The sequence below is a fragment of the Streptomyces zhaozhouensis genome (genome assembly GCF_900230195.1).
In the GTDB taxonomy this organism is placed as follows: domain Bacteria; phylum Actinomycetota; class Actinomycetes; order Streptomycetales; family Streptomycetaceae; genus Streptomyces; species Streptomyces zhaozhouensis.
In genome coordinates this window covers 168,723-225,361 of record NZ_OCNE01000003.1, presented here as the reverse complement: position 1 = coordinate 225,361, position 56,639 = coordinate 168,723, and the positions used below count along the sequence as shown (strand labels likewise).

The window sequence follows — 56,639 nt, the reverse complement described above, 5'->3', positions numbered from 1 at the left end:
AACGCCGTGTACACCCAGCGGCGGTCCAGCGCGCCCGCCGCGTCCCCCGGCAGCACCGCGACGACGGCCGGCCAGCGCAGGCCGGCCGCCTGGTGTGCCGTGACCGCCCAGCCGTGGCGCAGCGTCTCGGCCACCCGCTCCCTCGGCACCACGAACCTGCCGTCCTCGTCCTCGACCCACAGCCCGCGCTCGTCGGCCTCCACCACCCGCACCAGCCGCAGCTGTCCGGGGGCGGGGGAGTGGGCCGCCAGGTCGCCCGGGTCGAAGCCGCCGAACGCGCCGGGGCCCGCGTTCAACCGGGCCTTGAGCGCCGCGTTGAGCGCCCGGGTGCCGGCGGGGCCGCCGTGCGCGGGGACGATCACCCGCACCTGCTCGGCGCCCAGCTCGAAGGCGCGCGGGATGGACTCCGTCACCAGCTGGACCGTGCGGTGGACCGCCTCGCCCGGGTCGGCGACCGGGACGATCACGACCTCCCGGTCCGGCGCCTCGACGCTCGCCAGCTCGCCCACGCCGATCCCCGAGACCAGCTCCCCGACGGGTCCGGGGTCCGGGGTCCGGGAGACGACCCGGGGGAAACGGCCGGAGGCCAGCACGTCGGCCAGCACCTGGCCGGGGCCCGCCGAGCCCAGCAGCAGCGGATCACCGCTGAGCACCAGCCTGGCGCCGTCCGGCAGCGACTCCACCAGCGCGGCGGCCGGCTCGGCGGCCAGCCGCTCCGCGTCCACCACCACCAGCAGGTCCCACGGGAACCTGCCCTCGCCGTCCCGCTCGGGGCCCTCCCGGCCCTCCAGCAGCCCGGAGACCGTCACCGCCTCCACCGGCGCCCGCTCGCCCAGCGCGGACGCCAACCGCCGCCGCCCGTCCGGCTGGTGGGCCGCGACGGCGGCCCGCAGCCCCAGCCGACCGGCGGCCAGCGCCAGCGCCAGCGGCTCCGCCCTGGCCGCCTCGCCCCCGGTGTGCGTCACCACGGCGGCCTCGCCGGCCGCGCGGATCAGCTCGGCGGCCGAGGGGCTCGGCGCCTCGGCGGCGGCCGCCGCCCAGCCCTCGGCCGCCTCGCCCCCGGGCGCGACGAAGGTGCCGCGCAGCCGTCCGAGCCCGTCGGCCAGGCCCTCCTCGGCCATCGCGTAACGCTCCAGGCCGACCAGCAGCCGCGCCTCGGCCTCCTCGCCCTCGGCGGCCGGCCCGTCCAGCGGGGCGTCCCGGTCCCGGAAGACCAGCACCGCGCCCTCCTCGATGGCCGTCCTGACCGCCTCCTCGGGCTCCGGCACCGCGTGCTCCGCGAGCCCGGAGGCCAGCCGGCCAGGCTCCAGCGCCGTGTGCCCCGCCAGCGCCGCGCGCTCCAGCAGCCAGCCGACCAGCGCCTGCCCGCGCCGCGCGTCCCCGGGACCCGCCTCGTCGCCCAGCAGCGCCCTGGCGAACTCGTCGGCCTGGCGCGGCGCGACGCCCGGCGTCGCCAGCAGCCGCCACGGGTCCGCGCGCAACTCCCGCTCCGCGTCCTCCCCGAGCGCGGCGGCGACCCGGGGCGCCAGCGCCTCCGGCGCGCCCCCCGCGGCCAGCAGCCCCGGCAGCCCGTCCGGCACCGGGACCGCAGCCTCGGCCGCCGGCGGTCGCGCCGGCCCGCGCCGCGCCTGCGGCGCCGGGGCGCGCGGCGGCTCGGGGCGGTGGTAGAAGGAGGCGGCGGAGCGCTCACCGCTCTCCACCGCCCGCACGGCGGCCCGCAGCTCCGCCGCGGGGTCGGCGGCGGGGGTGGCGTGCTCGGAGGTCACAGCGAACTCCAGTCCTGGTCGGGATAGTGGTGCACCGGGGCCGACACGTCGTCCAGCGCCCGGCGGATCTCATCGGGAAGACTAAGGGCCTCCACTGACAACGCCTCCTCCAACTGGCGCGCCGTGCGCGCCCCCAGCAGCGGCGCCGCCACCCCCGGCCGGTCCCGTACCCAGGCGAGCGCCACCTGCCCCGGCGTCACCGCGAGGCCGTCGGCGGCTATGGCGACCGCGTCCACGATCCGGCCGGCCGTCTCGTCCAGATAGGGCGCCACGAAGCCCGCCAGCATGTCCGAGGCACCGCGCGAGTCCGTCGGCCTGGCCCCCTCCCGGTACTTGCCGGTGAGCACCCCGCGCCCCAGCGGCGAGGAGGGCAGCAGCCCGAGTCCCAGGTCCAGCGCGGCCGGCAACACCTCGCGCTCCACCCCGCGTTGCAGCAGCGAGTACTCCATCTGCGTGCTGGAGAGCCGGTTGCGCCCGACGGGTGCCGCCAGCTGCCAGGTCGCCGCCTTGGCCAGCTGCCAGCCGCTGAAGTTGGAGACCCCCGCGTAGCGGGCCCTGCCGGTGGTGATCGCCACGTCCACCGCCTGGAGCGTCTCCTCCAGCGGGGTGTCCGGGTCGAACGCGTGGACCTGCCACAGGTCGACGTGGTCGGTGCGCAGCCGCGCCAGCGAGGCGTCGAGCGCGGCCAGCAGGTGCCCGCGCGAGGTGTCGAACCTGCGGTCCGGGTCCGGCACGCTGCCCGCCTTCGTGGCGATCACCAGGTCCTCGCGCGGCACCGCGCTGTCCAGCAGCCGGCCCAGCAGCCGCTCCGCCTCGCCGTCCGCGTAGACGTCGGCGGTGTCGACGAGCGTGCCGCCGGCCGCCCAGAACGTCTTGAGCAACTCCGCCGCGCCGCGTTCGTCTATCTCGCTGCCCCAGGTGAGGGTGCCGAGCCCGAGGCGGGAGACGCGCAGGCCGGTGCGGCCGAGATGCCTGAGATCCATGGCCGTTGAGCGTACTTGCGGGGCACGCTACAGTCCCAGGGACCGGTGCGTTACCGGCGGGTAGGCGTCGTTGAAGGGGATCTCATGCGGCTCGGAATCAACCTCGGCTACTGGGGCGCCGGGATGGACGCGGACAACCTGGCGGTCGCCCAGGAGGCCGACCGCCTCGGTTACGCGGTCTGCTGGGCCGCGGAGGCGTACGGCTCGGACGTGCCGACCGTGCTGTCCTGGGTCGCCGCGCAGACCGAGCGGATCGACGTGGGCTCGGCGATCCTCCAGATCCCGGCCAGGACCCCGGCGATGACGGCGATGACCGCGGCGACGCTGGACAGCCTCTCCGGCGGTCGCTTCCGGCTCGGCCTCGGCGTCTCGGGCCCGCAGGTCTCGGAGGGCTGGTACGGCGTCCGCTTCGACCGCCCGCTGGCCCGCACCCGGGAGTACGTGGAGATCGTCCGCAAGGCCATGTCCCGCGAGCGGCTGACCCACCAGGGCACGCACTGGACGCTGCCGCTGCCCGAGGGGCCGGGCAAGCCGATCAAGCTCACCGTGCACCCGATCCGCGAGCGCGTCCCGCTCTACATCGCCGCCATCGGCCCGAAGAACCTGGAGCAGACCGGCGAGATCGCCGACGGCGCGCTGGTGATCTTCTTCTCGCCCGAGCACGCCGAGGAGACCACGCTGGCGCCGCTGCGGGCCGGGCGGGAGAAGATCGGTCGGACGATGGACGGGTTCGATCTCGTGCCGACCGTTCCCCTGGCCGTCGGTGACGATCTGACCGCGCTCGCCGACCACTTCCGTCCGTACACGGCCCTCTACGTGGGCGGGATGGGCAGCCGCAAGCAGAACTTCTACCACCGGCTCGCCCACCGGATGGGCTTCGGCGAGGCCGCCGACACCATCCAGGAGCGCTACCTCTCCGGCGACCGGGACGGCGCGGCGGCGGCCGTGCCGCACGAGCTGATCGACGCGACCACGCTGATCGGCCCGGTCGAGCGGATCGCCGACCGGATGCGGGCCTTCGCCGACGCCGGGGCCACCACCCTGTCGCTGGCGCCGGCCGGGTTCACCCGCGAGGAGCGGTTCGCCGGCCTGCGCGCCGGCGTCACCGCCCTGGAGCGGGCCGGGCTCGCCTGAGCGGCCGGCACGGCCCGCCGTGGCCCGCGCGGGGGGCCGTTCCACCCCCGTCCCCCGTGCGGGGGACGGGCGGCGCCCGGCCCGTTCCCCCGTCTGCTCTACCCTGGTCGCCATGCCCACGCTGCTGCTTCTCCGGCACGGCCGGACCACCGCCAACTCCTCGGGGCTGCTCGCCGGCCGCACGCCGGGCGTCGACCTCGACGCCTACGGCCAGGAGCAGGCGGCGGCGCTGCCGGGCCGGCTGGCCGGGGTGCCGTTGGCCGCGATCGTGCACAGCCCGCTGCTGCGCTGCGCCCGCACGGTGGCGCCGCTGTGTGAGGCGCGCCCCGACGTCGCGGTCCACTCCGACGAGCGGCTGATCGAGTGCGACTACGGCCGCTGGACCAACGAGCCGCTGAAGGACCTGGCCGAGACGGAGCTGATGCGCACCGTCCGCGCCCAGCCGTCCGCCGTCGTCTTCCCGGAGGGCGAGGCGCTGCGGGACGTCCAGCACCGCGTGGTGGCGGCCGTGCGCGAGTGGGACGCGCGGATCGCGGCGGAGCACGGGCCCGAGGCGGTCTGGCTGGCCTGCACCCACGGCGACAACATCAAGGCCGTGGTCGCCGACGCGCTGGGGATGCATCTCGACCTGTTCCAGCGGCTGTTGCCGCACCCCGCCTCGGTGACCGCCATCCGCTACGGCGAGCCCCCGCTGCTGCTGCGCTTCGGCGACACCGGCGACCTGGGCGAGTTCGTGCCGCACACGGAGGCCGCGGCCAGGGACGCGCACGAGTCCACGAGGTCCCCGGTCGGCGGCGGCGCGTAGCCGGGGTCCGGCGTTCCCCTGGCGGTCCCCGGGCGCGGTGATCGTCAGGCGCAGTAGGGTGCACCTGTCCCAGCAATCGAGTCCCCGGAGCAGTACGTGTCCCGTCAGGTCTTCCTCTACGACCCTCCCGAACGCTTTGTCGCCGGGACCGTCGGGTTGCCTGGCCGCCGCACGTTCTTCCTACAGGCGTCGGCGGCCGGCCGTACCACGAGCGTCGCGTTGGAGAAGGCGCAGGTCGAGGCGTTGGCCGAGCGCATCGACGAGCTGCTGGACGAGGTGGTGCGGCGCTCGGGCGGCAACACGACGGTTCCGGCCGTCGCGCCCGCCGAGGTGTCCGACACCGCGCCGCTTGTCTCGCCGGTCGACGAGGAGTTCCGGGTCGGCACCATGGCTCTGGCCTGGGACGGCGAGGCCGAGCGCATGATCGTCGAGGCGCAGGCGCTGGTCGAGCTGGAGGCGGACTCCGAGGAGGAGTTCGCCGAGGCCGAGGAGCGGCTGCTGCGGGACGACGAGAACGGACCGCCCATGCTGCGGGTGCGGCTGAGCGGCACCATGGCGCGCGCCTTCGCGAAGCGCGCGCTGGAAGTCGTCAACGCCGGCCGGCCGCCCTGCCCGCTGTGCAGCCTGCCGCTCGACCCGGAGGGACATGTATGCCCGCGCCAGAACGGATACCGGCGCAGCCAGACGTGACCGCGCGGGAGCTTCTCGCCGAGGGCGAGCTGACGGTGCTCGGACGGATCACCGACGCCTCCAACGCGGTGCTCTACTCCACCGTCGAACGGGACGGCCGCACCCTGCACTGCGTCTACAAGCCGGTGTCGGGGGAGCGCCCGCTGTGGGACTTCCCCGACGGCACCCTCGCCGAGCGCGAGGTCGCCGCCCACGAGGTCTGCCGGGCGCTGGGCTGGGACCTGGTGCCGCCGACGGTGCTGCGCGAGGGCCCGTTCGGCACGGGGATGGTCCAGCTGTGGGTGGGTCCGCTGCCGGACGCGCCCGACTTCGGCCGGGGGCCGGACGAGCGGCTGCTGGCCCTGGTCGAGGGCGAGGAGGCGGGCCCCGGCTGGAGGGCCGTCGGCCTCGCCGAGGTCGCCGAGGGCCGGACGGCGCTGCTGGTCCACGCCGACCACCCGGGGCTGCGCCGGCTGGCCACGCTGGACGCGGTGATCAACAACGCCGACCGCAAGGGCGGCCACCTGCTGCCGCTCCCCGACGGCCGGCTCCAGGCCATCGACCACGGGGTGAGCTTCCACACCGAGAACAAGTTGCGCACGCTGCTGTGGGGCTGGGCGGGCGAGCCGCTGCCGGCGGAGATCCTGGCCGCGCTGGAGGGACTGCGCGTCGCGCTGGCCGACGGGGGCGAGCTGGCCGGACGGCTGGCCGGGCTGCTGACCGCCGCGGAGTGCGCCGCGCTGCGGGAACGGGTCGACGCGCTGCTGGAGTCCGGCAGGCATCCGGCGCCCGGCGGGGAGTGGCCGGCGATCCCCTGGCCGCTGGTCTGAGCGCCGCCGCTGGCCGCTGGTCCGAGCGTCGCCGCGCCCGCGCCCGGTGCCTTCCGCCGGCGCGGGCCCGCTCGTGGGGGGCGGGGGGCGGCGGTTAGGCTCGGTGACATGTATGCCTGGCCTGCCTCCAAGGTCCCCGTTCTGCCCGGTCAGAGCCCGGATCTGACGATCCACGACACCGCGCGCCGGCGTTCCCTCACGCTGACGCCCGGCCCCGTCGCCCGGCTCTACGTCTGCGGCATCACCCCCTATGACGCGACGCACATGGGTCACGCGGCCACCTACACCGCGTTCGACCTCGTGCAGCGGATCTGGCTCGACTCCGGGCGTCGGGTCCACTACGTGCAGAACGTCACCGACATCGACGACCCGCTGCTGGAGCGGGCCGAGGCGACCGGTGAGCCGTGGGCCGCGCTGGCCGAGCGGGAGACCGCGCTCTTCCGCGAGGACATGACCGCGCTGCGGATGCTGCCGCCGGAGCACTACGTGGGCGCCGTCGAGGCGATACCCCGGATCGTCCCGCTCATCGAACGGCTGCGGGAGAGCGGCGCCGCCTACGACGTGGACGGCGACGTCTACTTCTCGGTGGCCTCCGACGACCGCTTCGGCTCGGTGGCCGGGCTGGACGCCGAGGAGATGCGGCGGCTGTCCGCCGAGCGCGGCGGCGACCCGGAGCGGGCGGGCAAGAAGAACCCGCTGGACCCGCTGCTGTGGCGGGCCGCCCGCGAGGGCGAGCCGTCCTGGGAGGGCGCGAGCCTCGGCCCCGGCCGGCCGGGCTGGCACGTGGAGTGCGTGGCCATCGCGCTGGACCATCTCGGGATGGGCTTCGACGTCCAGGGCGGCGGCTCCGACCTGGCCTTCCCGCACCACGAGATGGGCGCCTCGCACGCCCGGGTCCTCACCGGCGAGCACCCCTACGCGCGGAGCTACGTGCACGCGGGGATGGTCGGCTACCAGGGCGAGAAGATGTCCAAGTCCAAGGGCAACCTGGTGCTGGTCTCCCAACTGCGCGCGGAGGGCCGGGACCCGGCGGCGATCCGGCTGGCGCTGCTGGCCCACCACTACCGTGCGGACTGGGAGTGGACCGACGCCGTCCTCGCGGAGGCCGAGGCGCGGCTGGCCCGCTGGCGGCACGCCGTCTCGCGCCCCGAGGGCCCGTCGGCGGACGCCCTGGTCGCGGAGGTCCGCGCGGCGCTGGCCGACGACCTGGACGCCCCGACCGCGCTGCGCGCCGTGGACCGCTGGGCCGAGACCCAGGAACGCACGGGCGGCGACGACCCGGGCGCCCCCGGCGTCACCAGCCGCGCGGTGGACGCGCTGCTGGGCGTCGCGCTGTAACGCGCCGGGACGCCTCCGGCGTGGGGAAGGTGCCGCACCGCCCGCCTCCCCGCGGGGGAGCGGGCGGAGCGGGAGCTCCGGAACGAGGAACGCGCGTCAACTCCCGCCGCTCGAAAAGGGAGTTGACGCGCGTCGCATGTGAGGGCCCGGCCGGCCGTGGCTACTCCTCGGGTTCCTTGCCGCCCGGTTCCGGCGGGCCGCCCTCGTTCTCCGGGGGGCGGGGCCTGCGGGGGCGGTGGGTGCCGGGGTCGCGCAGGTAGGAGCCCTGTTCGCCGGTCGGCGGCTGCCCGTCCCTGCGGCGCAGATAGCGCTCGAACTCCTTGGCGATGGCCTCGCCCGTGGCCTCCGGCAGCTCGGCCGTGTCCCTGGCCTCTTCCAGGGACTTCACGTACTCGGCCACCTCGCTGTCCTCCGCGGCGAGTTGGTCGACCCCGATCTGCCAGGCGCGGGCGTCCTCGGCGAGGTCGCCCATCGGGATGCCCAGGTTGAGCAGGTCCTCCAGCGCGTGGAGCAGGGCCAACGACGCCTTGGGGTTGGGGGGTTGCGCCACGTAGTGCGGCACCGCGGCCCACAGGGTCACGGCGGGGACGCCGGCGTGGCCGCACGCCTCCTGGAGGATGCCGACGATGCCCGTGGGGCCCTCGTAGCGCGACTCCTCCAGGTCCAGCGTGCGGGCCAGGTTTTCGTCCGAGGTCACGCTGGTGACCGGGACGGGGCGGGTGTGCGGGGTGTCGCCGAGCAGCGCGCCGAGCACCACGACCATCTCCACGCCCAACTCGTGGGCGAAGCCCAGGATCTCGTTGCAGAACGAGCGCCAGCGCATACTGGGCTCGATCCCCCGGACCAGCACCAGGTCCCGACGCCTGACCGGGCCGTCTTCCGAGCCGATCCGCACCACGGAGAGCCTGGTCGTGGGCCAGGTGATGCGCCGTACGCCGCCGTCCAGCCAGATGTGCGGGCGGTTGACCTGGAAGTCGTAGTAGTCCTCGGCGTCGAGGGCCGCGAACACCTCGCCCTTCCACTCACGTTCCAGATGCGCCACCGCTGCGGAGGCGGCGTCACCAGCATCGTTCCAGCCTTCGAACGCGGCCACCATGACCGGGTCAACCAGCTCGGGAACTCCGTCGAGCTCGATCACCCAGCGCCTCCTCCCGGCCGGGACGGAACGGTGTAGTCCCACCCCGGCTGCCATAAGTTTCCGTGCGGCCCCAGCCTACGGCGTGACCGTGCCCAACAGGCCGTCCTCGTACGCCTGCCCGGGGCAGGCTTGTCTCCGGACATTCACCCCCACGGGGGAGCCGGCCGGGCGCGGCACGGTGCTGTTCCGTGTCCGCCCGCGCGGCGGCGGACTGGCGCGCGCCCGCAGGTGGCGCCGGGCGCGCGCCAGTCTCACCGGCGCGTTCGCCACGCGCCCCGGGAGGCGCGGGGGAGGGCACAGTTACTCCGGTCCGCGCATCCGTGTCCACCCCGTCAACCAGGGGGTGACGCCCCACCGGAAAGGGGGGAACCCCGTCGGGCAGATTGACATGGAACGCGCCGTTCCGGCCGCCCGTCGGGCGGCCGGGCGTCTGGCGGCGGCCCGGACGGTCTACGCGGCCGGCGGGGCGTCCCCCTCGGCGCGGGCGCCTCCCTCGCGCCCCAGCACCTCGGCCACCCGCTCGCGCACCTCGGGCGTGTCCAGGCCCCTGATGGTCAACGTGGTGCGCCGCCGCAGCACGTCGTCCTCGGTCTCGGCCCACTCGTGGTCCCTGGCGTAGACGAGCTGGGCCACGATCTCCGGGCTGTCCGGGTGCACTCGTGCCCCCAACGCCGGGTCCCTGCGGACCAGTTCGGCGATGTCGAAGGCGAGGGAACCGTAGTGGCTCGCCAGATGGCCCGCCGTCGCGGGACCGAGCAGCTCCCCGAGGTCGGGGTCGGACAGCAGCCGGTGGGCGACCGCGTTGGGGCGGGCGACGCCGGGCAGCGGCACCCGGCGCACCAGGTCGGAGACGGGCTCCATCTCGCCGCCCAGGGGCTCGCCCGGCAGCTTGGCCAGCTTGCGCAGCACGGTCCGCCCGATGTGGCGGTAGGTGGTCCACTTGCCCCCGGCGACGGAGAGCATCCCGCCGGCGCCCTCGGTGACCACCGTCTCCCGCTTGGCCTTGGCGACCCCGCCCGGCCCGCCGGGCAGCACCCGCAGCCCGGCGAAGGCGTAGGTCATCAGGTCCCGGTCCAGTTGCTCGTCGCGCACCGAGTGGCCGGCCTCGTCCAGGATCTGGGCGATGTCGGCCTCGGTCGCGGCGACCTCGCCCGGGTCGCCCTCGTAGGTCTCGTCCGTGGTGCCGAGCAGCAGCTGGTCCTCCCACGGCAGGGCGAACGTGATGCGGTACTTGTCCACCGGCGTCGCCAGCGCGACCGGCCAGGGCGCCGCCCGCCGCATCACCACGTGCACGCCCTTGGAGAGCCGCACGCTCGGCGCGGCCCCCGGGTCCTCCATCCGGCGCAGGTGGTCGACCCAGGGCCCGGTGGCGTTGAGCACCAGCCGCGCGTTCACGCCGAACTCCGAGCCGTCCCGCCGGTCCCGCAGCTCGGCTCCGGTGACCCGGCCGGCGCTCTTGCGCAGCCCGGTGACCTCGGCGTGGTTGAGCACCGTCGCCCCGGACTCGGCGGCGGCGCGCACGGTCATCACGGCGACCCTCGCGTCGTTCATCTGGTGGTCGCCGTAGACCGCGACGGCCTTCAGCCCCTCGGTGCGCAGCCCCGGCACCTTGGCCGCCGCCTTCTTCGCGCTGAGCACGCGGCCGACCCCGTCGCCGAACGCGGAGAGCGCCGAGTAGGCGAAGACCCCGGCGCCGAGCTTGGCCGCGCCGTGCGGGCCGCCCTGGTAGACGGGGAGGTAGAAGGTCAGCGGGTTGACCAGGTGCGGGGCGACGTCCTTGGCCAGCACGCGCCGCTCGTGGTGGTTCTCGGCGACCAGCCGCACGGCCCCGGTCTGGAGGTAGCGCAGGCCGCCGTGCACCAGCTTGGAGGACGCGGACGAGGTGGCGCCGGCGAAGTCACCGGCGTCCACCATCGCCACCCGCAGCCCCGACTGGGCGGCGTGCCAGGTCACCGAGGTGCCCAGGATGCCGCCCCCGATGACCAGCAGGTCGTAGGTCGCCTCGCCCAGTCGCTGCCGGGTCTCGGCGCGCCGCTCGGCGCGGGTTATGGCGGCCGGTTCGGCTGTCGGGTGCGGGGTGTTCATCTGATGTCAGCCTTCCTCGTCGAGCCAGCCCATGGTCCGCTGCACGGCCTTGAGCCAGAACTGGTACTCCCGGTCGCGCTCGGCCGGGTCCATCTCGGGCGTCCACTCCGCCGCGCGCCGCCAGTTGGCCCGCAGGTCCTCGACGTTGGACCAGAAGCCGACGGCGAGCCCGGCCGCGTAGGCCGCGCCGAGACAGGTGGTCTCGGAGACCATGGGCCGCACCACGGGCGCGTCCAGGAAGTCCGAGATCTTCTGCATGAGCAGATTGTTGGAGGTCATGCCCCCGTCCACCTTGAGGGAGGTCAGCTCCACGCCGGAGTCCTTCCGCATGGCGTCGACGATCTCCCTGGTCTGCCAGGCGGTGGCCTCCAGCACCGCCCGGGCGATGTGCGCCTTGGTGACATAGCGGGTCAGACCGGCGATCACCCCCCGGGCGTCGGACCGCCAGTAGGGGGCGAAGAGGCCGGAGAACGCCGGCACGAAGTAGGCGCCGCCGTTGTCCTCCACGGAACGGGCCAGCGTCTCGATCTCGGCCGCGCTGTGGATCAGCCCCATCTGGTCGCGCATCCACTGCACCAGCGCGCCGGTGATCGCGATGGACCCCTCCAGCGCGTAGACCGGCTGCTGGTCGCCGATCCGGTAGCCGACTGTGGTGACCAGGCCCGCGTAGGAGTTGATCGCCTCGTGGCCGGTGTTCATCAGCAGGAACGTGCCGGTGCCGTAGGTCGACTTGGCCTCGCCGACCGAGAAGCAGGTCTGGCCGAAGAGCGCGGCCTGCTGGTCGCCCAGCGCGGAGGCCACCGGGACCCCGTCCAGCGCGCCGCCCTTGGCGTGGCCGTAGACCTCGGAGGAGGAGCGGATCTCCGGGAGCAGCTCCATCGGCACGCCGATCGAGGAGCAGATCCGCTCCTCCCAGCGCAGCGTGCGCAGGTTCATCAGCATCGTGCGGGAGGCGTTGGTGACGTCGGTGACGTGCACGCCGCCCTCGGTGCCGCCGGTGAGGTTCCAGATCACCCACGAGTCCATGGTGCCGAAGAGGATCTCGCCGCGCTCGGCGCGCTCGCGCAGCCCCTCGACGTTGTCCAGCAGCCAGCGGATCTTCGGTCCGGCGAAGTAGGAGGCCAGCGGCAGGCCGGTCTCGCGGCGGAAGCGGTCCTGGCCGACGTTGCGGCCCAGCTCGCGGCAGAGCGCGTCGGTGCGGGTGTCCTGCCAGACGATGGCGTTGTGCACCGGCTCGCCGGTGGTGCGGTCCCACAGCAGGGTGGTCTCGCGCTGGTTGGTGATGCCGATCGCCTTGACGTGCTCCCTGGTGATCTCGGCCTTGGCCAGCGCGCCGGCGACGACCTCCTGGACGTTGGTCCAGATCTCCTTGGCGTCGTGTTCCACCCAGCCCGGTTTGGGGAAGATCTGCTCGTGCTCCTTCTGTTCGACGGAGACGATGCGGCCGTCGCGGTCGAAGACGATGCAGCGGCTGGAGGTGGTGCCCTGGTCGATCGCGGCGATGTACTCGCGTGACTCGGTGGTGAGTGCGGGGTCCTGAGCGTCAGACATGGTGTGCGGCTCCTGGTCGTGGCGTTGCGGTCGTGCGGTCGCGGGTACCCGTTTCCGTGGCGGGAAGCGCCGACGACGCGGTCAGAAGAGCAGGTTGAAGATCGTGGCGCCGATCGCGGCGCCGATCAGGGGTCCGACGACGGGGATCCAGGAGTAGCCCCAGTCGGAACCACCCTTGTTGGGCAGGGGGAGCAGCGCGTGGACGATGCGGGGGCCGAGGTCGCGTGCCGGGTTGATGGCGTAGCCGGTCGGGCCGCCGAGCGAGAGGCCGATCCCGAGCACGATCAGCGCCACCATCAGCGGGCCGGTGCCGGAGAGCGCGAGGTCGTCGTTGACACCGATGGTCAGCACGCCGATGACCAGCACCGCGGTGGCGATGATCTCGGTCGCGAGGTTCTGGACGGTGTTGCGGATCTCCGGTGCGGTGGAGAAGATCCCGAGCACCGGCCCCGGCTGGCTCGGGTCGCTCGGGCGCCGTTCCGCCGTCCGCTTCGCGCCCTCGTCGAAGGCGCGCGGCCCTGGTGTGACGGAGCCGCTGACCTCCTCACGCGCCAGCAGATGCTCCTGGAAGTGGCCGTAGTAGGCCAGCCAGACCAGCACGGCGCCGATCATCGCCCCGAGCATCTGCCCGGCGACATAGGTGGGGACGTCGCCCCACTCGCCGGTGTCGATGGCGATCCCGAGGGTCACCGCCGGGTTGATGTGCGCGCCGGAGAGCTGCGTGGAGGCGTAGGCGCCGGTGAGCACGGCCATGCCCCAGCCCAGGGCGATGACGACCCAGCCGGCCTCGAAGGATTTCGATTTCTTGAGAACGGTGCCGGCGACGACGCCACCACCGAGCAGGATCAGTACGGCGGTGCCGAGCACCTCGCCGAAGAAGATATCGGAGCTGGACACCCGCGACTCCTTTGTCCTTCGTCCAGGGGGATTCCTGGCCGACATCCGTCCAGTGTTCGACATTATCGACCAACGAACGGCAGTGTTCTCCCCGGGAGGGACTCCGTCAAGTGGCTACGCGTCAGGTCCCTCTCCGCTGTCCCGATTGTCCTAGAATCGACCGGCCCCGAGGTCCCGCGACACCGCCCTCGCGCAGTCCCGCACGGCTGCCACCAGCGCGGATCGCGGTTCCGAACCGTCCAGCACCCGTTCCTCCGCTCCGGTGACGCCGACGGCTCCGACGGGCATCCGGCGGCGGTCCACGATCGGGGCCGCGACCGAGGCGACCCCCTCCCAGGTCTCCCCGACGTCACCCGCCCAGCCGCGCGCCCGCACTTCCGCCAGCCCGCGGTCGAACGCCGCGGGCTCCGTCACGGTCGCCGCCGTGATCGCGGCGAAGTCCGACTCCATCGCCTCGTTGTGCGCCACGGGGTCGAACGCGGCCAGCACCTTGCCCAGCGCGGTGCTGTGCAGCGGGTGCAGCGCGCCCACCTCCAGCACCTGGCGGCTGTCGTCGGGGCGGAAGACGTGGTGGACGATCAGCACCCCGCCCTTGTGCAGCACGCCCAGATAGGCGCTCTCCCCGCTCGACCTGGCGAGGTCGTCGGTCCACACCAGCGCCCTGGCCCGCAGCTCGTGCACGTCCAGGTAGCTGTTGCCCAGGCGCAGCAGCTCCGCGCCCAGCTGGTACTTCCCCGAGACCTCGTCCTGCTCGACGAAGCCCTCCTGCTGGAGCGTGCGCAGCAGCCCGTGGGTGGTGGCCTTCGCCAGCCCTATGGCCGAGGAGATGTCGGAAAGACCCAGCCGTCGCTCGCCGCCGGCGAGGAGCCGCAGCACCGCCGCCGCGCGTTCCAGTGACTGGATGGACCGAGCCATGAGGCCGCCTCCCTGCGTCCCGTCTCGCCACAGTTGCCGTTCGACATTGTCGAACCACAGTGGGGGATGTCGATACCCCCAGGCCAGAACTGAGTTTACGGCCGTCCGTTTGCCGGAATGGTCAGCTCTCCGCCGCCGCCCGCCGGTTAGGCTGCTGGTGTGCGCGCGCCGCGGGCGCGCGCATAGCCGACAGCCGTCGCACTCCGGGAGAGAAGCCCATGGCACTTGCCAGCCTGCCCACCACCGACCAGGCGCAGCGCGCCCAGGCCCTGCGGGACGCGCTCGCCGCCCGCGTCGTCGTCGCGGACGGCGGGATGGGCACGATGCTCCAGGCCCAGGACCCCTCGATGGAGGACTTCCAGCAGCTGGAGGGGTGCAACGAGGTCCTGAACGTCACCCGCCCCGACATCGTCGCCAACGTCCACCGCGAGTACCTGGCCACCGGCATCGACTGCGTGGAGACCAACACCTTCGGCGCCAACCTCGCCGCCCTCGGCGAGTACGACATCCCCGAGCGGGTCCACGAGCTGTCCGAGGCCGGCGCCCGGGTCGCCAGGGAGGTCGCCGACGAGTTCGGCGCCGAGGACGGGCGGCTGCGCTGGGTGCTCGGCTCGATGGGCCCCGGCACCAAGCTGCCCACCCTCGGCCACACCACCTACCGGCCGCTGCGCGACGCCTACCAGCAGAACGCCGAGGGGCTGATCGCGGGCGGCGCCGACGCGCTGCTCGTGGAGACCAGCCAGGACCTGCTCCAGACCAAGGCCGCCACGCTCGGCGCCCGGCGTGCCCTGACCGCGCTCGGCGTCGACCTGCCGCTGCTGGTCCAGGTGACCGTCGAGACCACCGGCACCATGCTCCTCGGCTCCGAGATCGGCGCCGCGCTCACCGCGCTGGAGCCGCTGGGCATCGACATGATCGGCCTCAACTGCGCCACCGGGCCAGCCGAGATGAGCGAGCACCTGCGCCACCTGGCCCGGCACAGCCGGCTGCCGCTGTCGTGTATGCCCAACGCCGGTCTCCCCGTGCTCGGCAAGGACGGCGCCCACTACCCGTTGACCCCCGACCAACTGGCCGACGCGCACCAGGAGTTCGTCGCCGAGTTCGGCCTCTCCCTGGTCGGCGGCTGCTGCGGCACCACGCCCGAGCACCTGCGCCGGGTCGTGGACCGGGTGCGCGGCGCCACCCCGCCGGCGCGCGAGCCCCGCCCGGAGCCGGGCGCCTCCTCGCTCTACCAGAGCGTGCCGTTCCGCCAGGACACCGCGTACCTGGCGATCGGCGAGCGGACCAACGCCAACGGCTCCAAGAAGTTCCGCCAGGCCATGCTCGACGGCCGCTGGGAGGACTGCGTGGAGCTGGCCCGCGAGCAGATCCGCGAGGGCGCCCACCTGCTGGACCTCTGCGTGGACTACGTCGGCCGGGACGGCGCCGCCGACATGCGGGAGGTGGCGAGCCGGCTGGCGACGGCCTCGACGCTGCCGATCGTGCTGGACTCCACCGAACCCGCCGTGCTGGAGGCCGGGCTCGAACACCTCGGCGGCCGCGCGGTCATCAACTCCGTCAACTACGAGGACGGCGACGCCCCCGACTCGCGCTTCGGCCGGGTCGCCCGGCTGGCCGCCGAGCACGGCGCCGCCCTGATGGCGCTGACCATCGACGAGGAGGGCCAGGCCCGCACCCCCGAGCACAAGCTGGCCGTCGCCGAGCGGCTGATCGCCGACCTCACCGGCAACTGGGGCTTCCAGCCCTCCGACATCCTCATCGACTTCCTGACGTTCACCATCTGCACCGGGCAGGAGGAGTCCCGCAAGGACGGCGTCAACACCATCGAGGCCATCCGGGAGCTGAAGCGCCGCCACCCCGACGTCGGCACCACCCTCGGCCTGTCCAACATCAGCTTCGGCCTCAACCCGGCCGCCCGGCTGGTGCTCAACTCGGTCTTCCTCGACGAGTGCGTCAAGGCCGGCCTGGACTCGGCGATCGTGCACGCCGCCAAGATCCTGCCGATTGCCAGGATCGACGCGGAGCAGGTCGAGGTCGCGCGCGACATGATCTACGACCGCAGGCGCGAGGGCTACGACCCGCTCCAGCGCTTCCTCACCCTCTTCGAGGGCGTGGACACCAAGTCCCTCAAGGCCGGCAAGGCCGAGGAGCTGGCCGCCCTCCCGTTGGAGGAGCGGCTGCGCCGCCGGATCATCGACGGCGAGCGCAACGGCCTGGAGGCCGACCTGGACGCGGCCCTCGCCGAGCGCCCCGCGCTGGAGATCGTCAACGAGACGCTGCTGGAGGGCATGAAGGTCGTCGGCGAGCTGTTCGGCTCCGGCCAGATGCAGCTGCCGTTCGTGCTCCAGTCCGCCGAGGTGATGAAGAACGCGGTCGCCTATCTGGAGCCCCACATGGAGCGCTCCAGCGACGAGGGCAAGGGCACCATTGTGCTGGCCACCGTCCGCGGCGACGTCCACGACATCGGCAAGAACCTCGTGGACATCATCCTGACCAACAACGGTTACCACGTGGTCAATCTCGGCATCAAGCAGCCGGTCTCCGCCATCCTGGACGCCGCCGAGGAGCACAAGGCCGACGTGATCGGGATGTCCGGGCTGCTGGTGAAGTCCACGGTGGTGATGAAGGAGAACCTGGAGGAGCTCAACCGGCGCGGCATGGCCGCCGGCTACCCCGTGATCCTCGGCGGCGCGGCCCTCACCCGCGCCTATGTGGAGCAGGACCTGCACGAGGTGTACGAGGGGGAGGTCCGCTACGCCAGGGACGCCTTCGAGGGCCTGCGGCTGATGGACGCGCTGGTCGCCGTCAAGCGCGGCGTCCCCGGCGCGGAGCTGCCGGCGCGCAAGGAGCGCAGGGTCGCCCGCCGGGAGACGCCCGTGCTCGCCGAGCCGGACGACGTGCCCGCGCGGTCCGCGACGGCGACGGACGTGCCGCTGCCGGCCCCGCCGTTCCTCGGCACCCGGGTGGTCAAGGGCATCCCGCTCAAGGACTACGCCGAGTGGCTGGATGAGGACGCGCTCTTCAAGGGGCAGTGGGGACTGAAGGCCGGCCGCGGCGACGACGGGCCGGACTACGCCGAGCTGGTGGAGACCGAGGGCCGCCCCCGGCTGCGCGGCTGGCTGGACCGGCTGCACACGGACAACCTCCTCCAGGCGGCCGTGGTCTACGGCTACTTCCCGTGCCACGCCGAGGGCGACGACCTGGTGATCCTGGACGAGGACGGCGGCGAGCGCACCCGCTTCACCTTCCCCCGGCAGCGCCGGGGGCGGCGGCTGTGCCTGGCCGACTTCTTCCGCCCGGCCGAGAGCGGGGAGCGCGACGTCGTCGCCCTCCAGACCGTCACCATCGGCCCCCGGGTCAGCGAGGCGACCGCCGAGCTGTTCGCCGCCGACGCGTACCGCGACTACCTGGAACTGCACGGCCTGTCCGTGCAGTTGGCCGAGGCGCTGGCCGAGTACTGGCACGCGCGGGTCCGCGCCGAGCTGGGCGTGTCCGGCGCCGACCCGGTCGAGCTGTCGGGGATGTTCCGCACCGAGTACCAGGGCTGCCGCTACTCCCTCGGCTACCCCGCCTGCCCCGACCTGGAGGATCGCGCCAAGATCGCCGAGCTGCTGGACTCGCGGCGGATCGGGGTGACCCTCTCCGAGGAGTTCCAGCTCGACCCGGAGCAGTCGACCGACGCGCTCGTCGTCCACCACCCCGAGGCCAACTACTTCAACGCCCGCTGAACGAACACCCCCGACCGGCTCGTCCGTAAAGCTGACCGACACCGACCGGTCACTAGGCCGACCGGGTGAGGTCAGCCGTTCGGCTCGGAACGGTTCCCGCGTCCGACGTAGAATGATCGGTCCGGTACTGGCCGGTTGCCCCTCGTGGGCGGCCGGCCAGTTCTCTCCCCACGGAGGTGTGTGCGGATGACGAGTTCCACTCCCGCCCTGGACGCGCGGCGGCCCCTCGGGTCGCTTCCGGGCGCGGTGCTGCTGGACATGGACGGCACCCTGGTCGACACCGAGGGCTTCTGGTGGGACGCCGAGGTCGAGGTCTTCGGGGCGCTGGGCCATGTCCTCGACGAGGAGCACCGGGCGGTGGTCGTCGGCGGCCCGATGACCCGCTCCGCCGGCTATCTGATCGAGGTCACCGGCGCCGACATCACGCTCGACGAGGTGCGCGACCTGCTCAACACGGCGTTTCTGCGCCGCCTCGACGGGGGCGTCCCGCTGATGCCGGGCGCCCGCCGGCTGCTCACCGAGCTGGCCGCCCACCGGGTCCCGACCGCTCTGGTCTCGGCCTCGCACCGCGAGGTCATCGACCGGACGCTGCGCTCGCTCGGCGCGGAGTTCTTCGGCACCACCGTCGCCGGCGACGAGCTGGCGCGCACCAAGCCGCACCCCGACCCGTATGTCACCGCCGCGCTGCGGCTGGGCGCCGAGCCCGCGCGCTGCGTCGCCGTCGAGGACACCGCCACCGGCGTCGCCTCGGCCGAGGCCGCCGGCTGCCGGGTGCTGGCCGTGCCCTCGGTCGCCCCGATCCCGCCGGCCGCCGGCCGGACCGTCGTCGACTCCCTGGAGTCGGTCGACCTCGCCTTCCTCCGCGGCCTGGTAAGCGGCCCCGCCGAGCCGTCCGAGCCGGGCCCCGAGGAGGATCTGGCCGGAAAGCGGGCGTGACCCATCTCACTCGGCCTCGGTGTCGCGGGCGTTCCGGTCCGACTAAGGTCGGTTGCTCGTCGAAGACGAGGACCCTGAAGCGACCGAAGGACCGACTCCGTGAAGACCCGCTTGGGGAGGGCCTGCCCCACACTCGCCCTCTCGTTGGCCGCGGCCCTGCTGGCCGGCTGTGGACTGACCGAGGACGACGGCGCGGCCGAGGGTGAGGGCATCACCGTCGGCATGAGCGACGAGGTGCTCTCCGTCGACCCCGCCTCCGGCTACGACCCCGGCTCCTGGTTGGTCTTCAACAATGTTTTCCAGTCACTTCTCAGCTTCCCGCCCGGTGGCACCGAGCCGCAGCCCGAGGCGGCCGAGGAGTGCGGCTTCACCGACCGGGCCAGCCAGCGCTACACCTGCACGCTCAGGGACGGCCTGACCTTCAGCAACGGAAACGCCCTGACCTCGAAGGACGTCAAGTTCTCCTTCGACCGCACGCTGCGCATCGACGACCCCGACGGGCCCGCGGTGATGCTCTCCACGATCGACCGCGTCGAGACGCCGGACGACAGGACCGTCACCTTCCACCTCAACGAGCCGGACGCCACGTTCCCGCAGAAGATCGCCTCCGGCGCCGGCTCCCTCGTCGACCACCGCGAGTACCCGTCCGACCGGCTGCGCACCGACGGCCAGGCCGTCGGCTCCGGCGTGTACACGCTCGCCGGCTACGGCGAGGACGAGGCGGTCTTCGAGGTCAACGAGGACTACCACGGCCCCGCCGAGGTGAAGAACTCCGGCGTCACCATGAGGCTCTTCCACGGCGACCAGGAGGCGCTCGGCGAGGCGGTGCGCGGCGGCGAGGTGGACATCGCCTACCGCGGCCTCGCCTCGGGGGACATCGCCGGCCTGGAGACCGAGGACCGCAGCGGCAGGGGCGAGCTGAAGGTCGTCGACGGCACCAGCGCCGAGGCCCAGTACCTGGTCTTCCACGTCGACGACCCCGTCACCGGCGACCCGGCCGTCCGCCGCGCCGTCGCCCAGCTGATCGACCGCGAGGCGCTGGTGCGCGACGTCTACCAGCGCACCGCCGAGCCGCTGTACTCGGTGGTGCCGGCCGGGATCACCGGTCACAACACCGCCTTCTTCGACCGGTACGGCGCCACCGGCGACCCCGAGGCGGCCGCGCGGACCCTGGAGGAGGCCGGCATCACCGAACCCGTCGAGCTGACCCTCTGGGCCACCCCGGTCCGCTTCGGCCCCGACACCGTCGCCGCGTTCGAGCACCTGGCCGACCAGCTCAACGACAGCGGGCTCTTCGACGCGACGGTGGAGAGCGTGCCGGCCGAGGAGTTCGCCGAGGGCGTCGCGGACGGCGAGTACGGCGCCTTCGTCCGGGGCTGGGTGCCCGACTTCCCCGATCCGGAGAACTTCACCGACCCGTTCTTCGGCGCCGACAACGTGCTGGCCAACGGCTACACCTCGGAACGGATCACCGGCGAGCTGCTGCCCGCCACCCGGCAGGAGGCCACCCGCGCCGACTCCGTGCCCGCCTTCGAGGAGGTGCAGGACATCGTCGCCGAGGAGGTCCCGCTGATCCCGCTCTGGCAGGGACGCCAGTACGCGGTCGCCGACGAACGGGTCAACGGGCTCCAGTGGACGCTGGACCCCTCCACCGTCTTCCGCTTCTGGGAGCTGGAGCTCTCCGAGGGCTGACCGGCGCCGCCGCCCCGGCCGCCGCGCTCAGCTGCCGGGGCGCACCAGCCCGCTCTCGTAGGCGAAGACGGCGGCCTGCACCCGGTCCCGCAGCTCCAGCTTGGTGAGCACGTGACCGACGTGCGTCTTCACCGTGGTCTCGCTGACGAAGAGGTCGGCGGCGATCTCCGCGTTGGACAGGCCGCGCGCCACCAGCTTCAGCACCTCCACCTCCCGCTCGGTGAGCGTCCCCAGCGCGTCCGGGACCGGCTCCTCGCCCGAGGGCAGCTTGGAGGCGTACATGTCCAGCAGCCGGCGGGTGACACTCGGCGCCAGCATCGCCTCGCCGCCGGCGACCACGCGGATCGCCTGCACCAGCTCGGCTGCCGGCGCGTCCTTCAGCAGAAAGCCGCTGGACCCCGCGCGCAGCGCCTCCACCACGTACTCGTCCAGGTCGAAGGTGGTCAGGACCAGGACCTTCACCGGCCCGTCCTTGACCGTCCCGGTGATCTGCCGGGTCGCCTCCACCCCGTCCATCCTCGGCATCCGGATGTCCATCAGGACCACGTCGGGCTGGAGGGCCCGCACCTGCTCCAGCGCCTGGACACCGTCACCCGCCTCGCCCACCACGGCCAGATCGGGCTCGGCCTCCAGGATCATCCGGAAACCGGTGCGCAGCAGGGGCTGGTCGTCCACCAGCAGAACGCGGATCGGCATCGAAGCGCCCTTCGGTCGGGGAGACGGCCGCGCCGGCTGGACTGCGGCCGAGATCCACGATCATTCTGGCTCACCCGGCCGTGCCACCGGAGCCCGGGCGTCCCCCGCGCGCCAACTCCCCGCCCTCCCCGCGCTCCTCACCGGACGGCTGCGCCGGCAGCGGCAGCGCCGTCTGGATGTCCAACGGGTACGGCGGGGGAGTGCCCCCGAACTCCGGGCAGCGCGCCTGGTGGTCGCACCAGGAGCACAGCCTGCCCCGGCGGGGCCGCCAGTCGCCCGACTCCGTCGCCCGCTGGATCGCGTCCCACAGCGCCAGCACCTTCCGCTCGACGCCGCGCAGGTCGGACTCGTCCGGGTCGTACGTCACCACCTCGCCGCTGCCCAGATAGACCAACTGGAGCCGGCGCGGCACCACTCCGCGCAGCCGCCACAGCACCAGCGCGTAGAACTTCATCTGGAAGAGCGCCCCCGAGGCGAACTCGGGCCGGGGCGCCTTGCCCGTCTTGTAGTCGACGATCCGGATGTCCCCGCCGGGCGCCACGTCCACCCGGTCGATCACCCCGCGCAGCCGCAGCCCCGTCTCCAGCGTCGTCTCGACCCACAACTCCCGCTCGGCCGGCTCCAGACGCGTCGGGTCCTCCAGCGTGAACCACCGCTCCACCAGCCGCTCCGCCTCGGCCAGGAACGCGGCCAACCGCTCGGCGTCCAGCTCGTCCCCGCCGCCCGCGCCTTCTCCTGACGCCTCGTCGGCCCCCCGCGGCTCCCCTTCCCCGTCCCCGTTCGCGCCCGCGTCCCCGTCCGCCCCGAAGAGCCGCGCCAGCTCGGGCCGCCTGGCCAGCAGCCGCCGCCACTCGGGTCCCACCAGCGCCCGCGCCCTCGGCACACTGCGCTCCGCCGCCGGTGCGTCGAAGAGCCGCTCCAGCACCGCGTGCACCACCGTGCCGCGCGTCGCCGCCTCGCTCGGCTCCTCGGGCAGCTTGTCGATGACGCGGAACCGGTAGAGCAGCGGGCACTGTTGGAAGTCGGCGGCCCGGGAAGGAGACAGGGAACGCGGCGGCGCGGCGGTGGAGCGACTCATGCACCGAACCCTACGGCGCGTCACTGACAGCCAGCCCATACCATCGTCTCCACGCGGCGGCCACGCGTGGCCGCGAGGCCCGAGGGGAGCAGGTGGCGAAGACCACGACCGACCGGTCACCCGAGCCGGAGGAGCCGGAGGAGCCGGAACGGCCAGGAGAGCCGGGACGACCGGAGGCGCCGACACGCCCGGAGCCCGGCGACGACCCGCACGACCCGGCCGCCCGGACGCCGCGGACGGCCAGGGACAGCCGGGAGAGCGCCCGCGTCAGCCGGGAGAGCGCCCCAGCGGGCCGGGAGGACGGGGAGAAGGGCCGGCCCCGCGACCCCGGTCGCCCACGCGGCGCGCTGCTGATGGGCCGCGTCCGGGGCGTGCCCGTCCTGGTGACCCCCAGCTGGTTCCTGGTCGCCGCCCTGATCACCCTTCTCTTCGGCCACCAGCTCGACCGGGCGCTGCCCGAACTCGGCGCCGCCCGCTACCTGGTGGCGCTCTTCTTCGCCGTCGCGTTCTACGGCTCCGTGCTGGTCCACGAGTTGGCCCACACCTATGTCGCGCTCCGCCTCGGCCTGCCCGTCCACCGCGTGCAGATCCAGTTCGTCGGCGGCGCCTCCGAGATCGACGACCGTTCCGCTACCCCCGCCAGGGACCTGGCCGTCGTCGGCGCGGGACCGCTGCTCTCGCTGCTGCTCGGCGGGGTCTTCGCGCTCGGGCTGCTCGTCGTCGAGCCCGGCACCGTGCCCGGCGTGCTGATCGCCGCGCTGATGATCTCCAACCTGATCGTCGCCGCGTTCAACCTGCTCCCCGGGCTGCCCCTGGACGGCGGCCGGATGCTGCGTGCCGCCCTGTGGTGGCGCACCGGCGACATGCTGCGCGCCACCGTCATCACCGTCTGGGCCGGCCGGGTGCTGGCACTGCTGGTCCTCGTCGGCTTCCCCACCGCGACCCATCTGCTGATGGGCGACCGCGCCGCGTTCGGCGGCCTCCAACCGCTGCTGGACGCGCTGCTGGCCGCCGTGCTGGCCGCCGTCATCTGGCTCTCCGCCGGGCGCAGCCTGCGGATCGCCCGCCGCGAGGCCCGGCTGCCGGAGCTGACAGCCCGCTCCCTGCTGCGCCGCGCGGTTCCCGTCGCCCCCGAGACCTCCCTGGCCGAGGCGCTGCGCCGGGCCAACGAGGTCGGCGCCAACGCCCTGCTGGTCGAGGACGACGACGGCACCCCGCTCGCCCTGGTCCGCGAGGCGGCCGTCGCCACCGTCGCCGAGGAACGCCGGCCCTGGGTGCCGGTCATCGCCGTCGCCGAGGAGCTGACCGAGGGGATGCGCGTCCCCGACGACCTCGCCGGCGAACGGCTGCTGGAACACCTCGACGCCACCCCGGCCAGCGAGTACCTGGTCGTCACGGCCGACGGGACGACCTGCGGCGTGCTCTCGGCCCGGGACGTCGACCGCGTCCTCGCCGCGATGGAACGAGGCGAGCCGGCCCCCGCCCGCTAGGTCGCCACCGCGACCGAGGGCCGGGGCGGCTCGATTACGGACCGGCTCCCCGTCTGGACTAGTCTTGCCGCCATGTCCGAACCGACCGGTGCCGCCCGCCGTCGCGGGCCCTTCGAGGTCGGGGACCAGGTACAGCTGACCGACCCCAAGGGCCGCCACTACACGTTCACGCTTGAGGCGGGCAAGAGCTTCCACACCCACAAGGGAGCCTTCCCCCACGACGAGCTGATCGGCGCCCCCGAGGGGACGGTGGTCCGCACCACGGGAAACGTCGCCTATCTGGCGCTGCGCCCACTGCTCCCCGACTATGTCCTGTCCATGCCTCGCGGGGCCGCGGTGGTCTACCCCAAGGACGCGGGGCAGATCCTGGCCATGGCCGACATCTTCCCCGGCGCCCGGGTGGTGGAGGCCGGCGTCGGCTCGGGGTCGCTCTCCACGTTCCTGCTGCGCGCCATCGGCGACCAGGGGATGCTGCACTCCTACGAGCGCCGCGCCGACTTCGCCGACATCGCCAGGGAGAACGTCACCCGCTACTTCGGAAGCCCGCACCCCGCCTGGGAGTTGACGGTCGGCGACCTCCAGGACAACCTCTCGGACACCGACGTGGACCGGGTCATCCTCGACATGCTCGCCCCCTGGGAGTGCCTTGACCCGGTCGCCAAGGCGCTGGTCCCCGGCGGCATCCTCTGCGCCTACGTGGCCACCACCACGCAGCTCGCGCGCACCGTCGAGACCATCAGGGAGCACGGCAGCTTCAACGAGCCGACGGCCTGGGAGACCATGGTCCGCACCTGGCACGTCGAGGGCCTGGCCGTCCGCCCCGACCACCGGATGATCGGCCACACCGGGTTCCTGCTGACCGCGCGCCGTCTCGCCGACGGGGTCACCCCGCCGCTGCGCCGCCGTCGCCCGGCCCCCGGCGCCTACGGCTCCGACTACACGGGCCCCGGCTCCGCCTCCTCCTGAACTCCCGCCGCCCGCCCGGCTCTTGCGCCGGGCGGGCGGAAGAGGCGACGAACGGGTGGGAACGGTGAGGGGCGTGGGATCATCCACCCCCCGCCGTTCCCCGGCGATGTGAGATATGGCACGATGCCGGTCTGCCGGCGCGCCAGCCGGCTCGTCCCCTCCCGCCCACGGCACGCCCGGCCCGCCCGGGGCCGCGCCGTGGCACGCCGCACTCCCGCCCCCAGGAGAATTCCGCGTGCAGCGATCGGCAGCGCCCCACACCCCGCGCACCGAAGGCCCCTCGCACACCCCCGCCCGCCCCCGGCACTGGCTCGTCACCGCCGTCGGCGTCGCCGCCGTCACCGGCGCGGCCGCCCTGGTCCAGCCGACCGGGGCCGGCGCCGCCCCCGGCCCCGTCCTCACGGCGGGGCCGGACGCCACGGTCGCCGACTACCCGGTCGACTGCGGCCCGTTCGACGTGCTGGTCACCGACCAGGCGGAGGTGGACCTCGACTCCGACGGCCAGGGGGAGACGGTCGCCGTGGTCCGCTGCGACGCCGGCCTGGGCACCCCGCCCAACGGCATGTACCTGCTCACCCACGGCGCGGGCAGCGACGCCCCGCCCGAGGTCACGGCCACGCTGGTCGACCCGTCGGAGCAGATGACCGTCGACCGGCTGCGCGCCGAGGGCACCGGCTTCTCCGCCCGGCTGGTCGGCTACTCCTCCACGGACATCCCGCGCTGCTGCCCCGACATGATGCGCGACGTGCGCTGGGAGTGGCACGACGGCGGCCTCGAACTCACCGCCGAGCGAGCCCCGAACAGCGTCTGAGCCCCGGAGCCCGGCGGCGGGCGTGTCAGTCGGCGTCCGGGCCCAGTACCTCGACGCCGTCCGAGACGCGGCGCACATGGATGCACGCCCCCGGGCAGTCCTTCACCGAGTCCGACACCTCACGCAGCAGCGGCAGCGGAACGGGCGCCCCGGCCCCCGGCTCCGTCAGCAACTCCGCCTCCGTGCCCGGCTCGGCCGGCGGCTTCACGTAGGCCAGCCCGTCGATGTCCAGCTCGAACACCTCGGGCGCGTACTGGGCGCAGATGCCGTCCCCGGTGCACAGATCCTGGTCGATCCAGACCTCCAGCTCGTCGCTCGCCGCCGCTGCGGGGGTCTCGTTCCGCGTGCTCATCCGGCTGTCGCTCCTCGGGTCCCGTCCTGGGACGTGTGGATCGGATCTTCGTGGGCGAGGCAGCAAAGGAAGCTGTCCCCGACGGCTGTTGACCACCATCGACGATACAACCGGCCGCTTCCTGACGGCGCCGGGTGGGTATCCCCTCGCGTGAGGGAGTGCGCAAGGGTGAAGATCGGACACGCCCCGACCGTCTTTGTGATCTAGGGGTTTCGAACTGCACCGGTCCAGGTAGGGTCTGGAAGCGTCCAGCTCCCCTTGGAGGAGGTGAGGACCGTGGTATCCCAGAACGACGACAGCAACCGCGGCATCCGGTCCGGGCGAGGTTCCGACGACCAGACCCGCCAGATCGCCGACCTTGAGCAGGAGATCACCGTCCTGCGCCGCAAGCTGGCCGATTCGCCGCGGCACACGCGGGTTCTCGAGGAGCGGATCGTCGAGCTCCAGACGAACCTGGCCGGCGTGTCGGCGCAGAACGAGCGGCTCTCGGGCACCCTGCGGGAGGCCCGTGACCAGATCGTCGCGCTCAAGGAGGAGGTAGACAGGCTCGCCCAGCCGCCCTCCGGGTTCGGCGTCTTCCTCGAAGCCAACGAGGACGGCACCGCCGACATCTTCACCGGCGGCCGCAAGCTCAGGGTCAACGTCAGCCCCGGACTCGAAGCCGCCGACCTGCGGCGTGGCCAGGAGGTCATGCTCAACGAGGCGCTCAACATCGTCTCGGCCATGGACTTCGAGAACGCGGGGGACATCGTCACCCTGAAGGAGGTCCTGGAGGACGGCGAGCGTGCCCTCGTGGTCGGCCACACCGACGAGGAGCGCGTGGTCAAGCTCGCCGAGCCGCTGATGGCCTCCACCCTGAGGGCCGGTGACGCGCTGCTGCTGGAGCCGCGCTCCGGCTACGTCTTCGAGGTGGTGCCCAAGAGCGAGGTCGAGGAGCTGGTCCTCGAAGAGGTCCCGGACATCGACTACACCCGGATCGGCGGCCTCGGCGGGCAGATCGAGCTGATCAGGGACGCGGTCGAGCTGCCCTACCTCTACCCGGACCTGTTCCGCGAGCACGAGCTGCGCCCGCCCAAGGGCGTCCTGCTCTACGGCCCGCCCGGCTGCGGCAAGACGCTCATCGCCAAGGCGGTCGCCAACTCCCTCGCCAAGAAGGTCGCCGAGGTCACGGGCAAGCCCGCCGGGAAGAGCTTCTTCCTGAACATCAAGGGCCCCGAGCTGCTCAACAAGTACGTGGGCGAGACCGAGCGCCACATCCGCCTGGTCTTCCAGCGGGCCAGGGAGAAGGCGAGCGAGGGCACGCCCGTCATCGTCTTCTTCGACGAGATGGACTCCCTCTTCCGCACCCGCGGCTCCGGCGTCAGCTCCGACGTGGAGAACACGATCGTCCCCCAGCTGCTCTCCGAGATCGACGGCGTGGAGGGCCTGGAGAACGTCATCGTCATCGGCGCCTCCAACCGCGAGGACATGATCGACCCGGCGATCCTGCGCCCGGGACGCCTCGACGTGAAGATCAAGATCGAGCGCCCCGACGCCGAGGCCGCCCGCGACATCTTCTCCAAGTACCTGACGCCGCGCCTGCCGCTGCACGACGACGACCTCGGCGAGCACCAGGGCAACGCGGAGGCCGCGATCGACGGCATGATCCAGACCGTCGTGGAGCAGATGTACGCGGAGTCCGAGGAGAACCGCTTCCTGGAGGTCACCTACGCCAACGGTGACAAGGAGGTCCTGTACTTCAAGGACTTCAACTCCGGCGCCATGATCCAGAACATCGTGGACCGGGCCAAGAAGATGGCGATCAAGGACTTCCTCGACCACCAGCAGAAGGGCATCCGCGTCTCCCACCTGATCTCGGCCTGTGTGGACGAGTTCAAGGAGAACGAGGACCTGCCCAACACCACCAACCCCGACGACTGGGCCCGGATCTCCGGCAAGAAGGGCGAGCGGATCGTCTTCATCCGCACGCTGGTCACCGGCAAGCAGGGCGGCGACACCGGCCGCTCCATCGACACGGTGGCCAACACGGGCCAGTACCTGTAGGACCCGGCAGAGCAAGCGAGCGAACGACGTCCGGCTGCGGGACACGCGAGGCGTGGCCCGCAGCCGGACGCGTATCCGGACCGCCCGAGGACTCGCGGTGATCTCCTCACCGCACCCCGTGTCGCCTAGGCTGCAAGCCAGCGACCGGGGCCGGAGGGCGCCCGCGAGGCAAGGAGGGCCGCATGACCGTACGGCGAGTGATGGGCATCGAGACCGAGTACGGCGTCTCCGTCCCTGGCCACCCCAACGCCAACGCCATGCTCAGCTCCTCCCAGGTCGTCAACGCCTACGCGGCGGCGATGCACCGCGCCAGAAGAGCCCGCTGGGACTTCGAGGAGGAGAACCCGCTCCGCGACGCCAGGGGCTTCGACCTGGCGCGGGACAACGCGGACGCCAGCCAGCTGACCGACGAGGACATCGGCCTGGCCAACGTCATCCTCACCAACGGCGCCCGGCTCTACGTGGACCACGCGCACCCCGAGTACAGCGCCCCCGAGACCACCAACCCGCTGGACGCCGTCCGCTGGGACAAGGCGGGGGAGCGGATCATGGCCGAGGCGGCCGAGCGCGCCGGCGAGGTGCCGGGCGCGCAGCCGATCCTGCTCTACAAGAACAACACGGACAACAAGGGCGCCTCCTACGGCACCCATGAGAACTACCTGATGAAGCGGGAGACCCCGTTCTCCGACATCGTCCGCCACCTGACCCCCTTCTTCGTCTCCCGCCAGGTCGTCTGCGGCGCCGGGCGGGTCGGGCTGGGGCAGGACGGCTCGGAGCACGGCTTCCAGATCAGCCAGCGCGCCGACTACTTCGAGGTCGAGGTCGGCCTGGAGACCACACTCAAGCGGCCCCTCATCAACACCAGGGACGAGCCGCACGCGGACGCCGAGCGGTACCGCAGGCTCCATGTGATCATCGGCGACGCCAACCTCTCGGAGATCTCGACCTACCTCAAGCTGGGCACCACCGCGCTGGTGCTGTCGATGATCGAGGACGGCTTCATCGCCGTCGACCTCGCCGTCGACCAGCCCGTGCGCACCCTCCACCGGGTCAGCCACGACCCGACGCTCAAGGAGCTGGTGACGCTGCGCAGCGGTCGGCGGCTGACCGCGGTCCAGCTCCAGATGGAGTTCTACGAGCTGGCCCGCAAGTACGTCGAGGAGCGCTGGGGCACGGACGCCGACGCGCAGACCGCCGACGTGCTGACCCGCTGGGAGGACGTGCTGACCCGGCTGGAGAGCGACCCGATGAGCCTGTCCAACCAGCTGGACTGGGTCGCGAAGCGGGAGCTGATGGAGGGGTACCGGCGCCGGGACGGCGTGGGCTGGGAGGACGCCAGGCTGCACCTGGTCGACCTCCAGTACGCGGACGTCCGCCCCGCCAAGGGCCTGTACAACCGGCTGGTGGCGCGCGGCCGGATGCGGACCCTGCTGGACGACGCGGTCGTGGAGGAGGCCCGCCGGCAGCCGCCGGAGGACACCAGGGCGTACTTCAGGGGGCGCTGCCTGGACCGCTACGCCGAGCATGTGGCCGCCGCGTCCTGGGACTCGGTGATCTTCGACCTGCCGGGGCGCGACTCGCTCCAACGGGTGCCGACCATGGACCCGCTGCGGGGCACGAGGGAGCACGTGGAGGGGCTGCTGGAGCGCTCCGAGACCGCCGAGGATCTGGTCAGGGCGCTCTCCGGCGGCTGAGCGGTGCCCGATCAGGGAATGATCTCAGTGGTTTCCGGAGGTTGCCGCTCCGGGAAGCCGATGTCAGCCCCGGCGAGTAGGGTCTGAATCATGTCACGTCACAGCTGAGCATGGGGTGAGGGAGATGGCGACCAAGGACACCGGCGGCGGCCAGCAGCGGGCGTCGCGTACCAGCGAGGAGACCGAGGAGCAGGCGCAGGACGCCGAGGTCTCCGAGGATCTCAAGGAGCGTCAGGAGGCCCTGACGGACGACGTGGACTCGGTCCTGGACGAGATCGACGAGGTGCTGGAGTCCAACGCGGAGGACTTCGTGCGCAGCTTCGTCCAGAAGGGCGGCCAGTAGGCCGCGGGCTGCCGGCCGTGGCTTTCCGAGTCATGTGGATCATGTCCATCTGACGGGTAGGGTCCGTGACGTACGCTGCCTCTGCCCGGCCCTCCGTCGGCCCGGAGCAGCGGACCGTTTCGCCTACCTGGAAGGAAACCTGTGGCAGCCAACTCCCACGATCAGGGGCGACTCCCGGCGGCCTTCCTGCGGCCGGGGTCGTCCTCCTTTCTCGACTTCCTCTCCGAGCACGCGCCCGAGCGGCTGCCCGGCGGGGCGACGCCCCCGATCAAGGGGCCGGTCGAGGCGCCGCACGGCACCACCATCGTCGCCGCCGGCTTCGCCGACGGTGTGGTCCTCGCCGGCGACCGCCGCGCCACCATGGGCAACGTCATCGCCACCAAGGACATGGAGAAGGTCTTCCCCGCCGACGAGTTCTCCGCGGTGGGCATCGCCGGCACGGCGGGCATCGCCGTCGAGCTGGTGAAGCTCTTCCAGCTGGAGCTGGAGCACTTCGAGAAGGTCGAGGGCGAGGTCCTCTCGCTGGAGGGCAAGGCCAACCGCCTCTCCACGATGATCCGGGGCAACCTGGGCATGGCCATGCAGGGCCTGGCCGTGGTCCCGCTCTTCGCCGGCTACGACCTCGACCGCGGGCGCGGGCGGATCTTCTCCTACGACGTGGCCGGCGGTCGCACCGAGGAGACCGGCTTCGCCTCCGTCGGCTCCGGATCGGTCTTCGCCCGCGGCTCCCTGAAGAAGCTGCACCGTGACGACCTGTCGCAGGACGAGGTCGCCACGGTGGTGCTCCAGGCGCTCTACGACGCGGCCGACGACGACTCGGCGACCGGCGGCCCCGACCTGGTGCGCCGGATCTACCCGATCGTCATGGTGATCACCGAGGACGGCATCCGCCGCCTGACCGAGGATGAGGTGTCCGCGGCCGCCGGGGCCATCCACGACGGCCGCCTCCAGCGGCCCGACGGCCCCCAGGCGCCCGCCCTCTGAGTGCCCTCGGCCCTCGCGGTGCCGATCCATCCGCTGTGACCGACCAGATGTGAAGGGACGACCCCGGTGTCCACGCCGTTCTATGTCTCACCCCAGCAGGCCATGGCCGACCGCGCCGAGTACGCCCGCAAGGGCATCGCGCGCGGCCGGAGCCTGGTGGTGCTCCAGTACGCCGACGGCATCGTGTTCGTCGCCGAGAACCCCTCGCGGGCGCTGCACAAGGTCAGCGAGATCTACGACCGGATCGCGTTCGCCGCGACCGGCAAGTACAACGAGTACGAGTCCCTGCGCATCGGCGGCACCCGCTACGCCGACCTGCGCGGCTACACCTACGACCGGCAGGACGTGACGGCCCGCGGCCTGGCCAACCTCTACGCCCAGACACTGGGCACGATCTTCTCCGCGACCGTGGAGAAGCCGTACGAGGTCGAGTTGCTGGTCGCCGAGGTCGGGGCGACTCCGGCCGAGGACGAGATCTACCGGCTGCCGCATGACGGTTCGATCATCGACGAGCACGGATCGGTCGCCGTCGGCGGGAACTCGGACCAGATCGGCACCTATCTGAGCCAGCGGCACCGGGACGACATGGACCTGGGCGAGGCGCTGCGGCTGGCCGTGGACTCGCTGCGCAGGGAGAGCGGCGGGGCGGAGCGCGAGCTGGCCAGCGACCAGTTGGAGGTCGCGGTGCTGGACCGCAAGCGGCCGCAACAGCGCAAGTTCAAGCGGGTGTTGCAGCGCCAGCTCAGCGCCCTGCTGGAGGCCGGTGAGAGCGCGGAGGCCGGTGCGGACGCCGACGCGGGCGGCGACGAGGCCCCCAAGGGCGGGAGCGAGTAGCGGGCACCCTCCTCCCCCGGCGCCCGCGCCGGGGGAGGAGGACGCAAAACCCGGTGCCCCGGGCCGGCTCGGCTGGCTACGGTGCGGGCCATGGATCTGCGCATCGTCACGCTCGCCCAACGGCCCACCCTGAAGTCCTCGTTCGCGGACGCGGAGAGCGAGCCCTGGCCCGCGTTCATGGACGAGGACCCGATGGCGCTGCTCTACTACAGCGACGTCAGGACCGCGCACCCGGAGTACGCGCTGCTCGCCTACGACGCGAACGCCCCGGAGCAGGCGGTGGCCCGCGCGTACTCCGTGCCGTTCGCCTGGGACGGCGACCCCGCACGCGGGGAACTCCCCGTCGACGGCTGGGACGGGGTGATCTGGCGCTCGGCCCGCGACCGCCAGGTCGGCCGGAAGCCGAACGTCGTCTCGGCGCTGGAGATCACCATCGCCCGGCACCTCCAGGGCACCGGGCTGTCCGGCAGGATGCTGGCGGCGATGCGGGAGAACGCGGCACGGCTCGGGTTCGAGCACCTGGTCGCCCCGGTGCGGCCGAACCACAAGCACCTGGTCCCCGACCTGCCCATGGAGGAGTACGCGGCGCTGGTGCGCGAGGACGGGCTGCCCAGGGACCCGTGGCTGCGCGTCCACGTCCGTGCCGGCGGTCGGATCGTCGGCACCTGTCCGCGCGCCATGGTCATCCCCGGCACGCTGGCGGAGTGGCGTGCCTGGACCGGGCTGCCGTTCGACACGTCGGGGCCGGTCACGGTGCCCGACGCGCTCGTGCCGGTGCACTGCGACGTCGCGCACGACCACGCGGTCTACGTGGAACCGGGGGTGTGGGTGCACCACCGGCTGTGAGGGCGGCGGCTCAGCCGGGCGCCGGTCCCGTGGTGCCGCGCACGGCCAGCCGCACCGGCAGCACGGTGTCCGGCTGCGCGCGGCCGTCGAGCACCGCGAGCAGCGCGCGCAGCCCGGCCGCGCCGAGTTCCTCGGCCGGGAGGCTCACCGTGGTCAGCTCCGGTTCGACGGTGGTGGCCAGCGCCAGGTCGTCGAAACCCGTCACCGAGACGTCCTCCGGCACCCGGAGCCCCATCCGCCGCGCCGCCTTGCACGCCCCCGCGGCCAGCAGGTCGTCGTCGCAGAACAGCGCGGTGGGGCGGGGAGCGGCGGCCAGCGCGCGCTCCGCCGCCCGCAGGCCGCCGACGACGCTCAGCTCGGCCCGTTCCGTGCGCGGCGCGGGGAGACCGTCGAGATCCAGCCGTTCCGCGAGCGTCGCGGCCCGTACGGCGAACGTCCAGGACTCCACGTCGGCCGCGAGATGGGCGATGCGCCGGTGCCCCCACTCCCGCAGATGGTCGACGACCAGCCGCGTCCCCGCCGCGATGTCCGGGTTGACCGTGGCGGCGGCCGGCGCACGCCCCGGCTCGCTGTCGAGCATCACCAGCGGCAGCCCGGCACCGCTGAGCGCGCTCAGCGCCTCGGCCGCCATCGAGGAGGCCAGCACCCCGTCCAGCGTGGCGCTGGCCGAGGCGAACGGGTCGGGCGCCGGGCCCACGCCCTCGGGGGAGGGGTAGAGCACCAGGTGGAGCCCGTTCTCCGCGGCCACCGCCGCCGCGCCCGCGTGCACCCGTCCGAAGAAGTCGTTGGCCAGCGCCGGCACCACCAGCAGCGCGGTCCTGGTGCCGCCGAGCCGGAGGCTGCGGGCCGCCTGGTTCGGGCGGTAGCCCAGCTCCCGCACGGCCGCCCGCACCGCGTCGACCCGGGCGGGGGAGACCCGGCCGCGCCAGCGGTCGCGCAGCACCAGCGAGACCGTCGCCTGTGAGACCCCGGCGCGCTCGGCAACGTCGCGGCTGGTCGGCGGGCGCGCGTCGGGCACGGGACCTCCCCTGTCCGGCCTGTCGGCCTGCTCGGCTGACGAGAGCCGGATATCGCTTGTCCTGGACCGGATCATCGTACGTAGAATCGGACCGGCGTTATACGTAACACTGACGAAGGGTGACCCCATGACCGCCGGCTATGCGGAGCTGTTGCGCTCCCCTCATGTGCTGCGGCTGCTGACCGGCACGCTCGTCGGCCGCCTCCCGCACGGCACCGCGCCGTTGGCCATCGTGCTCTTCACCCGGGCCGAGGGCGGCGGCTACACCCTCGCCGGCGCCCTGGCCGCCGTGCACGGGCTGGCCACCGCCGTCGGCCAGCCGCTGCTCGGGCGGCTGGTCGACCTCCGGGGGCAGCGCGTGATGTTCCCGGCCGCGCTGGTCTCCGCGCTGGCGATGGTCGCGTTCGCGCTGCTCGGCACCGACCCGGTGGGACCGGCCGCGGCCCTGGTGCTGCTGGCCGGGCTCACCACCCCGCCGCTGGAGGGCGCGCTGCGGGCGCTGTGGACCAGCGTGCTGGGCAGCGCGGAACGGGTGCGCAGGGCCTACGCGTTGGACGCCGTCGCGCAGGAGGTGATGTTCGCGGGCGGGCCGCTGCTGGTGATGCTGTTCGTGGCCGCCTGGTCCGAGGCGGCCGCGCTGCTGGTGATCAACGCGGTCGGGCTGCTGGGCGCGCTGACCGTCGTGGTCTCCGCGCCCTCACGCCGCTGGCGCGGGGAACAGCGCGAGGCGCACTGGCTGGGAGCCCTGCGCTCCGGGGGGGCTCCTGGCGCTGCTCGGCTGCTTCCTGTGCGTGGGCATGGCGCTGGGCGCGATCTCGGTCGCCGCCGTGGCCTACGCGGACGCCAGGGGCGACGAGTGGGTGGCCAGTTATCTGCTCTCCGCGCTCGGCGTGGGCGCGTTGGTCGGCGGGCTGTGGTACGGGGCCAGGCCGTGGGCCGGGGCGCCCGAGCCGCGGCTGCTGGCGCTGGTCTCCCTGCTGGCGGCCGGGTATCTGCCGCTGGCCCTGGTGCCGGGGTCGGTGGCGTTGATGACGCTGCTCGCCGGCCTGTCGGGGATCGCCTTGGCGCCGGCGCTGGCCTGCGCGTTCGTGGTCATCGACCGGCACGCGCCGCGCGGCACGGTGACCGAGGCGTTCTCCTGGCTGGTGACCACGTTCGGCGTCGGCGCGGCCGTCGGCACGGCCGTCGCGGGGCCGGCCGTCGAATGGGGCGAGGAGGGCGCCGGCTTCCTGGTCGCCGGGGTCTCCGGCTGCCTCGCGGCGCTGGTGCTGCTCGCCACCCGCCGCGTTCTCGCAGTTCCCGGCGGTGCTTCCGAAGCGCCCGTGGAATCGCGAAATGATCGAAACGCCGCGCTCGAACCCGGTTTCAGAAGTGGGCATCAGGCGTAATGTTCACTCATGGATCGCCGCATTTTCGGGCTGGAGAACGAGTACGGCGTCACCTGTACGTTCCGTGGCCAGCGACGGCTGTCCCCGGACGAGGTGGCGCGGTACCTCTTCCGCCGAGTCGTGTCATGGGGCCGCAGCAGCAACGTCTTTCTGCGCAACGGTGCCCGGTTGTACCTGGACGTCGGTTCGCACCCGGAGTACGCCACTCCCGAGTGCGACAACGTCACCGAGCTGATCACCCACGACAAGGCGGGCGAGCGCATTCTCGAGGGCCTGCTGGTGGACGCCGAGCGGCGGTTGCACGAGGAGGGCATCGCCGGCGACGTCTACCTCTTCAAGAACAACACGGACTCCGCCGGCAACTCCTACGGCTGCCATGAGAACTACCTGGTCGCCCGGCACGGGGAGTTCTCCCGGCTGGCGGACGTGCTGATCCCGTTCCTCGTCACCCGCCAGCTGGTCTGCGGCGCGGGCAAGGTGCTCCAGACGCCCAGGGGCGCGGTCTTCTGCGTCAGCCAGCGCGCCGAGCACATCTGGGAGGGGGTCAGCTCGGCGACCACCCGCTCCCGGCCGATCATCAACACCAGGGACGAGCCGCACGCCGACGCCGAGCGGTACCGGCGACTGCACGTGATCGTCGGCGATTCGAACATGTCCGAGACCACCATGCTGCTCAAGGTCGGGGCGACCGACCTGGTGCTGCGGATGATCGAGGCGGGCACGGTGATGCGCGACCTCACGCTGGAGAACCCGATCCGCGCTATCCGCGAGGTCAGCCACGACATCACGGGACAGCGCAAGGTCCGCCTGGCCACCGGTCGGGAGGCGTCCGCGCTGGAGATCCAACAGGAGTACTTCGACAAGGCGTTGGACTTCTGCGAGCGGCGCGGGATGCGGTCCGGTCTCACCGAGCGGATCCTGGAGCTGTGGGGGCGGACGCTGGACGCGATCCGCGGCGAGCAGCTCGACAAGATCAACACCGAGATCGACTGGGTCATGAAGTACCAGCTGATCGAGCGGTACCGGGCCAAGCACAACCTGACCATGTCGCACCCCAGGGTGGCGCAGATAGACCTCGCCTACCACGACATCCACCGCCGCCGCGGCCTGTACTACCTGCTGGAGCGCAAGGGACAGGCGCAGCGGATCTGCAACGACCTGAAGATCTTCCAGGGCAAGTCGGTCCCGCCGCAGACCACCAGGGCCAGGCTGCGCGGCGACTTCATCCGGCGGGCGCAGGAACAGCGCCGCGACTTCACGGTGGACTGGGTCCATCTGAAGCTGAACGACCAGGCCCAGCGGACCGTTCTGTGCAAGGACCCCTTCCGCTCCGTGGACGAGCGGGTTGAGAAGCTGATCGCCGGCATGTGACCGTCCCGGTGGGCCGGCCGAGGTCGTAGGGTGGCGGGACCAGCGGGGTCCCGCCCCGGCCGTTCCTATCGCGAGTTGGACTCATGATCCCCACACAACGAGCGCACCGCCTCGTCGCGGCGCTGGCCGTGCCGGCGCTCTTCCTGACCGCCGCCTGCGGCTCCGAATCGGGCGAGGACAAGGGGGGCGACGGTCCGGTGGCGACCGTCTCGGGCAAGTCGGGCGAGCAGCCCGAGATCGAGATCGACGAGGAGGCCGCGGTCGCCGAGGAGACCGTGGTCGAGGTGCTCGCCGAGGGCGACGGCGCGGAGGTCGCCGAGGGCGACTACCTGCGGATGGACGTGCTCGCCACCACCGTCGAGCAGGGCGCCGAGCTGGTCAACACCTGGCGTACCACCGAGGGCGAGCCCAGCCAGGAGACGGAGGACGGGGCGAAGCCGCAGGTCATCGCCCAGGCGAACGTCGAGTCCTCGCTCCCGCAGGCGGTCACCCAGCCCCTGATCGGGCAGCAGGTGGGCAGCCGCGTGCAGATCGAGGGCCAGGCGGGCGAGCTGCTCGGGCCGGCGGCCCAGCAGGTCGGGCTGAGCGAGGACGACGGGGTCGTCTGGGTCTTCGACATCGTCGCCTCCGCGCAGGTGGATCCGGCCGGCTCGGTCGAGGGCGAGCAGGCCGACTCGGAGGACGGGATGCCGGCCGTGGAGATCGGCGACGGCGGCCCCGAGATCACCATCCCCGAGGGCGAGGACCCGCCGGAGGAACTGCGCGAGCAGTTGCTCGTCGAGGGTGACGGTCCCGAGGTGACCGACGGGCAGGCGCTGGTCGTCCAGTACACGGGCGTGACCTGGGCCGACGGCGAGGTCTTCGACTCCTCCTGGGAGCGTGAGTCCGCCTCCGCCTTCCAGATCGGCACGGGCTCGGTCGTCGCCGGCTGGGACGAGACCCTGGTGGGCAAGAAGGTCGGCGACCGCGTGCTGCTGGTCCTCCCGCCGGACATGGCCTACGGCGACCAGGAGAACGGCGGCATCCCCGCCGGTTCGACGCTGGTCTTCGTGGTCGACATCATTGGTGCGGCCTGAGGTTGATCACGCCCCGGGTGCCCCACGCGTCAACAAGCGACGCATGTAGCAATCCTTCGTAGGAGTGGTTTTCGGTGAACAACGAGAAGCCCGAGGTTGACTTCCCGGGTGGCGAGCCGCCGGCGGACCTTGAGATCAAGGACCTCTGGGTGGGGGAGGGACCCGTCGCCGAGGCCGGCGCCCAGGTCGCCGTCCACTACGTGGGCGTGGCCTTCAGCAGCGGCGAGGAGTTCGACGCCAGCTGGAACCGCGGCCGTCCGCTCGTCTTCCAGCTCGGCGCCGGCCAGGTCATCACCGGCTGGGACCGGGGCGTGCAGGGGATGCGGGTCGGCGGCCGGCGGCAGCTGACCATCCCGCCGCACCTGGCCTACGGCGACGCCGGGGCCGGCGGCCGCATCAAGCCGGGCGAGACGCTGATCTTCGTCTGCGACCTGGTCTCGGTCTGATCGAGGCAGGCGGTACCGTGGGCCCATCCCCTCAGACGGGGGTGGGCCCACGCGCGTGTGGTGAACACCCCCGGGACGCGGGCCGGTTGACACACGCGCCGGCCCTGCGGGGACACCCGGCGGGGAGAAGGAACGGATCGAGGGAAGGGGGCGGGGCGATGGCCATCGCCAAGGCCGAGCGGCTGATGAACCTGGCCCTGTGCCTGCTGAACACCGCCCGCCCGTTGAGCAAGCGGGAGCTGCGCGACTCCATCGAGGCGTACATCGAGGTCAGCTCCGAGGACGCGTTCAACCGCACCTTTGAGCGGGACAAGGACGACCTGCGCGAGCTGGGCATGGTGATCGAGACGGTGGAGAGCCTGGACGGCGAGGTGGGGTATCTGGCCCGCCGCGACCTGAACCGGCTGCCGCCCGTCACCCTGGACGCGGCCGAGGCCGCGGCCCTCGGGCTGGTCGCCCGGGTCTGGCAGCAGGCCAGGCTCGCGGGCGCCGCCAGTGGCGCGCTCCAGAAGCTGCGCGCCGCCGGCGTCCCCATGGTCGACGCGGAAGGGGACCACTACAGCGCGCTGGAGCCGCGCGTGCCGGCCGGTGACGCGGCGTTCGAGCCGCTGATGATCGCCTGCCGTGACCGCCGGGTGGTCACCTTCGACTACCGCAAGTCCAACGCGGCCACCCCCGAGGTCAGGCAGGTCGAGCCGTGGGCGCTGGAGTGCTGGCACGGGAACTGGTACCTGGCCGGCCACGACCGGGGGCGGCGCGCGCAGCGGGTCTTCCGGCTCTCCCGGATCGTGGGCCGGGTCAGGTCGCGGTCGGGCGAGTTCACCGCCGAGGTGCCCGACCAGGTCGCGGTGCGCGAGGGCGTGGCGGCGTTCGCCGGGGAGCACGCGACGGCGCAGGCGCGGATCAGGCTGCGCGCCGGCGCGGGCTACCCGCTGCGCGCCCGGGCGACCCGGTTTCTGAGCCGGGGCGTGGAGTGGGACGAGCTGGAGATCCCCTACGGGCACGGACTCGACGCCTGGCTGGCCGAGTTCGGGCCCGACGTGCTGGTGTTGGCGCCGGCGGAGCTGCGCGCGGACGTGCTGGAGCGGCTGCGCGCGGTGGCCGCGGGCTGAGGGCAGAGGGGGAGAGGACGACATGGCGACCACCGCCATTGACCGCACCAGGCGGCTGCTGTCGCTGGTCACGTATCTGCGGGAGCGGCCGGGCGCCCGGGTCGACGAGGTGGCGCGCGCGTTCGGCGTCACCGAGGACGAGCTGATCTCCGACCTGAGCGTGCTGCCGATGTGCGGCACCAGCTTCCGGGGCGGTGACCTGCTCGACATCGACACCGACGGCGAGCACATCTGGTGGTACAACGCGGAGGCGACCGGCTCCACCACCGGGCAGCCGCTGCGGCTCGCGGCCGACGAGGCGACGGCGCTGCTGGTCGCCGCCCGCGCGGTGGCCACCATGCCCGGGCTGCGCGCCGGGGACCGGGACGCGCTGCTGCGGCTGACCGCGAAGCTGGAGGCGGCGGCGGGCGAGAGCGCCAGGGCCAGCTCGCGGGTCTCGGTCACCTTCGAGTCCGAGGGCGGGGTCTTCGCCGAGGTGGACCGGGCCATCGCCGAGCGCAGGCGGCTGCGGATCCGCTACTACTCGCCGGGCAGGGATGAGCTGACCGACCGGGAGATCGACCCGATCCGGCTCTTCGCCGTCGGCCACACCTATGTCGAGGCGTGGTGCCGCCGCACCGAGGCCCGGCGCACCTTCCGGCTGGACCGGGTGGCCAGCATCGAGCTGTTGGACGTGCCGGCCGACCCCCCGCCGGTCGAGCCGCGTGACCTCAGCGAGGGGCTGGTGCAGCCGGCGCCCACCGATCCCGAGGTGGTCATCGAGGTCGGCCCCGGCGGCCGCTGGGTCGCCGAGTACTACGCGCACGACGAGGCCGAGGAGCTGCCGGACGGCGGGCTGCGCATCGCGTTGCGCACGCCCGACCCGATCACGCTGCGCCGGCTCGCCCTCCGGCTCGGCGGTGACGGCCGGATCGTCGCGCCGGCGCGTCTGGCCGACAGCGCCCGCGAGGCGGCGCGGGACGCGTTGCGCGCCTACGAGGAGTTGGGATAGCCCGTGTTCTGGCCGATGGCACTCGTTTTCCTGACCTTCGCCGGGGTCGCCGTGCTCGGCGTGCTCGCGGTGCGGGTCGGGATCGAGGTGGCCCGTTTCTCCCGGGCGGTCGCCGACGGAACGGAGCGGATCGGCCGTGCCGCCGAGGAGCTGGAACGGGCGGCCGAGCCGCTGGCCGCCAGGTCCGGGGAGGTCGGCCGGGAGATCACTCCGGGCGTCGTGCGTGGTGTACCGGATGAATAGGGCGACGCCCAAGCATTGCTTTGTGTTTACCCCCGCGCGTTAAGATTGCGGAGCGTGTGGTCGGTGAGGGTATTTCTCCGGTGCCGACATCAGAGCCACATCTCGTGGAGAGACCCGAAGAGAGAGAAGACACAACATGGGCGCTATCTCCCCAATGCACCTTCTCGTTGTCGCCCTCGTCGTCGTTGTGGTCTTTGGCTCCAAGCGCCTGCCGGACACCGCCCGGGCGCTGGGCAAGTCGATGCGGATCATGAAGAGCGAGACGGCCGCCATGAAGTCGGACGGCAAGAAGCCGGGCGAGGGCGCGGACGCCGAGCCCGCCGTCGCTCCCCGCGTCATCCAGCCCGCCCCCGGCGAGAGCGAGGCGGCGCGCCCCGTGGACGAGCCCCGGGGCAGGACCCAGGGCTGACAGCCGTACGTTCAGCGTTGACCTGGCAGTGAGGGCCGGTGGCCGGGTGGATACCGGCTGCCCGACGAGATGAGGACGTGGGGTGCTCAAGACCGCGCGCAAACCGCCCAAGGACCCTGAGGGGCGGATGCCGCTCACCGAGCATCTTCGGGAGTTGCGCAACCGGCTGGGGAAGGCCGCGCTCGCGGTGGTGATCGTCGCGATCGTGGCGGCGTTCTTCGCCAAGGACATCATGGGCTTCCTCACGGATCCCGTGCCGATCTGCGAGTACAGCGCCTCGGAGGAGGCCAGGGAGAAGCGGTGCGCGGTCCTCGCGCAGAACGGCCTGCTGGCGCCCTTCGGCACGTATATCAGGGTGTCGCTGCTGGTGGGGCTCATCGTCGCCTCGCCGGTGTGGCTCTACCAGTTCTGGGCCTTCATCGCCCCCGGGCTGCACAAGAACGAGAAGAAGTACAGCCGGGCCGTGGTGGGCGTCGGCGTTCCGCTCTTCCTCACGGGCACCTACTTCGCCTACTGGCTGCTGCCCCGGGCGATCCCGGTCATGCTGAGCTTCAGCGCCGACGAGTCACAGAACTTCGTGACCGTCGAGGAGGTCCTGGACATCACCGTCCGGCTGGCGCTCGCTTTCGGCATCTCCTTCGAACTGCCGCTGCTGCTGGTCCTGTTGAATCTGGGCGGGGTGATCACCGGCAAGCGGATGCTCAGCTGGTGGCGCTGGATGGTGATGGGTATCGCCGTCTTCGCCGCCGCCATCACGCCGACGGACCTGTTGTCGATGATCGCGTTGCAGATCCCGGTGACCGGGCTCTACTTCCTGGCCTGCGGCATCGCCCTCCTCAACGACCGCCGGCGGGCCCGGCGCGACCCGAACGCGGGGCTGTCCGACGACGAGGCCTCCGACCTGGACCTGACGCCCGAGGCGGTGGGCCCGGCCCAGCGGCTCGACGACGACGGTGACCGGCGGGTCAACGGGTACGACGACGACGCGACCTGACCCCCGCGTGCCCCGCACCCCTGACGGCGGCCTGCCGGGGGTGCGGGGGAAATCCCCCGGAGGGGGCCGGAGCGGGCCGGTAGGCTCGGATGACGATGACCGACGACATGTCTCCCGCCGAGCGGTACGCCGAAGCGCGGCGTCGGGCCGCGGACGAGCGGACCGCTCTCGCCCCCTTCCGTGATCTCTACGACTTCGCGCTGGACGACTTCCAGATCGAGGCGTGTCAGGCCCTGGAGGCGGGACAGGGCGTGCTGGTCGCGGCGCCCACCGGTTCCGGCAAGACGATCGTCGGGGAGTTCGCCGTCCACCTGGCGCTGAGCCAGGGGCGGAAGTGCTTCTACACGACGCCGATCAAGGCGCTCTCCAACCAGAAGTACGCCGACCTGGCGCGCCGCTACGGCGAGGACAGGGTGGGCCTGCTGACCGGGGACAACAGCGTCAACTCCGAGGCGCCGGTGGTCGTGATGACCACCGAGGTCCTGCGGAACATGCTGTACGCCAACTCCTCGTCGCTGACCAACCTCGGCTATGTGGTGATGGACGAGGTGCACTACCTCTCCGACCGGTTCCGGGGCGCGGTCTGGGAAGAGGTGATCATCCACCTCCCCGAGTCGGTGTCGCTGGTCTCGCTGTCGGCCACGGTCTCCAACGCGGAGGAGTTCGGCGACTGGCTGGACACCGTGCGCGGCGACACCCGGGTGATCGTCTCCGAGCACCGGCCGGTGCCGCTGTGGCAGCACGTGCTGGCGGGGCGGCGGCTCTACGACCTGTTCGCGGAGTCCGGGAGCAAGCGCGAGGTCAATCCCGACCTGGTGCGGATGGCCCGGCTGGAGAACACCCGTTCCTGGGGCGCGCGGGAGCGCAACCGCAATGTGCGCGACCGACGGCGGGCCGCCGAGCGGGAGCGGGAGAAGCGCCAGCGCAACCGGCTGTACACGCCCAGCCGCGTCGAGGTCATCGACCGGCTCGACGCCGACGGGCTGCTGCCGGCGATCACGTTCATCTTCAGCCGCGCGGGTTGCGAGGCGGCCGTCCAGCAGTGCCTGGCCGCCGGGCTCCGGCTCAACGACCCCTCCTCGCGGGCCAGGGTGCGGGAGATCGTCGAGCGGCGCACGGTGGACATCCCCGACGAGGATCTGCACGTCCTGCGCTACTTCGAGTGGCTGGAGGGCCTGGAGCGCGGCATCGCCGCCCATCACGCGGGGATGCTGCCCCGGTTCAAGGAGATCGTCGAGGAGCTGTTCGTCGAGGGCCTGGTCAAGGCCGTCTTCGCCACCGAGACGCTGGCGCTGGGCATCAACATGCCGGCGCGTTCGGTGGTGCTGGAGAAGCTGGTCAAGTGGAACGGCGAGCAGCACGCCGACATCACCCCGGGCGAGTACACGCAGCTCACCGGCAGGGCCGGGCGGCGGGGGATCGACGTCGAGGGCCACGCGGTGGTGCTGTGGCAGCGCGGCATGGACCCGGGGGCGCTCGGCGGGCTGGCGGGGGCGCGTACGTATCCGCTGCGCTCCTCGTTCAAGCCCTCGTACAACATGGCGGTCAACCTGGTCTCGCAGTTCGGCCGCAGGCGCTCACGCGAGCTGCTGGAGACGTCGTTCGCGCAGTTCCAGGCCGACCGCTCGGTGGTGGGGATCTCCCGCCAGGTGCAGCGCAACGAGAGCGGTCTGGAGGGGTACCGGGAGGCGATGACCTGCCACCTGGGGGACTTCCGCGAGTACGCGGGGCTGCGGCAGCGGCTCAAGGAGCGGGAGACCGAGCTGGCCAGGCAGGGCGTGGCGCAGCGCAGGGCGGCGGCGTCGGACGCGTTGGAGAAGCTGCGGCCGGGCGACATCATCCACGTGCCGACCGGGAAGTTCGCCGGGCTCGCGCTCGTGCTCGACCCCGGCACGCCGGACGGGCGCAGCGGCGGGCGCCGCGGTCCCGACCCGCACGAGGGGCCGCGTCCGCTGGTGCTGACCGTGCAGCGGCAGGTGAAGCGGCTGGGCGCGATCGACTTCCCGGTGCCGGTCGAGCCGCTGGGCCGGATGCGCATCCCCAAATCGTTCAACCAGCGCAGCCCGCAGTCGCGGCGCGACCTCGCGTCGGCGCTGCGCACCAAGGCGGGGCACGTGGAGCCGCGCCGGCACCGCAAGGGGCGGGCGGAGGCGGCCGACGACCAGGAGATCGCCCGGCTGCGCCGGGAGCTCAGGGCGCACCCCTGCCACGGCTGCGAGTCGCGCGAGGACCATGCCCGCTGGGCCGAGCGCTACCACCGGCTGAAGCGGGACACCCGGCAGTTGGAGCGGCGGATCACGGGCCGCACCAACACGATCGCCAGGACCTTCGACGAGGTCTCCGCGCTGCTGACCGAGCTGGACTACCTGCGGGGCGACGAGGTCACCGAGCACGGCCGCCGACTGGCGCGGCTCTACGGGGAGTTGGACCTGCTGGCCAGCGAGTGCCTGCGGGACGGCGTCTGGGAGGGGCTGGAGCCGGCCGAGCTGGCGGCCTGTGTCTCGGCGCTGGTCTACGAGGCGCGCTCGGCCGACGACGCGCCGGCGCCGGACGTTCCCGCCGGTCGGACCCGGGAGGCGCTGGGCGAGATGGTGCGGATCTGGGGCCGGCTGGACGCGCTGGAGGAACGCCACCGGATCAGCACCGTGACCGGCGTCGGGCAGCGGGAGCCGGACCTCGGTTTCGCGTGGCCCGTCTACCGCTGGGCGCAGGGCCAGAGCCTGGACGTGGTGCTGCGGGACGCGGAGATGCCGGCGGGGGACTTCGTCCGCTGGTGCAAGCAGGTCATCGACGTCCTCGGGCAGCTCTCGGCCGCCGCCCCCGACGGCAGCGGCGTCGCCAAGACGGCCCGCCAGGCGGTGGACCAGCTGCTGCGCGGCGTGGTCGCCTACAGCTCGCTGGGGTAGCGGGCGCGGGCCGCCGCCCGCGTCGTCGCGGTGGGGGGCGGGCGCGGCCCGGCTGTCAGGCGCTCGCGCGGGACTCCAGGGCCGTCAGGAGGCGGGCGAGCGAGCCGCCCAGGCCCCAGCGACGGTCGAGGGCGGCCAGCGCCTCCGGGTCCGCGGGGGCCGAGGGGAGGGCCGCGTCCCGCTCGGGGAGCGGGAGGTCGGTGACCACCCGCACCACGCGGGGCGCGACGGCCAGGTAGTCGGCGGCCTCGCGCAGCCGCCGGCGCTGGGCGGGGGTCAGGGCCGAGGTCGGGTCGTCCAGGGCGGCCAGCACGCCGTGCAGGTCCCCGAAGGCGGCCAGCAGCTTGGCCGCCGTCTTCTCGCCGACGCCGGCCACCCCCGGCAGCCCGTCGCTCGGGTCGCCGCGCAGCAGCGCCAGCTCGGCGTAGCGCGGGCCGTCCACGCCGTACTTCTCGCGGAGAGCCGCCTCGTCGAAGGCCGCCAGATTCCCCATGCCGCGGACGGGGTAGAGAACACGCACCCCCCGGGAGTCGTCGACCAGCTGGAAGAGGTCGCGGTCACCGGTGACGATGTCCACCGGACCGGTGGCGCGGTGGCTGAGTGTGCCGATCACGTCGTCCGCCTCGTGCTCGGCCGCGCCGACGCGGAGGATGCCGACGGCGTCCAGCACCTCGTGGATCACCGGCACCTGGGGGCTGAGGGTGTCGGGCACCTCCTCGACGTTCGTCCCCTCGGGCACCTCGTCGGCCACGCGGTGGGCCTTGTAGGTGGGGATCAGCTCCACCCGCCAGGCGGGGCGCCAGTCCTCGTCCAGGCAGGCGACCAGGGCGTCGGGGCGGTGGTCGGTGACGAGCCGGGCGATGAAGTCCAGCAGGCCACGGACCGCGTTGACCGGGGTGCCGTCGGGGGCGCGGACCGAGTCCGGAACGCCGTGGTAGGCGCGGAAGTACAGCGAGGCGGTGTCGAGCAGCATCAGGCGAGTGGTCACAGCACGGATCATGCCGTACACCACCGACAAATTCGGCTCGCCCCCTGGTGGGCCGGAAATCGTTTGGTAAGCTAAATATTAACGATTTCTTGACGCTCACTTTGCCGAGCCGTCCGGACGCCGAGAAGGAGACTCTCACTTGCCGACGCCCACCCGACCCGGCACCCACTCTGGTCCCGCCGCTCACCTGCCCGTTTCCGCTTCGCTCCGCCCCCGGGGGTGATGCGGGATGGGACACGCTGACACCCTGCTCGCGATGGGCGGCGCCTTCGTCGCCGCCGCGATACTCGCCCGCCTCGGCGGCCGTATAGGCCTGCCCACGATTCCGCTCTTCATCCTGGCCGGCATACTCCTCGGCCCCAACACCCCCGGCTTCGTCCTGCTGGAGGACCCGCACGACCTGGAGATGCTCTCCGCGCTGGGCCTCGTGCTGCTGCTGTTCTACCTCGGCCTCGAGTTCCACATGGACGACCTCAAGACCGGCGGCAAGAAGATGGTGATCGCCGGCTGCACCTATCTGGTGCTGAACGTCGGCGCCGGCCTCGCGTTCGGCTTCGCGCTGGGCTGGGGCACCTCCGAGGCGTTGGTGCTCGCCGGTGTGCTGGGCATCTCGTCCTCGGCGATCGTCACCAAGATCCTGGTGGACCTCGGGCGCATCGGCAATCCCGAGACCAAGCCCATCCTGGGCATCATCGTGGTCGAGGACATCTTCCTCGCCCTCTACCTGGCCGCCCTCCAGCCGGTGATCTCCGGTTCCGAGAGCGCGGGGGAGACCGCCTGGCAGATCGCCAAGGCGTTCGGCTTCCTCCTGCTGCTGGCCGTCGCCGCCCGCTGGGGCACCAAGATCATCGGCCGGCTCTTCGCCACCAAGGACGACGAGCTGCTGGTGATCTCGTTCCTCGGTGCCGCCGTGCTGGTCTCGGGGATCGCCGAGCAGTTCGGTGTCGCCGACGCCATCGCCGCGTTCATGGTGGGCCTCATCCTGGGCAACACCAGCAGCGGCGAACGGATCAGGGAGCTGGTCCACCCGCTGCGCGACGCGTTCGCCGCGATCTTCTTCTTCGGCTTCGGCCTCTCGATCGCGCCCGGCGACCTGCCGACCGTGATCTGGCCGGTGCTGATCGCCGTTCTGATCACCGTGGTGATGAACGTCGGGGCCGGTCTGGTCACCGCCCGGATCTACGGATTCGGCGCGCTGCCCACCGCCAACGTCTCCACCACGCTCGTCGCCAGGGGCGAGTTCGCGCTGATCCTGGCCACCATGGCCGCGGCGGCCGGGCTCGACGACCGGCTCTCGCCGTTCATCGCCGGCTACGTGCTGATCCTCGCGGTGCTCGCACCACTGGTCGCCGGGCGTTCGCACTGGCTGGCCAAGGTGCTGCCAGGTAGCAAGGACGAGCTGTCCGACGGCGCGGAGGCCGCCGTGCCCGAGCCGGAGCCGGCGGGCTCCGGCAGGTAGCGCCGCCACCGGGGCGGGAAGGTTCCCCACGGGGCCGCGCCCAGGGCCGTGTGCCTCCCGCCGCGTCCCCGCCGTCACTCGCTTCGCACCGTCAACGCCCGGCAGCCGCCGGGCGTTGACGGTTATCGGGCGTCATCGACCGAACACTGGTCGCGACGGCGCGGGGTGTGAGAAGTTCGGTCCGTGAGCCAGAGCACACCGCCCGGCTGGTACGCGGACCCGGGCCGGTCAACGGACGAGCCGCCGCGCGAACGGTGGTGGGACGGCGCGGCGTGGACCGCCACGACGCGGCCGGCCGAGAACGCGCCCACCCGCACACCGACCGTCCCCTCCCTGCCGCTGGACCCGGCGGGCGGCCCGCACACGCTGCCCACGCTCCCCGGCGACCGGCCGCTGGCCGAGCCGGAGGCGCCGCCGGAGCCCCCTCCCGCGCCCGAGGCCGAGGCCGAGGCCGTGGACCAGGCGGAGGCGCGCGGGCGGCGGCGGGACCGGGCGGTCATCGGCTTCGGGCTGCTGGGCCTCGCGCTGACCGGGGCCCTGGTCGCCGCGCTGCTGCTCGGCGACGACGGGCGGTCCGGCTCCCCGCCCGCCGAGGGCACCGGGCCGCCGCCCTCGGCGGGCGAGAGCCCGGACGACGGGCAGCCGCCGCCGGACGCCGGCCCGTTGAGCGAGGGCCGGGTGGCCGGCGTGGCCCTCCCGGTGCCCGAGCAGTGGAGCGAACGCCCCGGCGAGTCCCTCGTCTCCCTCGCGTACGGGGCCTACCCCTGCCCGGCCGACGCCGCCCTCGACTGCCTGGCCGGCGCCGCGACGCTGCACGCGCTGCCCGGCGCGGGGACGCTCTCGGTGGAGGGCGCCGCGCGCTCCGACGTCGTCGCCTTCCAGCGGGACGCCTACCCCGCCGAGGCGTACGGCGGGGTCTTCGGCGCCGACGAGCTGTCCGCGGGCTCCGTCACCGTGGCCGGGGAGCCCGGGTTCCGGGTGCGGGTCGGGCTGACCACGCCGTTCAGCTCGGCGGTGGTGGAGAGCGTCGCCTTCGTCGCGCCCGGCGACCCGTCCACCCTGCTGGTGCTGCGACTGAGTTGGGACGACGTGGGGCAGGCGCCCCCGATGTCCGATCTGGAGCTGATTCTCGACGGCACGGCGGCGGTCTCGGACGGGCCAGGTACCGCTGCCTAGCCGCGCGCCCTTAAAGTAAGCCCGTTCACGTGTGACCAGCAGGTCGCCGGTTGGCCGGGGAGTGGGGCGGATGAACACCGAGCAGGGGCCGCGTTCGATCCCCGTCTCCTCGCTCGCCCCTGTGCCCCCGCCCCGGCAGGCGCCCGGCGCCCCGCCGCCGCGCCCCGCGGCGCCGCCGAGCCCCTACGGACCGCCTCCGCCCAGCGCGCCGCCCCCGCCCGGCGCCCCGCCGCGCCCGTTCACCACCCCGCCGTCCGCGGGGCGCCCCCAGGCGCGCGCCTGGCGCACCGTCGGCGCGCGGGTCCCGCTGCGGCTGGTCGGCGCCGTGGTCTGCCTGGTGCTCGGCACCGGGCTGCTGGGCGGCGCCGCCGCCGGCGCCTGGCTGGCCGGCGGCGACGAGCGCCAGCAGGCGGCCGAGGCCGCCTGGGAGGACGGCAGGGAGCTGTGGCGCGAGGTGCCGGTGGACGAGCTGTTCCCGCCGGAGCTGACCGCCGAGGACGCCGGCCCCGGCGGGGCCGACCGGCGCTGGGTGCGGCTCGGCGTCGCGCCCGACAGCGGCTGCGCCGACGCGTTCGACCCGCTGCTGACCGAGGTGCTCTCCGCCGTCGGCTGCCACCGCCTGATACGCGCGACCTACGCCGACGAGACGGAGACCACGGTGACCACCGTCGGCCTGCTCTTCACCACCGCCGACGCCGCGGGGACGGGCGTGCTGGCGGAGCGTTTCGCCGAGGAGGGCCTGGCCGAGCGGCCCGACCTGCTGCCGCGCGCCTTCCCGGTCGAGGGCACGGCGGCGGCCGGCTTCGGCGACGCGCAGCGCGCCGCGTGGACCGTGGCCGTGGAGGACCGCCTCCCCGTCGTGGCCTGGTCGGTGACCGGCTTCGCCGACGGCCGGCCGGTCCCCGAGCCGACGCCGTCCGCCGAGGCGACGGCAGAGGACGCGGACGGCGCCGTCGCGCTGGCGGGACTCGGGCACGACAGCGCGGGCATCCTCGACCGGGTCGCCGACCGGCTGCGCCAGGCGCACGAGGAGCGCGTGGGGGAGACCGCATGAGCCGGCGCGCGACGCGCGGGGCGCGACTGGCCGTCACGACGGGCGCCGTCCTTGCGGTGCTGTGGGGCACGACCACGCCGGCCGCCGCCGACTCCATCCGGGAGCAGCAGCGCTGGGCGCTGGACGCGGTGCGGGCGCCGGACGCCTGGCAGTTCACCCGGGGCGAGGGCGTGACCGTCGCCGTCCTGGACACCGGCGTGGACACCGGCCATCCCGACCTCGTCGACAACGTCGAGGGCGGCTGGGACTTCGTGCGGATGGGCGCCGAGCCGGGAGACGAGCACTGGGCCGCCCACGGCACCGCGATGGCCGGCATCATCGCCGGCCACGGCCACGGACGTCAGCGCGGCGACGGCGTGCTCGGCGTGGCGCCCGAGGCCGGCGTGCTGCCGGTCCGGGTGCTGCTCGAGGACGACGACCCGCAGCGCGACCGGGCCAGGGACGAACGCGCGGGCGCCCTCGCCGAGGGCATCCGGTGGGCCGCCGACCAGGGCGCCGACGTGATCAACCTCTCGCTCGGCGACGACAGCGCCTCCGCCCACCCGGACCCCGAGGAGGACGCGGCGGTCCGCTACGCCCTGGAGAAGGGCGCCGTGGTGGTCGCCTCCGCGGGCAACGGCGGCGAGAAGGGCGACCCCGTCTCCTACCCGGCCGGCTATCCCGGGGTCATCGCCGTCGCCGCGGTGGACCGGGGCGGCAGCCCCGCCGAGTTCTCCACCCGCCGCTGGTACGCGACGATCAGCGCGCCGGGCAAGGACGTGATCGTCGCCGACCCCGACGGCCGCTACTACACGGGCTGGGGCACCTCGGCCGCCGCCGCCTTCGTCTCCGGCGCCGCCGCGCTGCTGCTCTCCGCCCACCCCGACCTCCCGCCGGCCGAGGTGCGCCGGCTGCTCACCGAGACCGCCCAGGACACCCCCGAGGGCGGCCGGAACGACGCGGTGGGCAGCGGGGTGGTGGACGCGGCCGCGGCGATCGAGGCGGCCAACGAGGCGGCCGGGACCCCGGCGGCCGACCAGGGCGGCACCTACGCCGGCGAGTTCTTCGGTCCGGGGCCGGCGACCGAGTCCGCCGGCGGCGGCGGCACCGACTGGCTGGCGCCGGCGGCCGGCGCCGCGGGGGTGCTGCTGCTGGGCACCGGCGGGACGCTGCTCTTCCGCCGCTTCTGGCTCGGCGGGCTGCCGGCCAGGTCCGACTGAGGGTCCGGTCAGGTCACCGGCGCCGCGTCCTCCGCCAGGGACTGCACGGCCCGCTGGGCGGCCCACTCGACGGCGGCGATGCCGGTCTGCTGGTCCGAGTGGCCGTCCGAGACCACGGCGACCAGGTAGTCGTGGCCGCCCGAGGAGACCCAGCCGATGCTGTTGACGTCCCAAAGACCGGTCTCGCTCCTGGGCAGCCAGCCGTTCTTCAGACCGAAGCCCGCGAGGTCGTCTCCGCCCGCGTCGGCCGCCGCGGATATCCCCCAGCGCTGGCCGTCGACGACCGAGCCCATCAGCCCGCGTAGATAGTCCTGCGAGGCGGGCTCCAACGGCGAGTCGGGCGCGTAGACCGCGCGCAGCAGGGCCAGTTGGTCGGCGCTGGTGGTCTGCGTCAGCCCCCAGTGGCCGCCGGCTCCGGGCACGGTGGCGGTCAGGCCCAGCCGCGCGTTGGCCTCGTTCAGCCCGGTGGAGCCGCCGATCAGCCACCACAGGGCGTCGGTCGCCGCGTTGTCGCTCTGCCGGATCATCAGCTCGGCGCGCTCGCGCTCCTCCGCGCTCAGCCCCCGGTCCTCGTCCTGCGCCTTGAGGAGCAGCGCCGCCAGCACGTTGACCTTCACGATGCTGGCGGTGTCGAAGCGCTGGCTGCCGAAGGACGCGGTCCGCCCGCTGTCCAGCGCCAGCACCGAGACCGAGAGCCGCGCGTCCGGCCCGGTCGGCAGCCCGAGCATCGAGGTGGCCAGCCGCGCGTTCGCCGCCCGGTCGGGGACCAGCAGGTGGGGCGACAGCTGGGAGGGGCCCGCCTGGTCCGAGGTGCTCTCGCCGGCCTCGGGAGGCGCGCCCGCCTGTATTCGGTCGGGGGACGGGTCGGTCAGCTCACCGTCGGCCGTCATGTCCGCTGCGTCTCCCCCCACGGCGAACGCCAGCAGCGTGCCGGCGAGCGCCGTGTTCACCAGCAGGGTGGGACGCGGCCGCCGTCCGGGGTGCCGGGCGTTCTGATGCATAGTCCTGAACGGTAACCCGCACATTCGCACGAGTCATCGGCGAATGTGTGAAAAACGGGTAACAGTGCGTGAGGAGGAACGTGGTCCTCCGCTCCCGTCGCCCACCGAAGGCGCCGCCTCACCCGCCGGAGGGGGTGTCCCACGCGCTGGATACCCTCTACGGATGGCGCTGAAGAACATCCCGAGGCCCGCGTTCGCCGACGACGACGGCACCGCGGATCCCGCGCTGCGCGCCGCCCTCGACGCGTGGGCGGCCGACCCGGCGCCGGGCGCCGAGGCCGTCGTGGGGGCGCTGGCGCGGGCGCGGCTGCTGGCCGGGGTGGTCGCGGTCCTCGGCGAGGAGGAGACCGACGAGGCCGGGCGGCGCCGGGAGAAGAGCAGCGAGATGGCGTTGCTCACGCTGGAGCTGCCCGGGGGCCGTCGCGCCCTGCCCGTCTTCACCGCCCTGGAGACGCTCGCCCGCTGGCAGCCCGAGGCGCGCCCCGTGCCGGTCACCGCGTCCCAGGCGCTGGCGGCCGCCGTGCAGGAGGGCGCCGGCGCCCTGGTGCTCGACGTCGCGGGCCCCGTCACCTTCGAGGTCGTCGGCCCGGCGCTGCGCGCCCTCGCCGGCGGCGGGCCGCCGGCCGAGCACCCGGAGGTGCTGGCCGCGGTGCGCGAGGTGCTGGCCGCCCAGCCGGCCGTCGCCGCCGCCCGGCTGGTCGCCGGCGGCGAGGCGGACGGCACGCTGGCCGTGCTGCTGGACGCCGAGGCGGACCCGGCCGCCGTGGCGCGCCCGCTGGTCGCCGCCCTCGCGGCACACCCCACGCTCCGCCTCCACCTCGTGCGCGGCCTCAGCCTCGCCGTGCTGCCGCCGGGCACCGCCCTGCCGGGGGAGCCCGACTACCGGCGCTGACGCCGCCCGGCGGGCGCGGCGTCACCCGGACGGCGCGGCCGGGAGTGCGACGCGGCGTGGGGTCGCCAAGACTGCCAGCAGATCCGCTAGGCACGGGAGGCGTCCATGTCCGCCGAGACCTCCACCTCTGCCGATGCCTCCGCCGGAGGCGTCGGGGAGCACGACCCCAGGGCACTGGCCGCCGAGGCCTTCGGAACGCTGGTCCTGGTCTTCTTCGCCGTCGGTTCGGCCGTCCTCGCCGGGGAGTTCATCGGCTCCCTGGGCATCGCGCTGACCTTCGGCTTCGCCCTGCTGGGGCTCGTCTACGCGCTGGGGCCGACCTCCGGCGCCCACTTCAACCCCGCCGTCACCCTCGGCATGTTGCTGGCCGGCCGGATGTCGCCGCGCGCGGCCGGCTGGTACTGGCTGGCGCAGCTGGCCGGCGCGCTCGTCGGCTCCGCGCTGCTCTTCCTCGTGGCGCACCAGGTGCCGGGACTGAAGACGGGCGAGGCGTTCGGCAGCAACGGCTACGGCCACCGTTCGGCGGTCGGCCTCTCCATCGCCGGCTCCTTCGTCACCGAGGTGATGCTGACGGCGCTGCTGGTCTTCGTCTATCTCTCGGTCGCCCGCCGGGTGACGCTGGGCAGCCTCGACGGCCTGCCGATCGGCCTCACGCTCGCCGCCGTCTCCCTGGTGGGCATCCCGCTCACCGGCGCCTCGGTCAACCCGGCGCGCAGCATCGGCCCGGCGATCTTCGCCGGCGGCGACGCGCTGATCCAGCTCTGGCTCTTCGTCCTGGCGCCGCTGGTCGGCGCGGCCATCGCGGTGCTGGCGCACCGCCTCACCCACGAGGAGCCGCACGGTTGGTTCTCCGACATCCCGTTCCTCTCCCGGAAGAACGGGAACGGCCGGGGGAAGGCGGGCGCCGCCGGCCGTTCCTGACGCCTCGCGCGGTGCCGGCCGTGAGGGGCCGGGCCGCGTCCCGGCGGGACGGCGCGGCCGGAGGGGATCAGCCGAAGACCGGGCCGGTGTACTTCTCGCCGGGGCCCTGGCCGGGCTCGTCCGGGACGGCGGAGGCCTCGCGGAAGGCGAGCTGGAGCGACTTCAGGCCGTCCCGCAGCGGCGCCGCGTGGTACGAGCCGACCTCGGTGGCGCTGGCGGTGACCAGGCCGGCCAGCGCGGTGATCAGCTTCCTGGCCTCGTCCAGGTCCTTGTGGCCCTCGCCGTCCTCGGCCAGGCCCAGGTTGACCGCGGCCGAGCTCATCAGGTGCACCGCCACCGTGGTGATCACCTCGACCGCCGGCACCTCGGCGATGTCCCGGGTAAGGTCCGCCACCTGCGGGCTCGGCTCCTGGCCGGCCACGGCCGCTTCGTCGCTCATGGCGACCACCCTAGGCCCCGGCGCCCGCGCACCCCGACCGGCGGTCCGGTTCGCGCGGTGCCCGAGCTGGTGTATTCTGGAGCGTGACCGGCCGGACACCTGTGTGTACGGCCCGCAAGTGGAGGCTCCGCGCTCCCACCTTACTGGCCCTCGGGCCGGGAGGTCTCTGGTCAGGCAGCGCCTCACGGTCACGCCGTGTGGGTGCTCCCGGTCTGTGTTTCGGAGCCCCGCCTGTGTGCCGGTCGGGGCGTTTTTTGTTGCCCCGGATGCCCGGCGGTCACACGATCTATCCGGCACGGCTGTCCGCCAGGCATCCGTGCGGCGCAACCGAGGAGGCCCCATCAGCGCCGAGCCCCGTATCAACGACCGGATTCGCGTCCCCGAGGTGCGACTCGTCGGTCCCAGTGGCGAGCAGGTCGGCATCGTGCCGCTTGCCAAGGCCCTGGAGCTTGCCCAGGAGTACGACCTGGACCTGGTCGAGGTGGCGGCCAACGCCCGCCCGCCGGTCTGCAAGCTCATGGACTACGGAAAGTTCAAGTACGAGTCGGCCATGAAGGCCCGTGAGGCGCGCAAGAACCAGGCGCACACGGTCATCAAGGAGATGAAGCTCCGGCCGAAGATCGATCCGCACGACTATGACACCAAGAAGGGTCATGTCGTCCGGTTCCTCAAGCAGGGGGACAAGGTCAAGATCACGATCATGTTCCGCGGCCGTGAGCAGTCCCGCCCCGAGCTGGGCTTCCGACTGCTCCAGCGGCTCGCCGAGGACGTCCAGGATCTGGGCTTTGTCGAGTCCAACCCCAAGCAGGACGGCCGAAACATGATCATGGTTCTCGGTCCGCACAAGAAGAAGACCGAGGCGATGGCCGAGGCGCGTGAGGCCCAGGCCGCCCGCAAGGCCGAACGCCAGAAGGGGAAGACGACGGCCTGACACGGGCCGCCTTCCCCGCGGGTTCACTGGACAGAAGAACGAGGAGAGTACGGCGATCATGCCGAAGAACAAGACGCACACCGGTACCGGCAAGCGGTTCAAGGTCAGTGGCTCGGGCAAGGTGATGCGCCAGCGCGCCGGTCGCCGTCACTACCTGGAGCACAAGCCCTCCACCCTGACCCGCCGCCTGGCCGGCACCACGGAGACCGCTCCGGCCGACGCCAAGAGGATCAAGAAGCTTCTCGGCAAGTGATCCGCGCCGACCGCCCGCCCCGTCGGGCGGAGGCGGTCGGCGGATCGACCGGGACCCATCCGTTCCGGGCCGTGTGACCTTTCCACGGCCCCGCTACAAGGAGTACACACGTGGCACGCGTCAAGCGGGCAGTCAACGCCCACAAGAAGCGCAGGGCGATCCTCGAACAGGCCAGCGGCTACCGCGGCCAGCGCTCGCGGCTGTACCGCAAGGCGAAGGAGCAGGTCACCCACTCCCTCGTCTACAACTACAACGACCGCAAGAAGCGCAAGGGCGACTTCCGGCAGCTGTGGATCCAGCGGATCAACGCCGCCGCCCGCGCCAACGGCGTCACCTACAACCGCTTCATCCAGGGCCTGAAGGCCGCTGAGATCGAGGTGGACCGCAAGATGCTCGCCGAGCTGGCCGTCAACGACCCGTCCGCCTTCGCGGCGCTGGTCGAGACCGCCCAGAAGGCCCTGCCGAGCGACGTCAACGCGCCCAAGGCCGCCTGAGCGACTCCGCTCTTCCCGGACCCGCAGGTTCCCTGGCCTGCGGGTCCGTCGCTTCCCCCGTGCCGGCCGGTCCCGCACGGGTGGGGGAGGCTTCTCCACCGCCGTTCCACCGCCGTCGTACCGAAGCGAGTCCGCCGTTCATGGCCCCTGGCACCCAGCTGACCTCAGCGCGTTCCCCCCGCGTGGCCGCCGCCCGCCGGCTGGCGCGGCGCAGCCTGCGGGGGCGCGAGCGGCGCTTTTTGGCGGAGGGGCCGCAGGCGGTCAGGGAGGCGGTGGCGCACCGCTCGGGTGCCGGCGAGGCGACGCTGCGGGAGCTGTTCGTCAGCCCGGAGGCGGCCGAGCGCTACGCCGAGGTGGTCGAGGCGGCCGAGGCCGCCGGCGCCCGGGTCCACCGGGCCGACCCGGAGGTCGTCGCGTCGATCTCGCAGACGGTGACCCCGCAGGGGCTCGTGGGGGTCTGCGCCTTCCTGGACCGTCCGTTCGCCGAGGTGCTCGCCGCGGGGCCCCGGCTGGTCGCGGTGCTGGCGCACGTCCGGGACCCGGGGAACGCCGGAACGGTCCTGCGCTGTGCCGACGCCGCCGGCGCCGACGCGGTGGTGCTGACCGACGCGTCGGTCGACCTGTACAACCCGAAGGCGGTGCGTGCCTCCGTCGGCAGCCTGTTCCATCTGCCGGTGGCCGTCGGCGTTCCGGTGGCCGAGGCGGTCACCGGCCTGCGCGGCGCCGGGGTGCGGGTGCTGGCCGCCGACGGCGGGGGCGCGCGCGATCTGGACGACGAGCTGGACGAGGGGACCATGGGCGGCCCCACCGCCTGGATATTCGGCAACGAGGCGTGGGGACTGCCCGAGGAGACGACGCGGCTGGCCGACGCGGTGGTGCGGGTGCCGATCCACGGCGCGGCGGAGAGCCTGAACCTGGCGACCGCGGCCGCCGTCTGCCTCTACGCGTCGGCGCGGGCCCAGCGGCGCCCCGGCGGCCGTCGTCCCTGACGCCTCCCACAACGTTCGCCCCCGAGGGCTGTCGCCGCGGCAGGTGCTCTGGCGGGGGTCCACGCGGGATGATTGCCTGTTCAATCGACCCCGTTTCGGGGTGGGTTGGGTGTGCTCGGTGCGAACCACTGGGAGAGGGGCGAGGGGATGGAGAGAGCGGTCGGTGCCGGGGAGCCCGCGCGGGTGCACCCCGACGACCTGCCCGACGGGCTGGTGATCGCCGACCACCGGGGGGTGGTGGTGTGTTGCAACGTCGCGGCGGCCCGGCTGACCGGGACGCCGGCG

General features: G+C 73.2%; 51 protein-coding genes and 1 pseudogene (2 of these 52 cut by a window edge). 38 read left to right on the top strand and 14 right to left on the bottom strand.

The window, feature by feature from the left end; all coding sequences use genetic code 11:
- Both CRP51_RS06860 and CRP51_RS06855 read right to left on the bottom strand, forming a co-directional pair.
- On the bottom strand, positions 1-1,766 hold the 5' portion of the coding sequence (locus CRP51_RS06860) for a helix-hairpin-helix domain-containing protein (protein ID WP_245880417.1). Its footprint begins 145 nt before the window's first position; 1,766 of the gene's 1,911 nt are visible here — the first part of the coding sequence; it begins with the start codon at positions 1,764-1,766; its stop codon lies beyond the left edge, outside the window.
- Entirely contained in the window at positions 1,763-2,749 is a 987-nt protein-coding gene (locus tag CRP51_RS06855) for an aldo/keto reductase (RefSeq protein ID WP_097230107.1), read from the bottom strand. Before CRP51_RS06855 ends, CRP51_RS06860 begins: the two co-directional genes overlap by 4 nt.
- Before the next feature lie 84 nt (positions 2,750-2,833).
- On the opposite strand from CRP51_RS06855, the gene CRP51_RS06850 reads away from it, so the two are divergent.
- From CRP51_RS06850 to mshC, 5 genes are all read left to right on the top strand, one after another.
- The gene (locus CRP51_RS06850) at positions 2,834-3,883 is read left to right on the top strand and encodes an LLM class F420-dependent oxidoreductase (RefSeq protein ID WP_097230106.1); all 1,050 of its coding nucleotides are present in this window, start codon (positions 2,834-2,836) and stop codon (positions 3,881-3,883) included.
- Positions 3,884-3,995: 112 nt separating this feature from the next.
- A complete protein-coding gene (locus CRP51_RS06845; RefSeq protein WP_097230105.1) occupies positions 3,996-4,688 on the top strand; it encodes an MSMEG_4193 family putative phosphomutase in 693 nt (230 codons plus the stop codon).
- Between the two features lie 96 nt (positions 4,689-4,784).
- Positions 4,785-5,378: a DUF3090 domain-containing protein gene (locus tag CRP51_RS06840; RefSeq protein WP_097230104.1), complete on the top strand. Its 594-nt coding sequence runs from the start codon at positions 4,785-4,787 to the stop codon at positions 5,376-5,378.
- Positions 5,339-6,187: an SCO1664 family protein gene (locus tag CRP51_RS06835; protein ID WP_097230103.1), complete on the top strand. Its 849-nt coding sequence runs from the start codon at positions 5,339-5,341 to the stop codon at positions 6,185-6,187. The genes CRP51_RS06840 and CRP51_RS06835 overlap by 40 nt, the downstream gene beginning before the upstream one ends.
- A gap of 108 nt (positions 6,188-6,295) precedes the next feature.
- The gene (gene mshC / locus CRP51_RS06830; RefSeq protein WP_097230102.1) at positions 6,296-7,525 is read left to right on the top strand and encodes a cysteine--1-D-myo-inosityl 2-amino-2-deoxy-alpha-D-glucopyranoside ligase; all 1,230 of its coding nucleotides are present in this window, start codon (positions 6,296-6,298) and stop codon (positions 7,523-7,525) included.
- 160 nt (positions 7,526-7,685) lie between these two features.
- Here mshC and CRP51_RS06825 read toward each other — a convergent pair whose 3' ends face one another.
- The 5 genes from CRP51_RS06825 to CRP51_RS06805 form a co-directional block, all read right to left on the bottom strand.
- Entirely contained in the window at positions 7,686-8,663 is a 978-nt protein-coding gene (locus tag CRP51_RS06825; RefSeq protein WP_097230101.1) for a PAC2 family protein, read from the bottom strand.
- 450 nt (positions 8,664-9,113) lie between these two features.
- A complete protein-coding gene (locus CRP51_RS06820) occupies positions 9,114-10,748 on the bottom strand; it encodes a glycerol-3-phosphate dehydrogenase/oxidase (protein ID WP_097230100.1) in 1,635 nt (544 codons plus the stop codon).
- Between the two features lie 6 nt (positions 10,749-10,754).
- On the bottom strand, positions 10,755-12,299 hold the full coding sequence (gene glpK / locus CRP51_RS06815) for a glycerol kinase GlpK (RefSeq protein WP_097230099.1): 1,545 nt from the start codon (positions 12,297-12,299) through the stop codon (positions 10,755-10,757).
- Between the two features lie 81 nt (positions 12,300-12,380).
- Positions 12,381-13,196 (bottom strand): MIP/aquaporin family protein, encoded by an 816-nt coding sequence (locus tag CRP51_RS06810; protein ID WP_097230098.1) that lies wholly within the window; start codon positions 13,194-13,196, stop codon positions 12,381-12,383.
- A 150-nt stretch (positions 13,197-13,346) separates the two neighbouring features.
- On the bottom strand, positions 13,347-14,111 hold the full coding sequence (locus CRP51_RS06805) for an IclR family transcriptional regulator (RefSeq protein ID WP_097230097.1): 765 nt from the start codon (positions 14,109-14,111) through the stop codon (positions 13,347-13,349).
- A gap of 218 nt (positions 14,112-14,329) precedes the next feature.
- Between CRP51_RS06805 and metH the strand changes: the two genes are divergently transcribed.
- The 3 genes from metH (at position 14,330) to CRP51_RS06790 (ending at position 20,467) form a co-directional block, all read left to right on the top strand.
- Entirely contained in the window at positions 14,330-17,839 is a 3,510-nt protein-coding gene (gene metH, locus CRP51_RS06800) for a methionine synthase (protein WP_097230096.1), read from the top strand.
- A gap of 186 nt (positions 17,840-18,025) precedes the next feature.
- Complete coding sequence (locus CRP51_RS06795; RefSeq protein ID WP_097230095.1) at positions 18,026-18,775, top strand: HAD family hydrolase; 750 nt, start codon at positions 18,026-18,028, stop codon at positions 18,773-18,775.
- A gap of 99 nt (positions 18,776-18,874) precedes the next feature.
- Positions 18,875-20,467: an ABC transporter substrate-binding protein gene (locus tag CRP51_RS06790; protein WP_245880416.1), complete on the top strand. Its 1,593-nt coding sequence runs from the start codon at positions 18,875-18,877 to the stop codon at positions 20,465-20,467.
- Positions 20,468-20,494: 27 nt separating this feature from the next.
- Here the strand turns inward: CRP51_RS06790 and CRP51_RS06785 are convergent, their stop codons facing one another.
- Both CRP51_RS06785 and CRP51_RS06780 read right to left on the bottom strand, forming a co-directional pair.
- Positions 20,495-21,163, bottom strand: coding sequence for a response regulator (locus CRP51_RS06785; RefSeq protein WP_097230094.1), 669 nt, complete (start codon positions 21,161-21,163; stop codon positions 20,495-20,497).
- Positions 21,164-21,233: 70 nt separating this feature from the next.
- Positions 21,234-22,241 (bottom strand): RecB family exonuclease, encoded by a 1,008-nt coding sequence (locus CRP51_RS06780; protein WP_245880415.1) that lies wholly within the window; start codon positions 22,239-22,241, stop codon positions 21,234-21,236.
- Between the two features lie 92 nt (positions 22,242-22,333).
- On the opposite strand from CRP51_RS06780, the gene CRP51_RS06775 reads away from it, so the two are divergent.
- The 3 genes from CRP51_RS06775 to CRP51_RS06765 all read left to right on the top strand — a co-directional run bounded on the left by CRP51_RS06775 (position 22,334) and on the right by CRP51_RS06765 (position 25,508).
- Entirely contained in the window at positions 22,334-23,731 is a 1,398-nt protein-coding gene (locus CRP51_RS06775) for a site-2 protease family protein (RefSeq protein ID WP_245880414.1), read from the top strand.
- Between the two features lie 72 nt (positions 23,732-23,803).
- Positions 23,804-24,697: a tRNA (adenine-N1)-methyltransferase gene (locus CRP51_RS06770; protein WP_097230092.1), complete on the top strand. Its 894-nt coding sequence runs from the start codon at positions 23,804-23,806 to the stop codon at positions 24,695-24,697.
- A gap of 235 nt (positions 24,698-24,932) precedes the next feature.
- A complete protein-coding gene (locus tag CRP51_RS06765; RefSeq protein ID WP_097230091.1) occupies positions 24,933-25,508 on the top strand; it encodes a hypothetical protein in 576 nt (191 codons plus the stop codon).
- Positions 25,509-25,533: 25 nt separating this feature from the next.
- Here the strand turns inward: CRP51_RS06765 and CRP51_RS06760 are convergent, their stop codons facing one another.
- Positions 25,534-25,860: a ferredoxin gene (locus CRP51_RS06760; RefSeq protein WP_097230090.1), complete on the bottom strand. Its 327-nt coding sequence runs from the start codon at positions 25,858-25,860 to the stop codon at positions 25,534-25,536.
- A gap of 258 nt (positions 25,861-26,118) precedes the next feature.
- On the opposite strand from CRP51_RS06760, the gene arc reads away from it, so the two are divergent.
- The 6 genes from arc to CRP51_RS06730 all read left to right on the top strand — a co-directional run bounded on the left by arc (position 26,119) and on the right by CRP51_RS06730 (position 32,604).
- On the top strand, positions 26,119-27,903 hold the full coding sequence (gene arc, locus CRP51_RS06755) for a proteasome ATPase (RefSeq protein WP_439333125.1): 1,785 nt from the start codon (positions 26,119-26,121) through the stop codon (positions 27,901-27,903).
- A gap of 182 nt (positions 27,904-28,085) precedes the next feature.
- Positions 28,086-29,597, top strand: coding sequence for a depupylase/deamidase Dop (gene dop, locus CRP51_RS06750; protein WP_097230088.1), 1,512 nt, complete (start codon positions 28,086-28,088; stop codon positions 29,595-29,597).
- 124 nt (positions 29,598-29,721) lie between these two features.
- Complete coding sequence (locus CRP51_RS06745) at positions 29,722-29,940, top strand: ubiquitin-like protein Pup (protein WP_097230087.1); 219 nt, start codon at positions 29,722-29,724, stop codon at positions 29,938-29,940.
- Positions 29,941-30,081: 141 nt separating this feature from the next.
- Positions 30,082-30,924 carry a proteasome subunit beta gene (gene prcB, locus CRP51_RS06740; RefSeq protein ID WP_097230086.1) on the top strand — a complete coding sequence of 281 codons (843 nt, stop codon included), beginning with the start codon at positions 30,082-30,084 and terminating at the stop codon, positions 30,922-30,924.
- Between the two features lie 66 nt (positions 30,925-30,990).
- A complete protein-coding gene (gene prcA / locus CRP51_RS06735; RefSeq protein WP_097230085.1) occupies positions 30,991-31,758 on the top strand; it encodes a proteasome subunit alpha in 768 nt (255 codons plus the stop codon).
- Between the two features lie 90 nt (positions 31,759-31,848).
- On the top strand, positions 31,849-32,604 hold the full coding sequence (locus CRP51_RS06730) for an N-acetyltransferase (RefSeq protein ID WP_097230084.1): 756 nt from the start codon (positions 31,849-31,851) through the stop codon (positions 32,602-32,604).
- A 10-nt stretch (positions 32,605-32,614) separates the two neighbouring features.
- Here CRP51_RS06730 and CRP51_RS06725 read toward each other — a convergent pair whose 3' ends face one another.
- Positions 32,615-33,697, bottom strand: a complete 1,083-nt coding sequence (locus tag CRP51_RS06725; protein ID WP_097230083.1) for a LacI family DNA-binding transcriptional regulator — start codon at positions 33,695-33,697, stop codon at positions 32,615-32,617.
- Between the two features lie 52 nt (positions 33,698-33,749).
- On the opposite strand from CRP51_RS06725, the pseudogene CRP51_RS06720 reads away from it, so the two are divergent.
- The 10 genes and pseudogenes from CRP51_RS06720 to CRP51_RS06675 all read left to right on the top strand — a co-directional run bounded on the left by CRP51_RS06720 (position 33,750) and on the right by CRP51_RS06675 (position 44,558).
- Positions 33,750-35,010 (top strand): annotated as a pseudogene (locus CRP51_RS06720) (MFS transporter).
- A 9-nt stretch (positions 35,011-35,019) separates the two neighbouring features.
- The gene (gene pafA / locus CRP51_RS06715) at positions 35,020-36,381 is read left to right on the top strand and encodes a Pup--protein ligase (protein WP_097230082.1); all 1,362 of its coding nucleotides are present in this window, start codon (positions 35,020-35,022) and stop codon (positions 36,379-36,381) included.
- An 83-nt stretch (positions 36,382-36,464) separates the two neighbouring features.
- Positions 36,465-37,457: an FKBP-type peptidyl-prolyl cis-trans isomerase gene (locus CRP51_RS06710; RefSeq protein ID WP_097230081.1), complete on the top strand. Its 993-nt coding sequence runs from the start codon at positions 36,465-36,467 to the stop codon at positions 37,455-37,457.
- Positions 37,458-37,531: 74 nt separating this feature from the next.
- Positions 37,532-37,903, top strand: coding sequence for an FKBP-type peptidyl-prolyl cis-trans isomerase (locus tag CRP51_RS06705; RefSeq protein WP_097230080.1), 372 nt, complete (start codon positions 37,532-37,534; stop codon positions 37,901-37,903).
- Positions 37,904-38,061: 158 nt separating this feature from the next.
- The gene (locus tag CRP51_RS06700; RefSeq protein ID WP_097230079.1) at positions 38,062-39,015 is read left to right on the top strand and encodes a helix-turn-helix transcriptional regulator; all 954 of its coding nucleotides are present in this window, start codon (positions 38,062-38,064) and stop codon (positions 39,013-39,015) included.
- A gap of 22 nt (positions 39,016-39,037) precedes the next feature.
- A complete protein-coding gene (locus tag CRP51_RS06695; RefSeq protein WP_097230078.1) occupies positions 39,038-40,006 on the top strand; it encodes a helix-turn-helix transcriptional regulator in 969 nt (322 codons plus the stop codon).
- A 15-nt stretch (positions 40,007-40,021) separates the two neighbouring features.
- On the top strand, positions 40,022-40,249 hold the full coding sequence (locus tag CRP51_RS06690; protein WP_097230321.1) for a hypothetical protein: 228 nt from the start codon (positions 40,022-40,024) through the stop codon (positions 40,247-40,249).
- Positions 40,250-40,385: 136 nt separating this feature from the next.
- A complete protein-coding gene (gene tatA / locus CRP51_RS06685; RefSeq protein WP_097230077.1) occupies positions 40,386-40,658 on the top strand; it encodes a Sec-independent protein translocase subunit TatA in 273 nt (90 codons plus the stop codon).
- 82 nt (positions 40,659-40,740) lie between these two features.
- On the top strand, positions 40,741-41,652 hold the full coding sequence (gene tatC, locus CRP51_RS06680; RefSeq protein ID WP_097230076.1) for a twin-arginine translocase subunit TatC: 912 nt from the start codon (positions 40,741-40,743) through the stop codon (positions 41,650-41,652).
- 95 nt (positions 41,653-41,747) lie between these two features.
- Positions 41,748-44,558 (top strand): DEAD/DEAH box helicase, encoded by a 2,811-nt coding sequence (locus CRP51_RS06675; RefSeq protein ID WP_097230320.1) that lies wholly within the window; start codon positions 41,748-41,750, stop codon positions 44,556-44,558.
- Positions 44,559-44,613: 55 nt separating this feature from the next.
- On the opposite strand, the gene CRP51_RS06670 is transcribed toward CRP51_RS06675, so the two are convergent.
- Complete coding sequence (locus CRP51_RS06670) at positions 44,614-45,558, bottom strand: 5'-3' exonuclease (RefSeq protein WP_097230319.1); 945 nt, start codon at positions 45,556-45,558, stop codon at positions 44,614-44,616.
- A 244-nt stretch (positions 45,559-45,802) separates the two neighbouring features.
- Here CRP51_RS06670 and CRP51_RS06665 point away from each other — a divergent pair, with 244 nt between their 5' ends.
- The 4 genes from CRP51_RS06665 to mycP all read left to right on the top strand — a co-directional run bounded on the left by CRP51_RS06665 (position 45,803) and on the right by mycP (position 50,434).
- A complete protein-coding gene (locus CRP51_RS06665; RefSeq protein WP_097230318.1) occupies positions 45,803-47,005 on the top strand; it encodes a cation:proton antiporter in 1,203 nt (400 codons plus the stop codon).
- Positions 47,006-47,188: 183 nt separating this feature from the next.
- Complete coding sequence (locus tag CRP51_RS06660; RefSeq protein ID WP_097230075.1) at positions 47,189-48,181, top strand: DUF2510 domain-containing protein; 993 nt, start codon at positions 47,189-47,191, stop codon at positions 48,179-48,181.
- 70 nt (positions 48,182-48,251) lie between these two features.
- Positions 48,252-49,235, top strand: a complete 984-nt coding sequence (locus CRP51_RS06655) for a hypothetical protein (protein ID WP_245880411.1) — start codon at positions 48,252-48,254, stop codon at positions 49,233-49,235.
- Positions 49,232-50,434: a type VII secretion-associated serine protease mycosin gene (mycP, locus tag CRP51_RS06650; protein ID WP_097230074.1), complete on the top strand. Its 1,203-nt coding sequence runs from the start codon at positions 49,232-49,234 to the stop codon at positions 50,432-50,434. The genes CRP51_RS06655 and mycP overlap by 4 nt, the downstream gene beginning before the upstream one ends.
- An 8-nt stretch (positions 50,435-50,442) precedes the next feature.
- Here mycP and CRP51_RS06645 read toward each other — a convergent pair whose 3' ends face one another.
- The gene (locus CRP51_RS06645; protein ID WP_245880410.1) at positions 50,443-51,435 is read right to left on the bottom strand and encodes a serine hydrolase; all 993 of its coding nucleotides are present in this window, start codon (positions 51,433-51,435) and stop codon (positions 50,443-50,445) included.
- A 163-nt stretch (positions 51,436-51,598) separates the two neighbouring features.
- Between CRP51_RS06645 and CRP51_RS06640 the strand changes: the two genes are divergently transcribed.
- A complete protein-coding gene (locus CRP51_RS06640) occupies positions 51,599-52,327 on the top strand; it encodes an SseB family protein (RefSeq protein WP_097230073.1) in 729 nt (242 codons plus the stop codon).
- Between the two features lie 105 nt (positions 52,328-52,432).
- Positions 52,433-53,248: an MIP/aquaporin family protein gene (locus CRP51_RS06635; RefSeq protein ID WP_097230072.1), complete on the top strand. Its 816-nt coding sequence runs from the start codon at positions 52,433-52,435 to the stop codon at positions 53,246-53,248.
- Between the two features lie 67 nt (positions 53,249-53,315).
- Here CRP51_RS06635 and CRP51_RS06630 read toward each other — a convergent pair whose 3' ends face one another.
- Positions 53,316-53,687: a DUF1844 domain-containing protein gene (locus tag CRP51_RS06630; RefSeq protein ID WP_097230071.1), complete on the bottom strand. Its 372-nt coding sequence runs from the start codon at positions 53,685-53,687 to the stop codon at positions 53,316-53,318.
- A gap of 316 nt (positions 53,688-54,003) precedes the next feature.
- Between CRP51_RS06630 and infC the strand changes: the two genes are divergently transcribed.
- The 5 genes from infC to CRP51_RS06605 form a co-directional block, all read left to right on the top strand.
- A complete protein-coding gene (gene infC, locus CRP51_RS06625; protein WP_097230070.1) occupies positions 54,004-54,618 on the top strand; it encodes a translation initiation factor IF-3 in 615 nt (204 codons plus the stop codon).
- A 58-nt stretch (positions 54,619-54,676) separates the two neighbouring features.
- Positions 54,677-54,871 carry a 50S ribosomal protein L35 gene (rpmI, locus tag CRP51_RS06620; RefSeq protein WP_097230069.1) on the top strand — a complete coding sequence of 65 codons (195 nt, stop codon included), beginning with the start codon at positions 54,677-54,679 and terminating at the stop codon, positions 54,869-54,871.
- A 110-nt stretch (positions 54,872-54,981) separates the two neighbouring features.
- On the top strand, positions 54,982-55,365 hold the full coding sequence (gene rplT, locus CRP51_RS06615) for a 50S ribosomal protein L20 (protein ID WP_097230068.1): 384 nt from the start codon (positions 54,982-54,984) through the stop codon (positions 55,363-55,365).
- A 140-nt stretch (positions 55,366-55,505) separates the two neighbouring features.
- The gene (locus tag CRP51_RS06610; RefSeq protein ID WP_097230067.1) at positions 55,506-56,354 is read left to right on the top strand and encodes a TrmH family RNA methyltransferase; all 849 of its coding nucleotides are present in this window, start codon (positions 55,506-55,508) and stop codon (positions 56,352-56,354) included.
- A gap of 147 nt (positions 56,355-56,501) precedes the next feature.
- Positions 56,502-56,639, top strand: the 5' end (the start) of a protein-coding gene (locus CRP51_RS06605) for a sensor histidine kinase (RefSeq protein ID WP_097230066.1). Its footprint extends 945 nt past the window's final position; 138 of the gene's 1,083 nt are visible here — the first part of the coding sequence; the start codon lies at positions 56,502-56,504; its stop codon lies off the right edge, out of view.

Excerpts from the sequence above, each read along its gene's own strand:
- CRP51_RS06855 (WP_097230107.1), bottom strand. The coding sequence starts at position 2,749 with ATGGATCTCAGGCATCTCGGCCGCACCGGCCTGCGCGTCTCCCGCCTC.
- CRP51_RS06850 (WP_097230106.1), top strand. The coding sequence starts at position 2,834 with ATGCGGCTCGGAATCAACCTCGGCTACTGGGGCGCCGGGATGGACGCG.
- CRP51_RS06845 (WP_097230105.1), top strand. The coding sequence starts at position 3,996 with ATGCCCACGCTGCTGCTTCTCCGGCACGGCCGGACCACCGCCAACTCC.
- CRP51_RS06835 (WP_097230103.1), top strand. The coding sequence starts at position 5,339 with ATGCCCGCGCCAGAACGGATACCGGCGCAGCCAGACGTGACCGCGCGG.
- mshC (WP_097230102.1), top strand. The coding sequence starts at position 6,296 with ATGTATGCCTGGCCTGCCTCCAAGGTCCCCGTTCTGCCCGGTCAGAGC.
- CRP51_RS06820 (WP_097230100.1), bottom strand. The coding sequence starts at position 10,748 with ATGAACACCCCGCACCCGACAGCCGAACCGGCCGCCATAACCCGCGCC.
- glpK (WP_097230099.1), bottom strand. The coding sequence starts at position 12,299 with ATGTCTGACGCTCAGGACCCCGCACTCACCACCGAGTCACGCGAGTAC.
- CRP51_RS06805 (WP_097230097.1), bottom strand. The coding sequence starts at position 14,111 with ATGGCTCGGTCCATCCAGTCACTGGAACGCGCGGCGGCGGTGCTGCGG.
- metH (WP_097230096.1), top strand. The coding sequence starts at position 14,330 with ATGGCACTTGCCAGCCTGCCCACCACCGACCAGGCGCAGCGCGCCCAG.
- CRP51_RS06795 (WP_097230095.1), top strand. The coding sequence starts at position 18,026 with ATGACGAGTTCCACTCCCGCCCTGGACGCGCGGCGGCCCCTCGGGTCG.
- CRP51_RS06785 (WP_097230094.1), bottom strand. The coding sequence starts at position 21,163 with ATGCCGATCCGCGTTCTGCTGGTGGACGACCAGCCCCTGCTGCGCACC.
- CRP51_RS06780 (WP_245880415.1), bottom strand. The coding sequence starts at position 22,241 with ATGAGTCGCTCCACCGCCGCGCCGCCGCGTTCCCTGTCTCCTTCCCGG.
- CRP51_RS06770 (WP_097230092.1), top strand. The coding sequence starts at position 23,804 with ATGTCCGAACCGACCGGTGCCGCCCGCCGTCGCGGGCCCTTCGAGGTC.
- CRP51_RS06760 (WP_097230090.1), bottom strand. The coding sequence starts at position 25,860 with ATGAGCACGCGGAACGAGACCCCCGCAGCGGCGGCGAGCGACGAGCTG.
- dop (WP_097230088.1), top strand. The coding sequence starts at position 28,086 with ATGACCGTACGGCGAGTGATGGGCATCGAGACCGAGTACGGCGTCTCC.
- CRP51_RS06745 (WP_097230087.1), top strand. The coding sequence starts at position 29,722 with ATGGCGACCAAGGACACCGGCGGCGGCCAGCAGCGGGCGTCGCGTACC.
- CRP51_RS06730 (WP_097230084.1), top strand. The coding sequence starts at position 31,849 with ATGGATCTGCGCATCGTCACGCTCGCCCAACGGCCCACCCTGAAGTCC.
- CRP51_RS06725 (WP_097230083.1), bottom strand. The coding sequence starts at position 33,697 with ATGATCCGGTCCAGGACAAGCGATATCCGGCTCTCGTCAGCCGAGCAG.
- pafA (WP_097230082.1), top strand. The coding sequence starts at position 35,020 with ATGGATCGCCGCATTTTCGGGCTGGAGAACGAGTACGGCGTCACCTGT.
- CRP51_RS06710 (WP_097230081.1), top strand. The coding sequence starts at position 36,465 with ATGATCCCCACACAACGAGCGCACCGCCTCGTCGCGGCGCTGGCCGTG.
- CRP51_RS06700 (WP_097230079.1), top strand. The coding sequence starts at position 38,062 with ATGGCCATCGCCAAGGCCGAGCGGCTGATGAACCTGGCCCTGTGCCTG.
- CRP51_RS06695 (WP_097230078.1), top strand. The coding sequence starts at position 39,038 with ATGGCGACCACCGCCATTGACCGCACCAGGCGGCTGCTGTCGCTGGTC.
- CRP51_RS06690 (WP_097230321.1), top strand. The coding sequence starts at position 40,022 with ATGGCACTCGTTTTCCTGACCTTCGCCGGGGTCGCCGTGCTCGGCGTG.
- tatA (WP_097230077.1), top strand. The coding sequence starts at position 40,386 with ATGGGCGCTATCTCCCCAATGCACCTTCTCGTTGTCGCCCTCGTCGTC.
- CRP51_RS06675 (WP_097230320.1), top strand. The coding sequence starts at position 41,748 with ATGACCGACGACATGTCTCCCGCCGAGCGGTACGCCGAAGCGCGGCGT.
- CRP51_RS06670 (WP_097230319.1), bottom strand. The coding sequence starts at position 45,558 with ATGATCCGTGCTGTGACCACTCGCCTGATGCTGCTCGACACCGCCTCG.
- CRP51_RS06665 (WP_097230318.1), top strand. The coding sequence starts at position 45,803 with ATGGGCGGCGCCTTCGTCGCCGCCGCGATACTCGCCCGCCTCGGCGGC.
- CRP51_RS06655 (WP_245880411.1), top strand. The coding sequence starts at position 48,252 with ATGAACACCGAGCAGGGGCCGCGTTCGATCCCCGTCTCCTCGCTCGCC.
- mycP (WP_097230074.1), top strand. The coding sequence starts at position 49,232 with ATGAGCCGGCGCGCGACGCGCGGGGCGCGACTGGCCGTCACGACGGGC.
- CRP51_RS06645 (WP_245880410.1), bottom strand. The coding sequence starts at position 51,435 with ATGCATCAGAACGCCCGGCACCCCGGACGGCGGCCGCGTCCCACCCTG.
- CRP51_RS06640 (WP_097230073.1), top strand. The coding sequence starts at position 51,599 with ATGGCGCTGAAGAACATCCCGAGGCCCGCGTTCGCCGACGACGACGGC.
- CRP51_RS06635 (WP_097230072.1), top strand. The coding sequence starts at position 52,433 with ATGTCCGCCGAGACCTCCACCTCTGCCGATGCCTCCGCCGGAGGCGTC.
- CRP51_RS06630 (WP_097230071.1), bottom strand. The coding sequence starts at position 53,687 with ATGAGCGACGAAGCGGCCGTGGCCGGCCAGGAGCCGAGCCCGCAGGTG.
- rpmI (WP_097230069.1), top strand. The coding sequence starts at position 54,677 with ATGCCGAAGAACAAGACGCACACCGGTACCGGCAAGCGGTTCAAGGTC.
- CRP51_RS06610 (WP_097230067.1), top strand. The coding sequence starts at position 55,506 with ATGGCCCCTGGCACCCAGCTGACCTCAGCGCGTTCCCCCCGCGTGGCC.